Raw genomic sequence first — 57,671 nt, forward strand, 5'->3', positions numbered from 1 at the left:
CTTATTTCGTGTCTGACTCTACTGTGGTAGAAACTTTTCGCTCGGAACTGGAAAAAGCAGGCATTCCATTTAAACTGATTTTCAGCGGCGGCCGGGATGTAGACATCCTTCCGCCCGAAAGCGGCAAAGGGCAAACTCTTCAGTATATACTCGATAAATACAAGCTATCAGAAGCAAATTTGCTGGTGGCCGGTGACTCTGGAAATGACGTGGAAATGCTGACGATGGGCTTTCCTTCTGTCATTGTTGGAAATGCGCAGCCGGAACTACTTGAACAACCGGAGCATCCATCCATCTATCGAGCCAAGCAAAAATTTGCAGGTGGCATCCATGAAGCCTGGGGCCATTTTTATACAGAATGACTTCCACACTCCTTTGAGCATACTAAACTTGTTCAGAGGGGTATTTCTTCTTTATAAGGACCTGTTTTGGGGTAATCGTTTGTTTTTTTGCCTATTTGGTTTATATTTAGTAGGAAGCCATTTTTCAACTAAAAGACTTTTCGTACATAAATTTAGTTAAGTCAATCCACACAGGAGGAAATTGAGATGAGCAAAGTTTCGAATCTACAAAAAGAGTCCTTGGTTATGCTAAAAGAAACAAGCCGGACCTTTTTCATCCCAATCAGCTTTTTGGAACCTACTTTGAAGAAAACCGTCGGCTCTGCTTACCTTTGCATGCGGGCGATTGACGAAATTGAAGACCACCCAGAGCTGGAAGACCAAACAAAAATCAAATTGCTGAGCAGCATTCAACAAATGCTGGCGGCAGATTTTGATGAGACTCAATACCTGGAACTTGTCACTCCTTATGAACAGTTTCTGCCACCTGTCACTATGCGCTTAGCTGACTGGATCAGTGTATGCCCTGAAGAAATAAAGGGAAAGGTAATGGAGTCCACTGCCATCATGGCTGGCGGCATGTCCAAATGGGTGGAAAAGGATTGGGTGATCAAGACAAAAGAAGACCTTGATGAATATACGTATTACGTTGCCGGCCTTGTAGGAACTATGCTTTCGGACATCTGGCACTGGTATGATGGAACGGAAACAGATCCCGATCATGCAATCGCCTTTGGCCGTGGATTACAGGCGGTCAATATGCTGCGGAATTACGATGAGGATTTCGAGCGGGGTGTGACATTCGTGCCAGAAGGATGGACACGCGAAGACATGTTCAATTACGCCAAAGATAATCTGGCAAAAGCGGATCTCTACGTCAAACCGATTAAAAACAAGCGGATTCTTATGTTCTGTAAAGTTCCTTTGGCTTTAGCCCACAGTACTTTAAAAGCGTTAAAATCCGGAAAAGAAAAAATGAGCCGTCAGGAAGTTGAAGGCATCGTTGAACAATTAAAGCAAGAAGAGCGTTTAAGTTAAAGTTTTCCGGCCTTAGTTTTATAATGAGGCCGGTTTTTTTGAATCAGAATACTTTATATGTATAAAATAAGAAAATTTTCTATTATATTAGTTTCTTTTTTGTTTAGCGTGGTAGTCTATACTTGAATTAGAAGATTTATAAGTTAGGAGAATTTCGATGACTGTTACTATTATCAGTATTTTGACTGCCGCCATTTTCATGTTCAATATTGTCCTTGCCGCCGCCTTAGTTTTTCTTGAAAGGCGCGATGCCTCTTCTACATGGGCTTGGCTACTGGTCTTGTTTTTTATCCCTATTCTAGGATTCTTCATTTACCTGCTTTTGGGCAGGCAGTTGCGAAAGAAAACCCTTTTTAAATGGGAAGGCAGCAGACGAATCGGGATTGAAAACCGGATCGCCCATCAAATGAATGAATTGCACGATGAAACCTTTGAATTCGAAGATCCCAATGCCAGAAATTATACAGATTTGGTTTATCTTCACCTCCGAAATAATGGTGCTTTGTTGACTCAGGATAACAACGTCCAGATATTTAATGATGGAAGAAAAAAATTCGACTCGCTTCTCCAGGATATCGAAAATGCCACACATCATATCCATATCCAATATTACATTTTCCGCTTGGATGAGCTGGGTACACGGATCGTGGATGCATTGACCATCAAAGCAAAAGAAGGTGTTAAGGTTCGCCTTCTTTATGATGATATGGGTTCCCGGAGCTTAAGCAAGCGACATTTTAAAAAACTCATAAACGCCGGAGGAGAAGTTGAAACCTTCTTTCCGTCGATTTTACCGATCATCAATCCACGACTGAATTACCGAAATCACCGTAAGATCGTGGTAATTGATGGACATGTTGGTTATATCGGCGGCTTTAACGTCGGAGATGAGTATATCGGCCTGAGCCGGAAATTCGGTTATTGGCGAGATACCCATCTCCGCATCGAAGGCAGTGCCTTATATCCATTACAAACTCGATTCATTCGAGATTGGAACCAAGCTTCCACCCGCCACGATATCGAATATGATGAATTATTCTTCCCTGTAAAGCAGAAAAAAGGAAACACATCTATGCAAATCGTTTCCAGCGGTCCGGATGAGGAATGGGAACAAATCAAAGATGGTTATTTGAAGTTGATCAACTTGGCAAGAGAGTATATTTACATACAAACCCCCTACTTTATACCAGACGCCAGTTTTTACGACGCTATACGCATCGCTGCTTTGTCGGGCATCGATGTGCGCATCATGATTCCCAATAAACCCGATCATCCCTTCGTCTATTGGGCAACCTATTCATATGCTGGCCAAATGTTGAGAGCCGGTGCTCGTGTCTTTATCTACGATAATGGCTTTCTCCACACAAAAATGATTGTCACAGACAACAAGGCGTCCACTGTAGGTACTGCCAATATCGACGTCAGAAGCTTTAAATTGAATTTTGAAGTGAATGCCTTTATTTATGATGAAAAAGTATCCACCGATCTTGCTGAACTTTTCCACCGGGATATAAAGCTTTCAACTGAATTGACTTATATGATGTACCTGGATCGTACACGCATGATTAAAACCAAAGAATCGATTGCGCGTCTGCTGGCACCTATTTTGTGAAAAATAGTTCTTCTCCAAAACCTGTAGAAATTTTTTAATTATTTCTATCCATAAAAAACGTCTCCGCTTTAACGGAGACGTTTTTTCTTTATTGAACTTCTAAATACTCTTCGAGCGTAATGCCTTTTTGATGAATTTCTGCAGCTGCATCTTTACCGACATATCGGAAATGCCAGGATTCATGCATATAGCCTGTGATTTCTTCGCTGCCTTCCGGATAGCGTAGAATAAAGCCATACTTGTGAGCATTGGCAGCCAGCCACTTGCCGCCTTCCGTGTCACCGAATGAGGCAGAAGCCCAATGCTGTTCTTTTCCAGCTTCGCCAATATCAAATGCAAGTCCTGTCTGATGCTCTGAATAACCAGGGCGTGCACTGTACCGATCCGCCGCTTCCTGACCATCTTTCGCCACGTACCCTTCATACAGTTGTTTTTGACGTGCAAAATCACGATAGGTACTGAAAGCGGCCAAGTCCAGACCAGAAGCCGCCGCTTCCGTTTTCATGGTTTCAAAAGCAGCCCGCGCTTCCGGTACTTCTCCCGGTGCGTAGGTCTCAGGCAAAGGATGCTGCTTGTTTGCCAGCAACACACCTTTGATTACAGTAGGTTCTGCAGGCAGTTTACTGTTTTCAGGATAAACAGTAGCATCTTGCGTTTCCTCTATTGCTGGACTTTCCGGTTCTTGTGCCTCTGGAGTCTTTGGCTCCTCTGTTGCAGGCTTTTCCGGCTCTTCCGAATCTTCTGTTGTCTGAGTTTCCGGTGCTTCAGGTTCAGCCGGCTCTGCAGTTTCATCTTTCGGCGTTTCTGTAGCAGGCTCTTCTATCGCTACTGCCTCCGCCAATGCTTTCATGCTTTGTTCAACATCCCAGTCGTGCATGTAAAACCACACTGCTGCTAAAGCGGCCATAATTGCTGACATACAAATCACCATCCATTTTATATAAAACTTATTATTTTTGTTTGTGAATCGATCCATAAACTTCATAATCGACCTTCCTTCTGTCAACTTCTTTATTATTCTACCATTCTTATTACTGAATATCTTCCTCAACAAGTAGGAGATTGCTTATACTTGTTCCACATTCTTTGAAAGATCCAACTCATTTCTTCACCATCCAATATACCAGTCTAACGTTTTTTATAAATCTATATTTATTGGGTTTATACACCCAAAAAAAATACGAACAATTTTAGTCATAAGACCCTCAAAAACTTTATGGTCTTTTCGAATAAATGAGTATAAACACATAAGGAGATGGAAACATTGAATCGAATTTCGGAACGTGATATCCAAGCCTTGATGAATCAATTGGATACGCTATTGGAAGAACGCATGAAAGAAAAATACGAATATACAAAAACAGCGCAATCTCAATAAATGAGATCGCGTTGTTTTTTTGTGCCTCTACAACAAAATAGTTCCCAGAATGACAAAGAACAAAATACCGAAAATAACGGACATGCCAAGCATCCATTTCGCTTCCCGGTGCATGCCTTGTGCTTTCATGTGGCGATAGCGGAAGCTATTTGTCAGAACGAACAGCAACGTCATGAATAATACGGCCATTTCCAAATGTCTGAATATCAGAAAAGTTAACGCTGTAATGCTCAAAAGTGCGATTGCTATGCCTTGCAGAAGTTTCATATTCATGTGAACATCTCCCCAAAAAAGAAAGCCGGCAATATTTGCCGGCTCTTTATCATTATTTTTTATCTTCTACTGCTTCGAGCGCTTTTTCCGGATGGTTCGAATAGAATTTACGGCCAATGAACGTCTGGATGATCAATAAAATACCCCCGACTGCCCAGTAAACCGGCAAAGCGGCCATTGATGTAAATGAAATGAACATGATCATGATCGGAGAAATGTAGATAAACAATTTCATCTGCTTTTGCTGCTGTTCAGGCATTGTCCATAAAGATACTTTTGCCTGGAAGAAGTAAACTGCTCCCGCAATCAAAGTCATAATTACATCGGGCGACCCAAGATTGAACCATAGGAATTCGTGAGAACGAACGTCTGGCGAGTAAAGAATAGCAAAATAAAGACCCATGATAATCGGCATTTGGATAACGACAGGCAAGCAACCCATATTCAGCGGATTGACTTCATGCTTTTTGTATAATCCCATCATTTCCTGCTGCAGCTTCATCTGCTCTTCTTTATCTTTCGTTTCTTTCAAGCGCTTTTGAATATCTTCCATTTCAGGACGCATGGCATCCATTTTCACTTTCATTCCTTGCTGGCGTTTATATGTGCGCAACATGAAAGGCATTAATACCAAACGGATAATGATCGTAATAACAACAATGGCCATACCGTAACTGCCACCGAACAAACCGCCTAAATAATCCAACGAGAAATCAAATGGTTTAACAAAGATGGAATAAAAGAATCCTTCCTTGTTTTCAACAGCCGAACAACCACTTAATAAAACAACGGCCATTGCCATCATCATTAATAATGTAATTTTCTTTTTCAAATTAGTCACCTTCACCTTTTTCAACTACTAAGAAGTATAACGATAAGCGCTAGAAAATTCAATCCATGGACGAAACACTGTTTGATTTTTTCATTTTTGTGACAGAATTACGGCATTCCAGCGGCTGTATTCAGATGAATAATAGACATGAAAAAAAGGAGAATTGCTTCTCCTTTCCTTACTTGGCGTGTGGCAATGTATAGCGGAAATACGGAATATGTTGGCTGTCACGGAATTGCTTTGGTGTGACGGCAGTATATTTTTTAAAGATCCGTGTAAAATAACTTTGGTTACAGAAGTGGAACTGCTTGGAAATATCTGAAATGCCTTTATCCGAGTGACGCAGGTAGTATTGAGATTCTTCAACACGGCGGACATTCAAATATTCAACAAGTGTTATGCCTGCATGCTCTCTGAAAATACGCGATAAATGGCTTGTCGAAATATTGAAATGCTTGGCAATCTCTTCAACTGACAAATCACGCTCTACTTCATCGTTGATGTAAATGACTACTTTATTGACTGTTTGGTGCCCAAAAGAAGGCTGTTTGCGCTCAGAAATAATCGACACGAAGAACTCGATCAACTCATCTGCTACAAACATGAATTCAGAATCATTCATGTGCTTGTCTACTAATTCCACGCAAGCTGAATTGAAGGCAAATGCTTTTTTAGGCGGTACACGCATTTCATAAAGTTTGCGCGCCATAACCGAAGACAGAATGATGTAGTAGTTGCGAATAGAGCGGATGATGTCTTTTTCAGAACGCAGTGAAAGCATATCGATCAATTCTCTTAACGTTTCTTTGGCCCGCTCTTTTTCAAGGTGATGAATTTCATACATCAACTGTGTTTCGATTTCAAAAAATTTATCCAAGCCTTCAATTTGGTTTAAATTTTCTGTTTCATTCATAAAGATTTTTGAAATAGTTTCTTGAATAGATGGTGCTGTGATAATGTTCATCGTTTCCCCGTCTTTCTTTGTACAAGTTTTTGCAGCATTCTCTCAACTATATACTGAAGTAACACAAAAGAATAGAGTTATACTGCTATTTTTGTAATTTTTTTATGTAATTTGCTCTAGTGCTTAAATACTTTTCTTGTGCCATCCGTAACATTTTAATACAAAATTTATACTATATATAACGTATTCACTCAAAAAAGGTTTCATTTTTACTTCGTAAAACTCAATTTTAACAGGAATTCAAAACAAACTTTAAAAATTAGAAAGTTTGCTTTAAATTCCCGGTAGGTAATGAATAGATTTAACATTTAACAGGTGGAAGCTCAAAATCCATTCCACAAAATAGTTGTTGCCTATTCTTCCTTGTCCGGCGGGATAAGCGCCCGGACATGACGAGGCAACACTTCAATTACAAAAGGAGTCGTACAGCCTTCATCTCCATCGATGTTGCAGGCTAAAGGTTCATTGGTTCTAATAGAAACTTTCGTGGTATGAACTGCTTCTACTGCAGGGTCTTCTTCCAACTTACCTCTCACTACCGAAGTCGCGATGCGGAGGAAAGCCGGCAAAGCTGCATTCTTTATGATATAAAGGTGCAGCAGGCCGTCATCTGTTAAAGCTTCCGGCGCCAACTTTTCAAAGCCGCCCACTGAATTCGTCAAAGCGACCAATACCAGTTTCGCATCTCCAGACCATATTCCATGATCATGCTCGATTTCAAAATAAGTTTCTGTATCAGCTGTAATCGCTTTTATGCCTTCAATAAAATAAGCCAAGGCCCCTAGTTTGGTTTTTTGCTCAGGATCGACGTCATAAGTGGACTCAGCAATATCGCCGATTGCCAATATGTTCATGAAGAAGTGTTGCCCGACTTTAGCGATATCGACACGCTTCTCATAACCGGTTTTCAACGCTTCGATGGCTTCAGGCGGATCCAGCGAAATGCCCAACGCCCGCGCAAAATCGTTTACAGTTCCCAGTGGAATCAATGAAAATAAGGGCTGATGCGGCTGTTCCGCTATTCCGGACACGGCTTCGTTAATCGTGCCATCTCCACCCATTGCTACAACGAAATCGTATTTCTTTTCACAGGCTTCTGCTGCAAAATGTGTGGCGTCTTTTGCTTTTTGCGTTTCTCTTGTGTCCACTTCATAGCCCATTGAAGCGAGTGTTTCTTCCACTTGTTCACGATATTCGGAAGCACGCTCTTTTCCTGCAGATGGATTTAATATAAACATTGCTTTTTTCATCATCAGACCTCCGATGGTATAATAAAACTATAGCTATCTTTACCCTTTCACAAGGGTGAACAAATCCAGATAATTGTTATTTGTTCAGGAAAGTAGGAACCGTCTTGCGCATTTTCGTTTATATAATCATCTTTTTTGCTTTCTTTGATCTGTTTGCTCAACTTCCTATCATAAGCACCTACGCCATGTCACTTGGTGCCAGTCCCTTTATTGCCGGATTGGCAGTCGGCATGTATTCACTATCCAATACGTTTGGAAACGTTATTTCCGGTATTTTTTCCGATCGAAAAGGACCGTTTGCCGTTTTAGTTGTCGGCTTGTTATCAACAAGCTTGACGTTATTTACATACTCTTCAATTGACGGCCCTTATAGTCTGCTGGTTGTTAGGTTCTTCCATGGATTAGCAGCTGGACTCACAGTTCCCGCTGCTTTCACGTATCTTGCCAATCGGACAGAATCAGCCAAACGCGGTAAAGGAGCTGCCTTATCCGGTGCTTTTGTCGGGCTGGCGGCAATTCTTGGGCCCGCTTATGGTGCCATCTATACGAGCCGCAACAGCGTTCCGGAAACCATGCTCCTTACCGGGATGCTGATTCTGCTAATCGGGGTTGTGGCTTTTTTCACTTTACGGCAGACTGTTGTAAAGAAAGAAGAGGTTATTAAATCTGTTGACTCCTACAAGGATGTGTTTAGAAACAGCGGCTTACTCCGATCTTTTTCTGGCGCATTTTTCCTGATGTTTTCGCAGGGTGTACTGGCTTATATGCTGCCGCTGAAAGTGGAAGGACTCGGGCTGGATTCCCAGCTCAGTGGTTTGTTATTGAGCGTCTTTGGAATTTCAGCCATTTTGGTGTTCCTGCTTCCCGTCAATCAAATTTTCGACTTTGCTAGACCCATCTACACTTTAATCGCCGGCTTCTCCATTATGGGTGCTTCTCTATTCTTCTTAAGTGCAGCATCAGTGGAACCGTTGCTGTATGCCAGCATGTGCGCCTATGGATTAGGATTCGCTTTGTTGTTCCCTTCGATCAATTCTTTATTGATCGATTCAACAACTTTGGCATCCCGCGGACGGGCTTATGGTTATTTTTATGCTTTCTTTTCCATCGGGGTTGTCGCAGGCTCCAGTACTACAGGAGCTTTTGCTTTGAGCCCTAATCAGGGATTCTTCGTTAGTGGATCTCTGCTACTGACTGTTGCTTTGCTCAATGCAGTAAGTTCCAAAAAATAATTGGCAGTAAAAAGGATGGTCCGGGACCATCCTTTTTCTTATAGATTATCTGTGCTTATTTTGTTCTCTGGAGCAGCTGAAGCTGTGTTTTCAGCTTTCTCTTTGCTAACATCATTTGACGACAGCTTCAAATCGTCCTTTTCGTTTTCTTTATCCTTTTGCTGCTGCTCATTATAGTATTGGACACTGGCTGAGGCGCCGCCTTCTGAAACCATTTTGTTTTCGCGTTTTTCAGTGTTGCTCAGCGTATCAGAAGTATTCGAAACCGGATTGCCGTTTTTGTCCAGGTTTTGTGATTCCATATAAGAATTCACCTTCACTTTCGTATCATTGAACGCTTTCGTTGCCTTTTCACGATTTTCAGGATTTTTGAAATATGCATATGCTCCAGCAGCTAATCCTGCTAATAAGAGACCTCTTCCTTTTGCCATTTACAGCACTCCTTCGTCAATTTGTCTATTAATAAATATTTACCCTTTTTTCATAAAGCTAATCCTTTATTGTGTGTCAAAAGTATTACATTTGATTACGAGTAAATTTCATGTCTACATGCGGAATTCCGTCTTCGTCGTAGCTATCCGATATGGTCTGGAATCCGAAAGATTCATAGAACCCTTGCAAATATACTTGTCCTTGCAATTGAATAGCTGGAGCCTGCCATTCTTCCAGAATGTATTCGATGCTCTGCTCCAATAACTTCTTTGCTAAGCCCCGTCCTCTGGCGCTTTCATGTACGATCACTCTGCCAATGGAAGGCAGATTGTATTTTATGCCTGCCGGAACAAGTCGTGCATAAGCCAACACTTCATCGTTTTCACTGCAAAGCAGATGAACGGATTGCTGATCTAAATTATCCAGTTCCGGATATGGACAATTTTGCTCCACTACAAATACATCCACCCGCAGCTTTAGTACCTCATATAGTTTTCTTGCTGTTAATTCTTCAAAATGATAGGTCTTCCAGTCCATATTTTACAGCCTCCTTTTGCTTCTATTATTCCACATTAGTGGCTATTGAGCTCTTTTTTTGATATGATTGCAGAAAGAATTTCAGAGGTGATTGCATGATTCGTACCGGTACATCCGCAGATATATCATCTGTTCAGGAAATTGCCAAAGTTAGCTGGAATGATACGTACGCTGGAATCATTCCCTCTAATGTCCAAGAAAGCTTTTTAGATAAATCCTATTCTACTCCCATGATGGAGATGCGCTTAAAAAGAACGATCATCTTGCTTGCAGAGCATGAAGGACAGCCCGTCGGCTTCGCTAATTTCACAAAAGTAGATGAAGACGGAGATGCTGAACTAATTGCTATCTATATGAAGCCAGAATTTCAACGTTCGGGTTACGGTAAACAGTTGCTGAACAGCGGCCTGAGCTACCTGCTTAACGGCAACCAATTATTTGTCTATGTGGAAAGTGAAAATACGAAAGGCCGCAATTTCTATGAAGCGAATGGCTTTGAGTTTATCGAGGAATTTGAAGAAATGTTTGAAGGCCACCCACTGCAAACCGCCAAATATGTCTATCATCTGAAATCAGCAGCTTTATAGGCGGCTAATTTTATTAGATCAATAAAAGAGACGTTCAGGTAAAATCTGAACGTCTCTTTTTATTTCGGTATTTTTGTTTGCTTTATAGTGGACGGTAAGGTGTATCATCGTTGCGGGTCGTTGTATCATCCCGGCGCACCCTATCATCTTCGCGGTGCACAGATTCTTCTTTACGACGAAGCTGATCTTCTTGATACTTAAAATCGTCATCGCGCAAATTCTGATCTTTTTGCACTGGCGGCTTGCGGACAAAGCACATAATCGCAGCAATGTAGAAAAGAATTGAAGTAAGGGATAATAATCCTGCAAACAAACCAGCAATGATGAAGAAGACACCGGCTGTGGATGCTTTACCTCTTTTCCGCAGGTTGACTAATGCGAGAATTGCCAAGATTGTACTTAAAACCAATAGTGCAATTAACACCCACCCAACTACATTTAAGCTTGAAGACATCGTATCCATGATCATTTGCACATCTTCCGGATTTGAGAATTCCGGATTTGACATGATTTCCTCTTCTAAAAACTGCTCGAATTCTGGTGTACCCTGGACATTCGCGTAACTTGCCATTGCAAAACCGATTAAGGCAATTGCTAAAATATTAAAGATGATGCCGATAATGCCGAGCACTTTCTCTCCTGCTCTACTTATTACTTCTTGATTCATTCTTTCCACCTCTTCCTTTAGTCTCTTATGAGTATACGTACAAATAAGGATTTGGTTACTTAATTACTCTGTTCCCCTAATCATATTAATAAAACCTGTTCGATCTATCTGTCCTTTATCTCATCTTATATATGGAAGATTTTCAACGTGCTGATGCTTTGGATGATCAATGAAGACAGAGATTTCTTTCAAAGAATGTTTTAACTGCGATAATTCGGGTATTTTATTAATAACAAAGATTTGAAAGGGGTTCTAGAAAATGGAAAAAAATCTAATTTTTAATCAAGCAGATTTCATGTATGGTGTTGGTGGAGCTTCAATTTTAACAGCTATTGTTTTCTTCATGACAAGCATCTAACCGGAGGTAACAAATGAAAAATTACATAGTCAGTAATTAGCAAAAGCAATCCACTCAATTGACAGAGGATTGCTTTTTGTGTGTTTTTTTATATTTTAACGTCGTCATATTCTTTGTAGCGGTCAAAAGCTACTGCCGCATAAGAGCAAACAGGTTCCATTTTGTAGCTGTGTTCGCGGGCATAGTCAGCTGCCTGATCTAAAAGCTTCTTGGCCAGCCCTTTATTGCGCATCGACTCATCAACAAAAGTGTGTTCGATGACCATGACATCTGCCAATTCAGTCCACGTAATTTCCGCTTTCATCATGCCATCTTCTTCAAGTCGGTATGCAAATTCGTCACTGCCTAACTCGATTAATTTAAAATCCATTTTCCCTTCTCCTCCTATTCACTGATTGATACTCAACGGGCGAAGAGATGCTTCAATCTGAGCACGTTTAGGTTCCAAAAATGGCGGCAATGCCAACTCTTGTCCCAAAGCATCCATCGGTTCATCCGTTGCAAAGCCCGGTTCATCTGTAGACAACTCAAATAGAATTCCATTAGGCTCGCGGAAATAAATCGCTTTAAAATAATAGCGGTCGACTTCACCCGACGTCATAAAACCATTCGAGCGCAAGTACTCATTCCATTTGCTGTAATCTTCGTACGTTTTTACGCGGAACGCAACATGATGGACACTTCCTCTTCCTGGTCGTTCCGGTGGAAGGTCTGAGCGTTCCTCTAAGTGTACTTCGCCAGCAGGACCACCTTTTCCTGTCGAAAAGACCAAAATATCTTTTTGCCCTTCTACTGTAGATGGATAAGCTCCTATCTGTTCGAATCCCATAATAGATGTCAGAACAGCTGCCGTTTTTTCACTTTTCCGTACAGTGAGACGCACATGCCCCAATCCGACAATTGCAAACTCCTCTGGAATCCCGGCTTTGGTCCAAGGTATTCCATAGTCGATTCCACTTCCATCATCGACGACGAGCATTAATCTAGAGCCTTCAAAATCCTGAAACGTTAAGCTGGCACGGTTGAATCGCTGTTCGATTTTTCCATGAGGAACCTTGAATTCATCAAAACGTTGAATCCAGTAATCTAAAGCACTTTCACTTTTCACACGGAATGCCGTATTGCTGATGCTTGAAACACCAGGATGTGTCCGCCCGGCCATGGGAATGTCAAAATAGGTCATGTCAGTGCCGGGAGTTCCGACAGCATCAGCATAAAACAAGTGATAAGAAGACGAATTGTCCTGATTGACACTTTTTTTCACTAGACGCATCCCAAGGATACGCGTAAAAAAGTCATGATTGGCATCGGCATTTGCTGTTAAAGCTGAAACGTGGTGAATTCCTTCTAATTTCATTATTTCTCCTCCTATTTATCTTGAATTCGAGATATTAATTTTATACTATCATTGTAAATTCGTTCATGCAAGCTATTATGCTTTATAAAAAAACAGGCAAGTCCCATCAAATAGGGACCTGCCTGTTTCAAATTAATTCACCCAGCCGCGTACTGTATCAGCCAAGTTTCTAAAGAAGGTTTTTACACTTTCCCAAAATCCTTCATCGTTGACGATTGTGCCGATTTTGTCTTCAATCGTCTTGCTCAAATCTTCCAGTTGCGTTGACCATTGCGAAAAATCGATGTCAAGCTTGCGGATGCGGTCCATCAGATCCACCAATAACTGGCGGTCTTCCGGGCTCAGTTCAATTTGAAGCTTGCTCAATTGATCTTCAACTATTTGTTCGACTTCTTCACGTGTAGCCGGATTTTGTTCAGCAATCTGTTTTTTGATTTCGGTTAATAATTCACTGACCTTTGCATCTTCGACTCCACCATCTGCAAGTTCAGTTGCAACGGTCAATTCGTCATTTGCGACGTCTGTCCGTTCGGGATCCAGTTCTTCGCCGTTCACTTCATAGGCTTTATAAATCCCAACAAGTGCCGAATGGCCGGTTACCGCTTTAGGCGACGCCACTTCTACCGTCGCGTTCTCGATTCCTGCAGTAAGCATAGCGTTGGCATACATTTCAGACGTTACCTGTGTAATGTTTTCAGGAGTCACGATTTCAATGACCAAGCCGGCGCCTTCATCTTTACGGGTGATTTTTGCGGATGAGTACATATTGGCACGGGAATCGCCATCTTTAATATAGTTGACCAAATCCTGGCCTGTTACTTCAATTTCTTCTACGTCCACTTCCCCAGCGACATCCAGGCTTTCAGCGACAGATGCTTTTTCATCAGCCGATAAATTACCTCCGTAAACCACAATTGGCAAACCAAACTTTTCATTGATGCCTACATTTGCCGAACTGTAAGACGGAACCAGTACAGAAAAAGTGAACAGTAATGCTATAACAGTGAGTAATTTTTTCATTAGTGTATTGCCCCTTTCTTCAAATTAATACGAAATTAATTTGAAAAGGTTCCTTTATTTTGTTGACTTGGTCCATCCTTCTTCTTGGACGATCTGGCGGTTTTTATATAATTTACCGAGTGCGCGCTTGAAAGCAGCTTTGCTCATGCCGAAAATCTCTTGAATTTCGTCCGGAGAAGATTTGTCAGTGAATGGCATCTTACCGCCCGATTCTTCGAGATAACGCATGATCTCATCCGCGTCATCCGCCAATCGTTCCTGCTTTCTTGGAAGCAGGGAGCCATTTAATGTACCATCGTCTTTTACGTCGATGATGCGAACCGTTTTTTCTTCCCCAAGGCGTGGTTCTTCATGGCGTTCTGTTTCGTGAATGAAGATCCTGTACATTTCAGGTACTGACAGCATAAAGGTACCGACCGGCAATAAGCGGTAAGCACGGGCCTGCAGGTTTTGGTTAAAGACGGTTTCCGGCGCGGGCTGCATCAATTCAAGAACCTTTTCTTCAGTTGCCAGACGCCCGTATAAATCGCCGTGGCGATCTGTACGAAGGGTCATAAAGATATGGTCGCCCTGTTTCGGCCATAATTCCATGATCTGCGGAAGGTCGGCTGGCAGCAGATAAACTTCCCGGGTCGTCCCGATGTCAACGACTGCACCTTCACGGGGTGAGACTTTTAATACTTTTGCCCAGCCGTATTCACTTGGCAAAATATGAGGAATCATCGGTGTTGCTGAAACGCCGCCTTGGCGATTGCGGTAAAGAAAAACTTCAATATCTTCTCCGATTTCTTGTCCTTCTTCTATTTCTGATGCGTTCATCATTACTTCATCGCCTGAACCATCCGATAAAATCCATTGCGAGGTCGAACGGTCTTTTACTTGTAATGTCGCTTTTAATCCTGGGTGTAAAGCCATAGTTAGCTCCTCCTATTTTCTTTAACTGTCTTTTCCTTGTTTCTTCATCTGTTCAAGCTTTTCCGTAAAATCCGGGCTTTCTTCCAGCAGTTGGACCAAATCAGCAATCCGATCGATTGAATTCCAGCTCAAATGATGCTCGATGCCTTCAACATCACCATAAATCCGTTCTTCGTCTACACCGATCACCCGAAGAAACTGCTCAAGCAGACCATGCCGCTGCAATAGTCGTTTCCCCAATTTCTGGCCTTTTGGCGTCAACACCAGACCTCTATAGCGTTCATATATTAAGTATCCGTCTTTATCCAGCTTCTGCACCATTTTGGTGACAGAAGAAGGCAGCACGGATAAGGCCTCCGCGATATCCGATACACGCGCATAGCCTTTTTGCTCAATTAATGAATAAATGATTTCAATATGGTCTTCCATACTTGGAGTAGGCAAAATTCTTTCCTCCCTCACGTAACTATGTTCATTTTACTATACCGCCATGGTTGAAACAACTGGACTTGGGCGTTCTGATAACAGTCCGTTTTTTCAGAAAGGTTTAAGCTGATAGCTGTCAGGGTAGATATTACTATAAGCAAAATAGTTATTATCAAAAGGGGCAGGTGAAAAACATGGGACGCATTCTTTGGATTATCTTAGCAGTTATTATCGTAGTATGGCTTATCGGATTCTTGATGGACGTAGCAGGCGGACTAATACACATTCTTTTAATCATTGCTGCAATCGTTTTAGTTATCAATTTGGTTACTGGACGTAAGGGCGTATAGCTGAAGTAAGTAATGAAAGAAGAACTATCGGGTTGTCTCGCAGTCATGTACTTGACTGCCGGGACGGCCCTTTCTTTTTGAGCAGCAGTTCACCAAATAAAAACAGGAAAGGGAAATCGATGATTTCCCTTTCCTGTTTTTTGTATTTATGCCCTCAACTCGTGTTATTCTCTGACTTTGGCGTAGACACAAGTATCCCGAAGCTTATTTCCTACCCGGGAAATCGTATCATTGCGCAAAATCCCTTCCAGTTCGAATTTCAGACGGTTGGCCACAGCACGGCTGCGGACATTGTCAGGATCGCAGCGAATTTCTACACGATTGGCATCCAGTTCCTCAAAAGCAAAGCGGGTAATGCGTTCTACTGCTTCCGTGACAAAACCTTTGCCTTCATAGCGGCTGTCTACCCAATAGCCAATCTCAAATTTACGCACTTCCCAGTCAATGCGGTGAAGTCCTGTAGAGCCGATAAATTGTCCTGTTTCTTTAAGGAAAAAGTGAAGACGCAAATCCTTGCGCAATTTGAAATTAGCCTCGGCTTCAATCAATGTCGCTTCGGTTTCTGCAAGATCCGGCTTTTGCTGCGCAAATGGCAGCCATGGCCGGAATGCCTCCAAAGAGTGCACCACAGCTTCGTAACTGGCTTGTGCATCCTCTCTTCTAGGTGCGCGTATTAGCAACCGCTCCGATTCAAATTCTTCCGGAAAGTCGAGTAATACCGGATTAAAAGGCAGCTCTTTCGATTCTACGACCGCATCATCCCATAGCACTGGTGTGGTAATGCCAGCCTGCCAATCCTCGCGCGTCATCCCATAAGTCACCGCATCATAATATCGATTTTCTCGTGGAGAAAACCATGCCTGCCGCAAATGCGCTTCTTTAACAAAACCGGTCCGCTCGAACGCTTTGCGCATTGCAAAATTATCATGGCGCGTATTGCCTTCCAGACGGATTTTTTTCTCAGGAAGCGAGAAAACAAAGTCCGCGACAAGCTTCAAAGCTTTCGGACCGTATCCTTTGCTGCGGTAAGGGTCGGCAATCCGCAAGTCGAAAAGCGGGATATCGTCCTGCAAATCAAATATTTTCACTAAGCCTACCTGTTGATTATCGTCATTTTCAATCCAAAAAGTTGTCACTTGATCAGATTTATAGCCGCCTTCTTCAATCGTTTTCTCAATCAAAGCCCGCACTGGATGCTCATGGCCATGAAACGGCCATGAGTTTGTTGTCATAAAATGAATCAGCTGTTCTTGTTCTTCCATTGTCCATTCTGTTAATTTCAATACAAAACCTCCAAACGTGCCTCACTTCTGAACTTTCACAAGACGCAATGCATTTAAAATTACCAATAGTGTGGCACCCATATCTGCAAAGATCGCAATCCATAAGGTCAACCAACCTGGAATAATTAAAAGCAACGCAATTATCTTCAGCCCTAATGCAAAGACGATATTTTCTTTTATTATACGCAATGTCTTTCGGCTGAGTCGAATTGTATAGGGAAGTTTCTCCAAATCATCGGCCATTAACGCAATATCTGCTGTTTCCAGCGCTGCGTCTGTTCCGGCTCCACCCATGGCAATCCCAATGCTGGAGGCCGCCAGAGCAGGTGCATCATTAATGCCGTCACCAACCATTGCCACTCTGCCATATTGTTTTTTCAATTCTTTAATTGCAGATAACTTGTCTTCCGGCATCAATCCTGCCCGAACATCTGTGACTCCGATTTCCTCTGCTATAGCTGCTGCTGTAGCTGGATGATCACCTGTCAGCATGATGGTCTCGCCAATGCCCATCGCTTTCAGTTTTTTGATGATTGAAGGGCTTTCTGTGCGGATGGCATCTGCTACTGCGATAACGCCAAGCAACTTCATTTGTGAAAATACAGCGGTGACAGACTTCCCACTCTCTTGCAGTTTACGCGCTTTTTCCGGAATGCGTAAGCCCTTTTCTTCGGCCCAATTCAAACTGCCGACGTAAATGGTTTCTTTCTTAATGTCTGCATACGCCCCTTTGCCGGTAACGGAATTGAAATTTTCAGAATCATAAACCTTTGCCGCTTCTTTTGTAATGGCTCTCGCCAGCGGATGCTGTGACATTACTTCAACAGAAGCCGCTAGTGTCAGCAATTCTTCTTTTGAAATAAAACCCTCTGCCAAAACATCTGTCACTTCAGGATAACCTTTCGTCAACGTACCCGTCTTGTCAAAAGCGACTGCATTAATTCGTCCGGTTTCCTCCAAATGGACACCGCCTTTGATGAGTACACCTTGGCGTGCAGCATTACCGATAGCTGTCACAATGGCAACTGGTGTCGAGACAACAAGCGCACACGGACACCCTACAACAAGCACTGCCAAACCTTGATAAACCCACAGTTCCCAGTTACCTGTTAGAAAGCCGGGCACCAATGCCACGAAAAAAGCGATAGCAATGATTGCCGGTGTGTAGTATTTGGCAAACTGATCGATAAATTTCTGAGTTGGCGCTTTTTCAGCTTGCGCTTCTTCTACCAGATGAATAATCTTTGCGATGGTGGTGTCTTCGACACGTTTCGTAACTGTGACTTCAAGCGCCCCTTCATCATTCAACGTACCTGCAAACACTTCATCTCCCGCAGTTTTAACTGCAGGAATCGACTCTCCTGTAATCGCTGCCTGGTTAACAGCAGAACGTCCCCGAAGGACCGTGCCATCCATAGCGATTTTCTGTCCCGGTTTGACGATCAGAACGTCTCCAATGCGAATATCTTCTGTATCCAACTCAACCAATTCCCCGCCGCGCTGAATCAGCGCCCGTGCTGGAGCCAAATCCATCAGACTTCGGATAGACTGGCGTGCTTTGTTCATGGAGAACGATTCCAGTGCTTCACTTACAGCAAAAAGGAACACCACAACCGCACCTTCCCGCCATTCGCCAATGATGACCGCACCGATAATTGCAATGGTCATCAAGGTTTTCATATCAAACTGAAGTGTACTGAGATTTTTCAGACCAGTCCAAAACATATGGTAACCGCCTATTGCCATGGAACTGCCAAATAAAGCGATTGACCAAGGATGGGTTTCACCAATTTGGAATGAAGCGATGATTCCCGCTATCAGCAACAGCAACGAAAGCGCAGTTTCTATCGTCTGGCGACGCTGATAAAACGGAACGAGCTTCACTCTTTCTTTTTCAGGATAAACACGGATATGATCGAAAGCTCCTGCTTTTTCGAGGGCTTCAATCGTCACCTCTCCATCAATAGTCAGTTTGGAAGCCCCAAAATTTAAATTGACGTTTTTCACATCCGGCAAACTCTGAATGTTTTTTTCGAACTTGGCAGCACAGCTCGTACACGATAAATTTTCGAGACGGTAAGTTTTAACCATTTTCCACACCCTCTTTCGTGTGCTCATGGGCGATTGTCACTAATTGGCGAACATGATCGTCAGATAAGGAATAATAGATCTGCTTGCCTTTGCGTTCGGACTTTGCCAATGCCCGCTCTCTTAGGTAACGCAAATGATGGGAGGCCGTCGCTGTAGATGATCCGATGACGGCAGCAATATCACAGACACACATTTCTTCTTCTATTGTTAACGCATATGCAATGTTCAATCTGGTTTCATCCGCCAGCGCTTTAAATAGGTTAGCCACCTCACCTAAATCGGTCATGTTCTTCTGCACACGATCGACCACCTCCGGATGGACTTTTGTAACTTCACACAATTCTTTCATGCTGGCACCTCTTTCATTCAAATAAAGATTTGATTGTTATCTTCAGTATATTCCTACTAGCGTTTACAGTCAAACGCATATTTGAATGAATCGTGTTTACAAGCTAAAAAAAAGGTGATACAGTTTTAAAGTTATTGTCCGAATAAGTTCATCGAAGAGATTTTTCATTAATCGGCAGCATGGAATGAAGCCGTAAAAGTTCGATTAAAAGATGCCGTTGCTTTATGAAATACCGACTTCAACTAGTCTGTTTAATTAATATAGAAGGAAGTGGAAATTTTTGAATACCTTATCTTATAAAGAGCAATGGTTCGGCAATATCCGCGGAGACATTTTGGCCGGAATTGTTGTGGCTCTTGCGCTTATCCCCGAAGCAATTGCCTTCTCCATCATCGCCGGAGTCGATCCGATGGTTGGCTTATACGCTTCGTTTTCCATCGCTGTCATCATTTCCTTTGTCGGCGGAAGACCCGCTATGATATCTGCTGCAACCGGCGCAATGGCGCTTGCCATGGTACTGCTGGTTCGTGACCATGGATTGGATTATTTACTAGCCGCCACTGTGTTGACCGGTGTACTCCAATTGATTTTCGGGGTTTTGAAAGTTGCCCGCTTTATGAAATTTATTCCACGTGCTGTCATGATCGGCTTTGTTAATTCACTGGCTATCCTGATTTTTATGGCACAAGTGCCGTTCATTTTCGGAATTAATGCCATCACTTACGTTTTTGTGGGAGTTACTTTAGCGATTGTCTACATTCTGCCACGATTTTTCACAGCTATTCCGGCGCCTTTGATTGCCATTCTGGTGTTAACGGGAGTTGTCATGTACGGCGGAATCGACATGCAGAATGTTGGCAGCCTCGGTACCATTTCTCAAACCTTGCCAAGCTTCTTCATCCCAAGCGTACCGTTCAATTTTGAAACTTTGCAGATCATTTTTCCGACGGCTTTGGCTTTATCGGTCATCGGCTTGTTGGAATCCTTATTGACTGCATCGATACTTGATGATGCAACAGAGACCGGGTCGGATAAAAACCAGGAAGCTCGCGGCCAAGGAATCGCTAACATCATTACTGGATTTTTCGGTGGGATGGCGGGCTGCGCCATGATTGGCCAATCCGGCATCAATGTTCGTTCTGGCGGCCGTGGCCGATTGTCCACTTTTACAGCCGGCGTATTCCTCATGTTCCTAATTATTGTCTTAGGCAATTGGGTTATCCAAATCCCGATGCCAGTATTAGCCGGCATCATGGTCATGGTCTGCATCGGTACTTTTGACTGGGGTTCATTCAAGTATTTAGCGACTGCCCCCAAATCAGATGCCATGGTCATGCTGCTAACCGTCATTGTTGTGGTTTATACACACGACTTGTCGAAAGGTGTATTCGCGGGCGTCATTTTGAGCGCAGTTCTGTTTGCAGCTAAGATTTCCAAAGTCGAAGTTCGCAAAGAAGGATTGGAATTCAATACGTCGAATAGATATACCATACACGGACAATTATTTTTCGCGTCTTCACAAGACTTCGTCACTGCGTTTGATAAAGTCGAAGCTTCTGAGGAAGTTGTATTGGACTTTTCAGACGCAACTGTTTGGGACGATTCAGGCGTCGGCGCGATTGACCGGGTCATGAATAAACTTCAGGCGCAAGGACAAACTGTTGAAATCACCGGTTTAAATGCTTCCAGCCAGAAACTCGTCGACAAATTGGCGACCTATGGCAATTCAGGCAAAAGTGCACATTAAGGGGGATGCTCCATGTATGAGAAAATTTTAGTGGCCGCCGATGGCTCCGCCCATTCAAAGAGAGCCGCTCATGAAGCGGTCAAAATGGCCAAAGCCAATCCACAAGCTTTCGTTACGTTATTGTACGTCATCGATTACGAAAAAGCGCGGACCGAAATTCTTCATGGCCAAAGCAGCGACGAAGTCCATCTGGAACGCCGTAAGCATTTAGCGCCGCTTGAAGAGATTTTCCAATCGGCTGGAGTCAGATTTGAAACTAAAACACTGCATGGTGTTCCTGGACCGACTATCGTTAAACACGCCAATGAAACCGGCTATGATGTAGTACTGATCGGGAGCCGAGGCTTGAATGCACTGCAGGAAATGGTTCTTGGCAGTGTCAGCCATAAAGTGGCGAAACGCGTTCAGGCGCCGGTCATCATCGTCAAATAAATACAGCCGCTTTTCGGAAGTCCGAAAAGCGGCTGTATTTTTGCTTATTGTAGATTTATGGGTGTTAAGCGAGATTGGTAGTCGTTCGCATAAAAATCGCCTGCACTGGCTGAAGGCGGATTAAAATTTATTGAATGAAGCTATAGCCAAGGCCAAATAGGCCGATGCCGCTGGCTAAAGTGGCGAAAATATAGAGGCCCCCCTGCAGCCATCTGCCATCTTCTATATCTTTTACAACATCCAAAGCCATGGTCGAAAATGTTGTGAAGGCTCCAAGAAAACCAGTGATCCAGAAAGCGGACAAGCTACCGCTGCCAATAAACAGGCCGAGCACCAATGAACCAATGCTGTTGACTAACCAAGTTGCCACTTTTGGCTTCCACATTCTGCTTTCGACCAGCACATAAAACAAATAGCGCGCGATGGCTCCTATAAACCCGCCAGCCGCAATGCCGATCATGATTTCACCCCTTTTCTGCCAAGCCACAAGCCAACTGCGGCCGAGGCAATACATACGGCTGTCATGCCGACAGCAAATGCCATCCCCCACCAAATGGATGAATCCAGATAATAGAACCAATCAGCAGAGAAAGCAGAAAATGTTGTAAACGAGCCTAATAAACCTGTCGATACCAATAACCGCAGCTCTGCCGATTGGCGACTCAGGCGGACCGCTGCAAGCCCGATAAAAAAACTGCCTGCTATGTTCACTAGCCAAAGTCCAACTCCTCCGGCAACCGCCAGGTATATCCCTGTCCGCAAGAGCGAGCCAACCATTCCGCCAATTCCTACTGCCAGTATCCGTTTCATTACATACGCCCCGCATCTTTTTTCTCCAGTATAACGTATTGAAAAGAAACATGTTATTTGTCACTTCTGGCTGTAAGACAAACTAAAAGGTGAACTTTCTCACTTCAGTTTTAAATTATTATCCGGTGATTTACTTATTCCAACAATTAAATTAAATATCGTAAAATTTCTTTTGCTCTAGTGAAGAAATAGGGTGATAATGGTATAAATGTATTTAAAATCATAAAATACAAAACTATTGAAAATGAAAGGAGAATTAAAGTGAAGAGTACAGGTATAGTTAGAAAAATCGATCCATTGGGACGTGTTGTCTTCCCAATGGAACTGCGAAGAATACTAAACTTAAAAGAGGGAGATCCGATGGAAATATTTATGGACGGGGACTTCATTCTTTTAAAAAAATTTAAAGCAGAAGGAGCCTGTGCAGTAACGGGCAAAGTATTAAGTGAAAATAAAGAATTTGCTCCAGGATTAATCCTCAGTCCAAAAGGCGCTCAAATTCTATTTGAAAAATTGCAAAACGAAAAAAGCTAATACTAGATGAATTTATAACCACGGTTTAGTGCAGCCGTGGTTATTTCTATGGAATTACTTTAAAACTCCTGTAGTCATATAATTATATGTGATTCTTGTAGACATTTATTCTTTTTGTGGTTTACGACAAGTAGAATGATGCCCAAGTTATGTTCAATGCTCACTTCCCTTTGATTCGATGGACTGCATTTAAGTTAAACTATATTCTTCATAGCTTAAGAACAACTGGATAAGACCTTCAAACAAATTACGCTGCTCCGGCTTCTGCCAATCCTCTTCCACATCCGCCATTAGCCACATGACTTCATCAAGGAAAACATGTTCAAATGCTTTCGGCCACATTGCTTTTTCTATATTCGATAAGGTCACGAATTCCCCATATCCTCCTAGAAATAAGTGCCATTGATTTTTTGTAAATGGCCGGTCGGGTGCCGAAGCAAGTTCATTATGAAACAACAACAGGACCAAGGCCAAATCAAAGATACGGGGAACCCACCCAGCATTATCCGGATCGATCAAATAAGGTTGAGGGGCATAAATCAGGTTGTTCGCTTTGAAATCATGTGGGGTTGCGACAAAAATCAAGCCGCCCTGCTCCAGCTCCTCCTGTTGCTGAACCGCCTGCAGAAGCCGGACTTCTAATTCCGGATTTATCGCAACATCATGTACAGCTGCATTCTGCATAATATTTTGGAAGCTTTCTTTAACTTCCTCATCATTGAAATCAAATACATCGTAAGAATCCAATTTAATGTCATTTTCTAAAGGAGACAGCGAGTGAATTCTTCCAAGCAACCTTCCTGCTTCTTTAATTTCATGATTCTTCCCTAAATAGGGTTCTCCTTCTATAAAAGGATAAACGACATAAGTTTCTTCATCGAAGGTCATCGGATTTTCTGCTGGAACCTTTGCTGGAGTAACCACATTAACGCCATCTCTCTTTAATCTTTTTGTGTAGTTTATAAGACGATTCGCTTTCTCAATCGGATGCTGCGTTTTTTTGACAATGAAATCCCCTTCTGGTCTTGCCATCCGGTAGACGGGTGAAAATGAATAGATACTGACCGGCTCGTTTTCTACTTCAAAACCAAAATGTTTCACGATTGTTTTAGCGTTCATCTAATACCACCTACTTTCTATTTAATCTTTTTCATATAAGTTATTTCTACCGTTTATTGCTACGAATATGCACATTATTATACTACCAATAATCAGAAAACTTAAAAATAGTATTTAAAAAAACGTTCGCAAAGGTAGCAAAAACCCTTTACGAACGCTTTCGGAGTTCAACTTATTCAGCGTTCAATATTAATGTCGACCCTTCCACGTCTTCAATAATCTTTGTTTCATGGAAATCACCCTTTGCCCAATCGTCCACTTGGTTATGGAAGTAATCCGATTTTATGTGCCCGCTTAAACCAGGACCAACGATATGGTAGGCACTTGATAAATCATCCAAATCCGCAACAAACCGCCAGGAAGCTCCGTGATTAACATTACCTTGAGGTGTCGAGGCAGCAGCCTGAACTGTGATATTGGATCCTCCGATAGGAACGGGGTCCGGGTTAAGAAATTCAGCGAAAATTGGGGAGGCCCCTGCAAGCGGATGCGGGAAGGTCAATTGATGATGTTCCCCCCAGCTCCAATCAGCCTGTTCATTTCCTTGCTCGTTTTCAATTTCAGTCATCACGCTTTCCAACGAATCTACCAGCCATTTTGCAGTGCCGCCATATTCTGTTACCCACACGCCTTCGTTTCCAGCAAAAGCAGCGCGCATCATTTCATCTGTAATATGATTTTTGCCTGCTAGCATCTCGAAAACATCCTTAGGGAATTCATCCGCCAATAAAGTCTCGGGCAATTGTTTCATCCATTTATGAAAGACCAAAGGTGCCGCCTGGTCTTCGCTGTCAAATTGATCCCACTCTTCCAGCATATCGAGCACTCCATTATATTTACCGGTTTCATCGCGCACTGTGGAAATCATTTGTTCCAAAAATTCAGCTGCGTACAGATTCTTCTGATCCATCTGCAGATCCATCATATCCTGTGCCGTCAAACCATCTGATGCCTCCAGCACCTCTGAAATCCGCTCGTAGCGATATGGCTGCGCCCAAAAATCTGTAATGTGGTAAGGATACGAAGCATCAATGACTTCATTGTTCGCTGTCGCAATAAATCCGCTTTCTGGATTGACTGAACGCGGTAATTCATCAAATGGCACATACCCTTCCCAGCCATATTCCACTGAATCGCCGGGAACCGGCAATTGACCATCCCCTGATTTCCGGATAGGAATGCGGCCATTCGCTTTATAGGCGATGGTTCCATCTGTAGAGGCAAAGACAAAGTTCTGGGCCGGGGCTTGGAAATCCTCCAGCGCCAGTTCAAACTCTTCCCAATTGGAAGCTTTATTGAAATTCAGAACTGCCTGTAATTCAAGCGTCGGCTCAAGTGCTGTCCATTGCATTGAAAAGACTGCTCCCGGTTCCTCTTCGTCATACAGCACGTTCGAAACGACAGGGCCATGCCTAGTTACCACCACTTCGAAATCTTCCGTTTCTCCGTCCTTCACTTTTATCGGTTCATTTCTTACTTCCGCCTGCTCCCATTCACCTTCATAACGGAATTGTGTTGGGTCTTCCGGATTCGGAGTTTCAATGTAGAGGTCTTGGACATCCGGGCCGACATTGGTTACGCCCCACGCAATTTCTTCATTATGTCCCAGAATGATTCCGGGAATACCTGCAAAAATAACTCCACTGACATTTTGATCAGGTGATTCCAGATGCATCTGGTACCAGATAGACGGTGTGCTGAGACCAAGATGCGGGTCGTCAGCCAGCAGCGGTTTTCCGCTCGCCGTCTTGTCTCCCGATACTACCCAGTTATTGCTGCCGTTGAATTCTGGCGGAATGACGGAAGCATTGAATTCCCCTGCCACTTTAACTGGCTGCTGTTTGTTTGCTGCCAAAATTGCCGGTGCATTATCCGGATATTTGATAAACAGCTCCCGTGCCTTTTCTTCTGGGAATTCGTTCAATGCCCAGTGGCGGACAGCAAGCGTATTCCAATGTCCGCCGAGGTCATAAGCCATGAATTTACCGATTGTAAGAGAATCAACAGGAGTCCATTCACTCGGTTCATAGCCGAGAAGAGCAAACTCAAAGCTTAAACTGCCGTTTTCTTTCGCTTTTTCTATATAAGCATTGACGCCTTCCGCATACCATTCAAGTACTTGCTTCGCTTCTGCGTCATAGCCAGCCCATGACTTTTCAGCAGCATCCCGCAAACTGAAAGTCCGGAAAAACTTATCGGTATCGACTGCATCTGCACCAATCACTTCCGACAAAGTTCCACTAGCTTGCCGGCGAGACAGATCCATTTGGAACATGCGGTCTTGCGCCTGCACATATCCTTGAGCCCGGTAAAGGTCAGCGTCTGTAGCCGCCTGGATGTGTGGAACGCCTATCTCGTCACGAATAACTGTAACGTCGCTTTCCAGTATTGCTACTGCCGCCTCTCCTTCAATAAGGGGCTTGGACTTCCCAATGTAAACGTTTACAAAAATAAGCGCTGCAATTGCTATAGCAATAAGAACACTTAAAAAACCCAGAAGCCATTTCAGCCATCTTCTGTTCTTTGTTTTCTTCTCCATTGTCTTTCCCCCTTTTCCTACGGTGTTTTATTCGACTGACGAAGGAAAAATCCCTTTTTGAAATAGCACATTAATTTACCAGCATGTCTTTTCTACACAACTTTACGTCATTGTTCATCAAAAAAAAGATGCCCCTGTTGAGGGACATCTCTTTTGATCAAATTTAGTCTTCTCCAACAATCTTCACTTCAAGCTCTAAATCAATACCGAACTTTTCCAAAACAGCCGCTTTCACCATCTCGATTGTCTGGATATAATCATTGGCAGAGGCATTGTTTTTATTAACAATAAATCCAGCATGCTTAGTGGAGACTTCCGCTCCGCCAAAGCCGCGCCCCTGAAGACCGCTGTCCTGGATCAACTTGCCTGCGAAATTACCTGGCGGCCGTTTGAAGACACTTCCGGCAGAAGGGAATTCCAAAGGCTGTTTTGTTTCTCGCTGGAATGTCAATTCACTCATTTTGGCATCAATAACGGTTTGCTTGCCGATTTCCAGTTCGAATTCGGCTGATAAAACGTAAAAGCCTTTTTTGGTAATAATGCTCTTCCGGTAGCCAAGATCCAAATCTTCTTTAGACAAAACCAGCTTTTCTCCTTCTTTTGAAAGGACAGTCGCCTGTTTGATGATGTCTTTGATTTCTCCACCGTATGCACCCGCATTCATCGCCATGGCGCCGCCAATGGAACCTGGAATACCACAAGCAAATTCAAATCCGGTTAATTGTTTAGCCGCAGCGGTTTTTGATACTTTCTTGATATTCGCTCCGCCCTGTGCATAAACTTTAGAACCTTCTATGCGAATTGCCTGCAAACTTTTTAAAGTCAAGACAATCCCACGATACCCTCCATCCCGTACGACCATGTTCGATCCATTTCCAAGAAGCAATAAAGGTATATTATTTTCATGTGCGTATTTTACTGTAAAAGCAGTTTCATCTTCAGTAGTAGGTGTCACAAAAATATCAGCAGGCCCACCCATTCTTGTTAAAGTATGAAGGTGTAGCGGCTCATCCATTTTGACGTGATCATCCGCTAAAAAACCGCGCAAGTCCGTCAGCCATTGTTCTTTCGTCATCTAAAGCAAATCCCTTCTAAACTTATAGCTTCTACTAGTATCCGATTTTCATCTTGATTTGACAAGCAATATAACAAGGTTCAGGTCAAAAGTCCAATAAAATATTATCTCGAATTCGAGAATACTTAATTAATAACTATTGACATTGAGATTTATTCCAGTTATATTAAGCACAGAACAATATTTCTAGGAGGAATTTAACATGAAAAAATGGATAGTAGACACAGCGCACTCAGAAGTTGGATTTTCTGTAAAACATATGATGATCTCTAAAGTAAAAGGTTCTTTTTCTTCTTACGAAGCAACTGTTGAAGCAAATGAAGAAGATTTACAAGGGGCATTGATCGACTTTAAAATCGATGTAGCAAGCATTAACACAAATAACACAGATCGCGACAACCACCTGCGTTCTGCAGATTTCTTTGATGCTGAACAATTCCCATACATTACATTCACAGCAAATGACATCGTCAAAAAAGGCGATGAATACGAATTGACTGGCGACCTTACAATGAAAGGTGTTACTCGTCCGGCAACTTTCGAAGTTGAATACGGCGGTAAAGGCACAAACCCGTGGGGTGTTGAAGTAGTTGCATTCAGCGTTGAAGGAAAAGTAAATCGCAAAGATTTCGGCCTTACATGGAACCAGGCACTTGAAACAGGCGGTGTAATGGTCGGCGAAGATATCAAAATCACTTTGGAATTAGAAGGCAACCCAGCTTAATAAAGAGAAATTCAAAAGCAGCGCGAGGAAAATTCCTCGCGCTGCTTTTTTACGAACGTTTTAATGTTTAGCTCCAGCTGCTAGATTCTAGAGTCATAATTCACTCCAAGTGCCTAGTTCTTTGGCATGTAAGCCGATCTGGCTGTGCGGCAAAAAGCGCCGCTTCGACTACCTGCCTTAAGCCCATCGATTCAGGACAGGCGCTCTTGCTTTTCAGTATTCCTGTTCAATTTTCTTCAATGGTTTAACAGCCGGTCCATTCAGCACATCTCCAGTGTAGGAGAAACGGGATCCGTGGCATGGACAATCCCAGGAGCGTTCCGCGTCGTTCCAATTGACTTCACATCCCATATGGGTGCAAGTCGTGTCAACGAGGTGGACTTGCCCATATTCATCGCGGTAGCCGCCTGCTTTTTTCTTCCCGACTTTGACTAAAGAACCTTCGTCTTTGCCCAGGTCCTCTACTGTCTTGGATGCTCTTTTCAGCTTTCCTTTGACCAGCTCTTTCGCAACCGATGCATTATCTTTCGCAAAGCTCGCAACATCCACTGCCTTCATTTTCGGACGAGTTGGGCTGAACACTGGCGCATAGCGATTTTCCTTGCCCAGCACCTGGTCTGTCAGCAGCATACCAGCCAACGCGCCGTTCGACATTCCCCATTTATGGAAACCGGTTGCCACCAGGATATTGTCATAGCCCGCTGTGATGGTTCCGATATAAGGAATTTTATCTAGCGTTGTCATATCCTGCGCTGACCAGCGATACGGAATCTCCTGGATATCGAAATGCTCATCACCGAACTTTTCTAGATTACGGTAATGCTCCATCGTTTCGCTCGAGCTTTTTCCTGTGGCGTGGCCATCGCCACCGATCAGCAGCAGCTTCTCTCCATTTTCACCCGGCGCATAGCGCAAGGAACGAGAAGGCATGTCTCCACTCACGTACATATCGTTCGGAACATTCCCATTCACTTTGGCTGCGATGATATACGAACGATTGATGGATAGACGCGAAAAATACATTCCGTCAAAATCGTTGAAAGGATAATGGGTCGCGACAATAACTTTATTGCACGATAAATGTGAAAGGTTTTCAGTTTGAATAACCGGGTCATTTTTACTCAGGATTTTCATGGCACGGGTTTGTTCATAGATTTTTCCGCCGAGGCGTTCAATTTCCTTCACCAGCCCAGCCAGGAATTTCACCGGATGAAATTGTGCTTGACCACGCATGACCACCGCTTCTTTCACTTGGAATGGCAATTCAACTTCATCTTTTGCCAATTCGCCGTCTATTCCCAGTTGGCGATAAGTTTCCGCCTCTTTTTCAACCAGCTTCGCTCCTATCGCTGTATTGGCGTAAACGAACGCATTGTGTTTGGAAAAATCGCAATCGATGCCAAGTTCTTCAGCAGTTTCTTCAATGAACTTCAATCCATCCATATTTGCCTGATAATAAAGCTTCGCTTGTTCTTCTCCTACCAGTTTGACTAATGGGTAATAAAAAAGGCCATGCTGAGCTGTTATTTTTGCAGTTGTATAACCTGTAACGCCATCAACCAACTTTCCAGCGTCGATCAATGTTACTTTTCTCCCGGCTTTCGCCAAAAGGTAAGCACTGATGATACCAACCATTCCTCCGCCAACAACAGCAATATCCGTAGACTCATTTTCCTGTAAAGCAGGATAGCTTGGGATATCCTTGTATTCTCTCCAGTACGACTTTTGCACTTCCGGAACCCGACTCACATTATCACTCTGCACCATGCCGTTCCTCCTTAAAAAGCTTTTAGTAAATGTCTACCCCTATTAAAAAATCTTAATCAGGTTCAAAGTTCAGCAATAGAAATTACCAGTTTTTTGTCCATACTGTCCAAAACAGATGAAATACTGTCCAACTTTCAAAAATACTGTCCGTTTTAGCTATTTTACTGTCCAATCTGCCAAATTTACTGTCCAAGAGATTAGGACAAAAAAAAAAGACCACCCTTTAAGGGCAGTCATTTTAAAAATTATGCGTTTATTTTCACTAATGAGTTTGCAGCTTGTTCTACGCGTTTCATACCTTCAGCAACAATTTCTTCAGCACGATCAGGGTACATGTTATGCCCTTCGATGATTACTTCTTCAATGTCAGTGATTCCGAAGAAGTCCATGATCAAACGGATATAGTTAACGCTCATTTCAGCAGGAGCCATTTCAGGTGTTGAATAAACTCCGCCGCGTGCGTTCAAGATGATTACTTTTTTCTCAGGTACAAGACCAACTGGGCCTTCAGCTGTGTACTTGAATGTAACGCCTGCACGGTAAACATAATCGATAAACGTTTGTAATGGTGCAGGAATTGTTTTATTCCATAATGGGAATGCGAATACAACCACATCAGCATCCATAAATGCGTCCATTGCTTTGTTCGCAGCAGTCAAAATGCGCTGCTCAAGTTCCGTCATTTCTTCAGCTTGGGCAGATTTTTGCATTGCATCGAAGAAATCCTGGCCGAAATATGGCATATCTTCTTTAAATACATCGAATGTATTTACGTTAAGTTCAGAACCAGGTCCAATAGAATCCATAAATACTTCGTACATTTTGCTTGAAACCCCTTCAGATGCGGGACGATTATTTGCTTTTACTACTAAAACGTTAGTCATTTTTTCAAAACTCCTTTTGTATTTATATTAAAATTATTTATCTCAAATTAAAAGCACTTTCTTATCATAAGAAATGGCAGAGTAAAAGTCAATTACTCTGCCTCATCCTTAATTTTCGCAGGAATCTCCTGTACAATAGCTGGTTTTACTCTTGCCCATCGGCTTCAGTTTTGGACGAATTCCTTCTTCTTCAGCGATTTGCTCCAGCGCTTCCACAAATGCTTCTAACGGCTGAGCGCCAGAAATTGCATATTTGCGGTTAACTACAAAGAAGGGTACGCCTTGTACACCAATTTGACCGGCTTCAGCTATATCTACCTGAACCTGTGCCATGAATTGATCAGATTCCAGTACTTGCTTCGCTTCCTCGCGGGACAAGCCGATCTCTTCCGCAATATTCAATAAAACCTCATGATTGCCGACATTTTTCGCTTCTACAAAGTACTGGTGCATAAGCTGTTCGGTCAGTTCTGCCTCTTTTTCTTGAGTTTCGGCCCATTTTACTAAACGATGAGCAGCCAATGTATTGGCTGCCACCATATTATCAAAATCATATTCCAACCCAACCGAGCGGGCATGCTGCGCCACTCCTTTAGTCATCTCTTTCGCCTGTTCCACAGTCTGCCCGAATTTTTTCGCTAAACTATCATATGTCGAGACAGCAGAATCAGTCGGCGTATTTGGATCCAATTGGTATGCCTTGAACGAAATCTCCGCCTGGCTTTCAAAACCCGATTGAACCAATGCCTTTTCCAACGTTCGCTTGCCTATATAACAGAATGGGCACACATAATCTGACCAAACTTCAATTTTCATATTATCCACCTCGCCATTAACTATAGCAACGAAAACAACAGCTCTCAATTTTTTTGCTTATGAAAAGAAAAGCGCAGGCGATCGAGCTGGACCTGACGGGCATAAGACGCGATGGCGAAGCGGCATCTTTTCAGCCGCACAGCCAGCGTGGCTTATGACCCCGAAGGTCTGATCGCCGGAGCTAGACAGTGAGAAAAGCGCAGGCGATCGTGCTGGACCTGACGGGCATAAGACGCGATGGCGAAGCGGCATCTTTTCAGCCGCACAGCCAGCGTGGCTTATGACCCCGAAGGTCTGATCGCCGGGGCTAGACAGTGAGAAAAGCGCAGGCGATCGAGCTGGACCTGACGGGCATAAGACGCGATGGCGAAGCCTCCAATACAATAAAAAAACTGACTCCCCTAAGGGAATCAGCTTAATGCTTCTGTAATTACAGGAACAATCTGTTTTTTGCGTGAGACAACGCCCGGCAGCAGGACACGGTTGTCCACTACACTTGATTTAAAGGCATCTTCAATAATTCCGGCTCTTTCGCCAAGAACGATGGCAACCGAATTATTGTTGAGAATATCCGTAACAGCAAACACAAAAAGGTCCAGACCTTTTGTTGAAATCGTATTTGTCATCAAGGTTTCAAGCTCTTTTTGGCGAACCATGACTTCTTCCACGTCAATTGCATTGACCTGGGCAACTTCAAATCGGTGATCACCCGCTTCGAATTCTTTGGAATCCAATGAGATCAAGTCTTCCAATGTTTTATTGCTCAAATCGGCTCCAGCTTTCAATAAGTCAAGACCGTAGTTTTGTGCATCGATATCAGCGATTTTCGCTAACTCAGAAGCAGCTTCCACATCTTGAGCTGTGCAAGTCGGTGATTTGAAAAGAAGTGAATCTGAAATAATAGCAGACAACATTAAACCAGCAATATTAGGCGGGACTTCTACCCCATTTTCTTTAAATAACTTCAATATTATAGTTGTCGTACAGCCCACTGGCTCGGCACGAAAATAAAGAGGATCTGTCGTTTCAAAATTAGCGATGCGGTGATGATCTACTACTTCAATCACTTGAACCTCGTTGATGTCTTCAGCACTTTGCTGGCGTTCGTTGTGATCCACTAAAATTACCTGTTTAGCTTCTTTCGCGACTTGTGTCACCAGTCTTGGCTGGTCGAACTTAAAAGTCTCTAAAGCAAATAAGGTTTCGTTATTCACTTCACCTAAGCGAATAGGTTCAGCAACCATGCCCAATTCATTCTTTAAATAAGCGTATGAAATGGCCGAACAAATTGAATCGGTGTCCGGATTTTTATGACCCAATACTAAAACATTTGACATGAATGATAGCCTCCTGAAAAACTTAGTTTCTGTGTTTATTCTATCACAATAACAGCAATTGAAAAAATTGAACTCGCCAGATAAAAAAATAAAACTAAAAGAGTATAAAGTTTATAGAATTATCTGTATTTTATAAATTCATTGTGTACTTTAGCACATGCGAATGGTATAATATGACTAACTAATTCAAAGTTAGGTGGAAGGAAGAGATGTCTGTGACTATTTTACTGGAAAAGAAATACATTCCTCTGGCCGATTATTTCTCCGGAGCGACGAATTCCTCAATAAAACTAACGTTTTCTGAAATCGAACAAATTATGGGGCAGAATTTGCCCAATGCCGCCTACTTGAATAAAAGCTGGTGGAAAAAGACGAAAGCACCAGCAAAACATTTTCACGCTTGGGTAGATGCGGGTTATTTTGTCAGCGATGTCGAACCAGATCGCTTTGTCGTCTTTGAAAGAGCTGATCTTTCGAATGGAAAAGGTTCAAATAATGATGATGAAGATCAAGATATCCTGTTGATCCGAACAGCAGAACATGGGGATGCACGTTCTCTTGCCGCTTTACAGAAAACCGTAGAATCTGAATCTGAGTTTATGCTGTATGCCAAAGATGAACGGACGCAATCCACCCAAAAAGTTCGCAAGCAAATTATCGAATGGAAACAAAGCGGCCATTCAACCATCATCATTGCCATCCTGAACGGCCAGCATGTCGGTTACTTGATGATTATGGGCAATGATGCAAAACGCGCTGCTCACCGGGCTTCAATTGATCTCGGCCTTCAAAAAGATGCACAAGGCAAAGGGATTGCACGATCTCTACTTGAAAAAGCCGAAGAATGGTCTAAAGAAAAAGGCATTACCCGCCTTGAAGTGACCGTCGTTGAAGAAAACGAACCCGCTCTCAAACTATATGAAAAAGCTGGTTTTGAATCTGAAGGGATCCGAAAAAAATCCATGATGATAAACGATAAACCCCATAACGAAATTTATTTAGCAAAGTTTTTGGATTAGAAAAAAGGAGCATGCCATTGGCATACTCCTTTTTTGTTGATTTAATTTAAGATCGTCAACCAAAAGTACAGTCCAGTCAAGGTAATGAACAAGGTCGGCACGGTCAAGATGATCCCGATTTTGAAATAATAACCCCACGTGATTTCCACACCTTTTGTTTTCAGTACATGGAGCCACAGTAAAGTCGCCAGTGATCCAATAGGTGTGATTTTCGGTCCTAGATCTGAACCAATGACGTTGGCATAGATCAAAGCCTCCCTCACTACACCTGTCGTATCGGTTTCTGCTATAGCCAATGCATCAATCATGACCGTCGGCATATTGTTCATGACTGACGATAGAATAGCTGCGATAAAGCCCATCCCAATAGTTGCAGCATACAAGCCATGACTCGCTGTCCATTCGATGGCCGTTGCCAGCACTGATGTCAGCCCTACGTTTCTCAAACCATATACGACCACATACATGCCAATGGAGAAAAAGACAATTGCCCAAGGCGCCCCTTTTAAAACAGTCATCGTTTCAACCGATTTGCTTCTTCTTGCAATGGCAAGGAAGATAATAGCAACTGTTCCAGCAATCAGAGAGACTGGAATATTTAAAGCTTCACTGCTGAAATAACCGATCAGCAAAATTACCAGCACTGCCCATGACAAGCGAAAAATCTGAATGTCTTTTATTGCGGAAGCCGGCGTCTTCAGTACACTGTCATCAAAATGTTTCGGAATATCTTTTCGGAAATACAAATATAGCACTAGCATACTCGCCGCAATACTGAATAAATTGGGCACCGCCATGCGAATTGCATATTCGGTAAACCCGATGCCAAAGAAATCTGCAGAAACGATATTGACCAAATTACTTACGACAAAAGGCAAAGATGCAGTATCGGCGATAAATCCACAAGCCATAATAAACGGCAAAATCATCGCATCTTTGAACTTCAATGCCCGAACCATTGCCAGTACAATCGGTGTTAAAATCAACGCTGCTCCATCATTCGCAAACAAAGCAGCCACAATTGCCCCAAGGATGATAACCAGGAAAAACATACGCAAGCCGCTGCCTTTGGCAAAACGCGCCATATGTAAAGCTGCCCATTCGAAAAATCCGATTTCATCAAGAATCAGGGAAATAATGATCAAAGCGACAAACGTCAATGTCGCATTCCAGACAATTCCGGTTACATCCCATACATCACCAAAATCAACTACGCCAAACAACAGGGCTACAATCGCCCCAGCAATCGCAGACCAGCCGATCGACAAGCCTCTTGGCTGCCAAATAACAAAAATCAAGGTGACGATAAAAATAATACTCGCTAACCAAACGTCCACTTTCTTCCAACTCCCTATTCACAATTCATTTTTCCTTTCGCAACCAGTTCCGGTTGCTTCATAACCAAAAACCCATCCAATTAAAGAATGCGCCAAGCATTTGTTGCCAAGTATTTTAATATCAACATTCGTTTCCAAATGCCTTTAAGAAATCGTTGCGTACCCATATTCCTGATCTCCACTTGCTTTTACATCACCCACTTATTATATAAGTAAACACTTATGTATACAAGAGAGAAATAAAAAAACCTCATACGAGGCATATTGCCAACTTATATTCCCTATTTCCCAGCAAAAAACCCAGATCAGCAATGCTGATCCGGGTTTTCCGTATTTATTAAGCCAACTGCTCCAGCACACGCAATGATTCGCGGTTGAAGGCCGGAAGATCGTCCGGCTGGCGGCTCGTTACCAATTGATCTTGGCATACGGCTACTTCTTCATCGACCACTGTTGCGCCTGCATATTCCATATCGACTTGAATCGACTTAAAGCCTGTCGCTTTACGGCCTTCCAACGCTTTCGCCGTAATCAATAATTGAGGCCCGTGACAGATTGCAAAGACGGGCTTCTTTGCATCCATAAACGCTTTTGTGAATTCCACAAAACGGTCATCGGCACGCAATTGATCGGGAGAAAATCCGCCAGGCAGGAACAGAGCATCGTAATCTTCCGGGCTGACATCATCGATTCCTTTATCGATGGTGACAACAGCTTCTCCCTGTTTGCCTGTAACTTCTTTGCCTGCCTCTTTTTCAATGGTGAAAACTTCGTGACCTGCATCATTAAACGCTTTCGATGGGTCTGTATATTCTACATCTTCGAACATATCTGTAATTAAAGTCGCGATTTTTGCCACTATCTTCCACTCCTTCTGTTTAATCATTCTCTTTCAGTATTCCACGAAAGCACAAAATTAAACACGGAATTAGCGGAATTTCGAGACAAACGGATTTTCCGATTCCCAAAACCGGTACGGGTAGTGAACCGCTTCAAGTGAATTGCCAATTCCAACACGCGGTCCTACTGAGACTGAATGGACTGAATCTCCCTGAGCGATATAAAGCGGCTTCTCGGAAAAATGATGTCCGTAATGAGCCATCGTGATGCCCATTGCCTTGGTCAGTTTTCCCGGTCCGCTGGTCCACTGCTTGATTGGCATATGTTTGCCGCGCAATTCTGCCATCAGGTCTATACCTTCCACTGGTTCGACTGCACGAATCAAAATCGCCCGCGGGGTTTCTTCCGGTCCGCTGACGACATTGATCAAAGTATGGGTATGCATTTGATACGTGTAAACAAGTCCAGGTTTTCCGAACATAATTTCTGTCCGTTTGGTGCGGCGGTTCCCAAAGCTGTGAGCTGCACGATCTTCCGCGCCCATATAGGCTTCGGTCTCCACGATGCGCCCAGCAACGATTCCTTCCGGCAATTCATGGACCAGAATCTGGCCAAGTAAATTGCGGGACAACTCCAAAGTCGGTGCATTGAAAAAATCAGCAGTGACTGGTGTAAACATAAAATCTCCTCCTATCGGCATTATACCGAATGGGCATTAGTCACTGCATGAATAAGCGGTTCAATTTCCTGAATTTTATCTGCATTGAACGCTTCGACAATCGCACTTCCTACAATGAAACCATCCACGTCATCACGCAGCATATCTACATGGCTGCTCTTTGAAATACCAAAGCCTGCATAGACCGGCACCGGACTTTTTCCTCGTACTTTGCGCATGAAAGCTTTAACGTCTTCCGACATTTCGTCACGCGATCCGGTAATGCCTTTAACCGTTACAGCATAGACAAACCCTTCCGCTTCACGAAGAATATCTTCCAATCGTGTATCGGTTGTCGTTAAAGTCACCAATTGAATCAGTTTGATATTTTCCTTATCGACGTAAGGCTGCACGAGCTGTTTATGCTCGTGAGGAAGATCTGGAATAATGACACCCGAAACTCCCGCCTTGCCACACTCAGCCGCAAACCGCTCCACTCCGAATTTCAGGACCGGATTCAAATAAGTCATGACCAGCAACGGAATTTCAACCTGGAATGTCCAACTTTTCATTTCTTCGAGTACCTTCTGAAGCGTAACCCCTTGTTTTAGGGCGCGGTTGCCCGCCGCTTCGATCGTTGGGCCGTCTGCTACAGGGTCCGAAAAGGGAATACCAATTTCAATAGCTGTCACGCCTGCTTTTTGCAGATACTGCACTTGCTCCTTCAAGCGGTCAAGACCGCCGTCTCCCGCCATAATATAAGCGACAAACGCTTTTTTCCCTGAACTTTTCAGCTGCTCGAGTCGATTCATGACAGTCCCTCCAATTTCTCTGCATACGTCGCCATATCTTTATCGCCGCGTCCTGATACACAAATGACCAGAATCTGATCGGCAGTCATCATCTTGGCTTGCTTTTCAGCTTCCGCAATGGCATGTGCCGATTCGAGAGCAGGAATGATCCCTTCTAGACGGGACATGCTAATGACCGCTGCCAATGCTTCTTTATCTGTGATGGAACGGTATTCAACACGGCCAATGTCTGCTAAATGAGCGTGTTCAGGACCAATTCCCGGATAATCAAGTCCAGCGGAAATCGAATGAGCTTCCTGTACCTGTCCCGAATCGTCCTGCAATAATTTCATTAGCGCTCCGTGGAGAACACCTTCCGTACCTTTAGTTAAAGTTGCAGCATGCTTATCGGTATCAACACCTTCACCAGCAGCTTCAACGCCAATCAACTGAACTTCTTTATCCTGAATGAACGGGTAGAACATGCCGATAGCATTGCTGCCACCTCCGACACATGCCAGAATAGCATCCGGAAGGCGCCCTTCTTTATCGAGAATCTGGCGCTTGGTCTCTTGGCCGATGACACTTTGGAAATCGCGGACCATCGTCGGAAAAGGATGTGGCCCGAGAGCCGAGCCAATCAGGTAATGTGTATCTTCTACATTGGCAACCCAATAGCGCAGGGCTTCATTAACGGCATCTTTCAAAGTAGCGCTGCCTTTTGTGACACTCTCAACACGTGCGCCCAAAAGCTTCATACGGAAAACATTCAATTGCTGACGTTTAATGTCTTCTTCTCCCATGAAAATGACACAGTCTAAGTCAAAAAGCGCACAAATCGTCGCTGTCGCCACACCATGCTGGCCCGCTCCCGTTTCCGCTACAATTTTTCTTTTGCCCATGCGCATGGCAAGCAGAGCTTGGCCGATTGCATTGTTCACTTTATGGGCACCGGTATGGTTCAAGTCTTCCCGTTTCAAATAGATTTTTGGTCCGCCAAGTGCCTCTGTCATCCGTTGCGCAAATGTCAGCGGCTGCTCACGCCCAACATATTCAGATAAATAATGATGATACTCTCTTTGGAATTCAGGATCTTCTTTTACCTCCTCGTAGGCATCTTCCAGCTCCTTAACTGCTTTCATCAAGGTTTCCGGTACGAATTGTCCGCCATATTTGCCAAAAAATCCTGTTTTTTCTATCGTCTGTTCCATCGAATCATCCTTTACCTGTTTAATGAATTCCTGTATCTTCGCTGAATCTTTGCGGCCATCTGTCTCGACTCCGCTTGAAACATCTACCATATAAGGGGTTGTTTGTCCGATTGCTGCATGGACATTTCCGGGATTCAAACCACCAGCTACAATCAGTCGCGATAAATCAATATCAGCGCCATGCAATAGCGACCAATCGAACACATTGCCGCTGCCTCCCCGGTAGTCGGTGCCTGGAGCGTCCACTAGTACATAATCAGCTTTGGAGTTCTTCAATTTTTCAACATCTTCTTTTGTACGGATTGAAAAAGCCTGGATTACCGGTACACGGATCGCTTGAATCAGGTCATCGGGTTCATCCCCGTGAAGCTGCACCATCGTTAATGGAACGCCTGCAACCGTGTCTTCAATTTCTTGTAGAGAAGCATTGACGAAAACCCCAATTTTATCTGTGTCTACCGGTATGTGCTTGGCCAATTCAGCTGCTTGCGCGATTGTCACTTGACGTTTGCTCGGAGCAAACACAAAGCCAATGGCATCCGCCCGCTTTGCTGCTTTGACGTGCTGCTCTTCCTTCAATCCACAGATTTTCACTTTGGTCATTTTATCGCCTCCTCACTGGTCGCCTCGCGAATCCAGCTGCCCGGATCTTCAGACCGCATCAGTGCTTCGCCCACTAAAATTCCAGATGCTCCACTCGCGTAAGCGAATTTTGCATCTTCTTTTGTATGCATCCCACTTTCGCTGATGAGTACACGTTCACCGTCGAACGGAAATTTTTCAGCCAATTGTGCAGTCTTTTCAATCGATACCTCAAAGGTCTTCAAATTGCGGTTGTTGACGCCGATTAATTTGGCATCCAGCTCCAACGCTTCCCGCAATTCCTCTTCATCATGAACTTCCACCAAAACTTCAAGCCCTTTAGAAATCGCATATTGATAAAGGCTGTGCAGCTGCTGCTTTTCCAACGCTGCGACAATCAGCAGGATAATCGTTCCTCCTGCATGTTGAGCACGGTCAATTTGAATTTCGCTGATCATGAAATCTTTGCACAGAACCGGAATTGAAACAGCTTGCGCCACTTCTCTCAAGTCATCGATGGACCCTTTAAAATAAGTCTCGTCAGTCAGTACTGAAATTGCGGCCGCTCCCGCCTCTTCGTATTTTTTAGCTTGCGCCACAATATCTACTTCTATCTGAATATCGCCTTTTGACGGCGAAGCACGTTTGATTTCTGATATGACGCCATTTTTTTCCTGAAGGCGCTGCAGCAGTTTTGATTTCTCCGGAAAACTGCTGTTTTCTGGTTCAATCTTTGAATACGTTTTTATTTCCTGGTGCTTCGTCGCGATAATTTCATCCAATATCGTCATACCAATACCTCCGTTGCCAACCGGTGCAAGTCGAATACACGCGCGGTTTCGCCTGATTTGATTGATGCTTTTGCCTGCTGCACACCTTCTGCCACCGTTTTAGCCTTCCCGCTGACATACAATACAGTTCCCGCGTTTAAAGCTACTGTATCCAAATAAGGGCTATCGGTCCCTGACAATACATCCATGAAGATTTCTGCATTGCGTTCAGGTTCACCTCCACGAATCGCTTCTATCGGCGCCACTTCCAAACCGACCTCATTCGGATGGATAGTCATTTCCCGCTTGCCTTGTTCATCAAAAACAATCAATTCGTTTGTACCAGCAAGCGATAATTCATCCAACCCGCCTGCTCCGTGAACCAATGCGCCCTTTTTTCGGCCCAACCGGATCAAGGCATCGGCCATCGGCTCCAACATATCGCGGCGGTAAACACCCGTCATTTGAATAGTGATTGGCAAGGGGTTTGCTAAAGGCCCCACCAAGTTGAAGATCGTCGGTGTGCCGATATCTTTACGAATTTGACGCATACGCCCAAGTGCAGGATGGATCGCTGGTGCAAATAAAAGCGCAATTCCCGTTTGCTCGAGAATAGCCGGTATTGACGCAACATCCGTTTCTGTTGAAATACCGAGCGCTTCCAATACATCCGAACTGCCAGTTTTGCTGGATACACTGCGGTTGCCATGTTTAGCAACGGTTAATCCACACCCTGCAAGTACAAAGGCCGTCAAGGTACTTATATTGAAGCTGTAAGAACGATCGCCGCCGGTTCCACAAACATCAATCAGTTCGCCTTCTACTGTCGGCAACTCCACCGCTTTTTCACGCATTGCTTTAACCAATCCCACTAATTCATCTGCAGTTTCGCCTTTTTTATGCAATCCGGATAAAAAGTTCTTCACTTGTTGATCATCTATTGTGCCGTTCAACATTTCCAATGATTTTTCATACATCTCTTGTTCGCTCATATTCTCTGCTCTGCTCATTCTAATCTCTCCTCAACTCGTTTTTAGATGCAAAAATCCCCGCAACCAGATAGCTATCTGATTGCGGGGACGGGTTAAAACCGCGGTACCACCACGCATTAATGCATTAAATTTCTGCACTCACTTAAACAGGCTCTTCGCCTTTCCCTTTAACGCAGGGCTTACGTCTCCCTTACTCGCTTCCGCTTTCAGGTCAGCTCTCCTAAGTCCATTCGCGCAGATCACCCAATCAGCTTTCACCAGCCGCTGACTCTCTAAATGGATTTCCCTGCCTACTCGTCTCAATCCTCGATTTATACACTCTTCTATTCTAGTCTTCTCTAAGCTCTTCTCTCAAAAGGACTTGCTTCTCGTACAACAAGTTGTCCCTTATGTTAAAAGGTTTTGTTTATTCTGTCAAGTAAAAGAAAAGCGGAAGCGGCCATGTAGGTCCGACGGGCATAAGACGCACTGGCGAAGCGGCATGTTTTCAGCCGCACAGCCAGGGTGACTTATGACCCTAGGGCCTGGCCGCTGGAGTCTAGACAACAAGAAAAGCGGAAGCGGCCGTGTAGCTCTGCCGGGCATAAGCCAAACCGGCGAAGTGGCGCTTTTTGCCACACAGCTGGGTTGGCTTATGACCCTGGGACGAAAGAAGACAACAATGGCGAATCCATCATGTCACACCAGGCTCCTTTTTGCTCTGATTTTTTCAACAAAAAATGGGTGCTCATGGCGTTCGTGTGCCTTTAATACAGGAGCTAAACAAGCATCTACCTGCAGCGATATCCGGTACCACTCCCGCCAATTCTTTGATTTGAAAAATTCAGCTACTTTTTGGTGTTCATGACTTCCTAAAGGCCGTTCGCCCCATTCCAGCCATTCCGGCCGTTGGGCAAAATCACAGAAAGCACGCCAAAATTTGTCTTCTAGAGCACCCAAGGTCATATAACGCCCATCTTTTGTTTCATAAATGGAATAACTGACCCGAGTTCCGCCAATTTCAGGAATCCCATTATCCGAGATTCCTTCTTCATGATAAACATCATGATTGCCAAGAAATTCTGCCATGACTTCAACCAACGCAATATCCAGGTACTGGCCTTGCCCCGTCCGAAACTTTTTTAACAAAGCTGCCAATAGTTGCTCAGACGCCAGTAATCCGCCAGTAAAATCAGCCAATGTATTGGTTGGATGTATCGGCTTGCCAGAAGCGTCCTTCAATTGATCCAAGGCACCTGACAAAGCCATATAATTCAAGTCGTGGCTGCCTAAGCCTGCCATTTCTCCCGTTTGCCCATAACCTGATAGTGAACAGTAAACCAAGTCCGCCTTTACAAGCTTCAGGCTGTCATAATCTAATCCCAGCTTTTTCATGACTCCGGGTCGGAACGTTTCAATAAGTGCATCGGCATTTTTAACCAAATTCAGCATTTCGAGACGCCCCTCAGCTGATTTTAAATCAATGTGAACGATGGTCTTCCCGCGATTATTGGCCCGGTGGACATGTCCGCCACTCATATAGCGAGCCGGGTCGCCTGTAGGAGGTTCGACTTTGATGACTTCTGCGCCCAATTCAGCAAGCCGCATGCTGGCATACGGTCCTGGAACATAATACGTAACATCCAGTATACATACACCTTTTAACGCCTCTTTCATTTATAGGCCCATCCGTTTGGCGATGATGGTCTTCATAATTTCATTGGAACCGGCGTAAATGGCTGCTACTGGAATATCCCGGTACCGGCGCGCGATTTTATATTCCTCCATATAGCCATATCCGCCATGCAGTTGCATGCATTCTCCCGAAATTCTTTTAGCCGTGTCGGTCAGCCAATATTTCGCCATCGACACTTTGGAAACAATATCTTTTCCAGCCATATGGTCTTCAATCAGAGATTCTAAAAAAGAATGACCGAGCTCGATTTCAGTGGCCATTTCCACCAATTTGAATTGGGAGTTCTGAAACGATCCGATCGGCTTGCCAAAAGCTTTTCTTGATTTTACGTATTCCAATGTCATTTCCAGCATATCCTCGGAAGCGACTTGCGCTGCCATAGCGACCACCAGACGTTCCTGCTGCAATTTTTCCATCAAGTAAGTAAAGCCTTTGTTTTCTTCTCCGATCAAGTTGGCTGCGGGAACTATGCAGTCCTCAAAATACAGTTCGGACGTATCTTGTGCATGAAGGCCGACTTTATCCAGTTTGCGTCCTTTTTCGAAGCCTGGCGTCCCTTCCTCTACCATTAACAAAGAAATCCCGCGGTGCTTCGGTTCTGCTTTCGGATCGGTTTTCACCACGACCAGCACCAAAGTCGAATTGATGCCGTTAGTAATAAACGTCTTCTGGCCATTGACGATATAATTGTCACCATCGCGCACAGCCGTGGTCGATATATTCGCTAAGTCAGAACCAGCACCGGGTTCGGTCATGGCAATCGCTGTAATATGGTCGCCTGTAACACAGCCCGGCAGCCATCTTTGCTTTTGTTCATCGTTTCCGTATGCCTCGATATAAGGCACCGTAATGTCATTATGCAGACCCACACCTGTTAAACTGGCACCCACGCGTTCCATCTCTTCCCCGATGACAACCGCATAACGGAAATCAAGTCCAAGCCCACCATATTGTTCGTCTACCTGCGGACTCAAAAAACCCATATCCCCAAGCTTTTTCCAGAATGACTTCGGAATGAGCCGGTCTTTTTCCCACTGGTCGTAATTCGGAATCGCTTCCTTTTCCAAAAATTTACGCAAAGACTTGCGAAACATTACATGCTCTTCTTCCTCAAAACGATATTTCGCCATTCTGTTCATCCCCCTTATTTCGGCTGCATTCGGATTGCTCCATCTAGTCGGATCGTTTCCCCATTCAGCATCGGATTTGTTGTAATACTTTCTACTAAGTGGGCGTATTCAGCAGGTTTTCCGAGTCTAGCGGGAAATGGAACAGCTGCAGATAACGACGCTATTGCCGCATCCGGCAACCCCTCTACCATGGGCGTTTCCATTAATCCCGGCGCTATCGCCATGACACGGATTCCATCTCTTGCCAATTCTCGGGCAATCGGCAAAGTCATCGATACTACCCCGCCCTTAGAAGCACTATATGCCGCTTGGCCAATCTGACCTTCAAATGCCGCAACGGACGCTGTCGAAACAATGATTCCGCGTTCTCCACCTTCGTTTGGTTCATTTTTTTGCATGGCTGCTGCCGCGATGCGAATCACATTAAAAGTGCCGATTAAATTCACCTTGATAACTTTTTCAAATTGTTCAAGTCCAATTGGCGTGCCTTTAGACAACACTTTACCGGGAGTGCCGATTCCAGCACAATTGACCACCAAATTGATGCCCCCGAATTGTTCAAGCGTTTCACTGATATTCTGTTCAACTTGTCCTGCATCGGTGACATCGGTTTCTTTGTAGATGACCGATTCCTCCCCCAACTCTTCAATCAGTTTTGTCGCAAGTTCCGTGTTTAAATCAAAAATAGCTGCTTTTCCCCCACTTTTTGCAATGCGGCGCACCGTCGCTTCCCCAAGCCCGGATGCTCCACCTGTAACTACTGCCTTTACTGTTGAAAAATCCATCCTCATCCCCCTAAGTCTTCAATATGACCTATAACTTTTCAATGATAGTGGCATTCGCCATTCCCATTCCTTCACAAATCGCCAGCAAACCATAACGGCCACCTGAACGTTCCAGTTCATGGAGCAACGATACCAGCAATTTGGTTCCTGTCGCGCCAAGCGGATGACCAAGTGCAATCGCTCCGCCATTGACATTCAATTTCTCCGGATCTCCGCCGATATCTTTCAACCACGCCAGCGGTACTGGTGCAAATGCTTCATTGACTTCGTAGCGATCCATGTCGCCGATTTCAAGTCCTGCTTTCTTCAGGACTTTTTTCGTCGCCGCTATCGGACCTGTGAGCATCAAGGTCGGATCGGAACCGACCACTACACGCGCTAAAATACGGGCTTTCGGCTTTAAGCCAAGTTCCTGCGCTTTCTCACTGGACATCAACAAGACAGCTGAAGCGCCATCACTCATTTGACTGGCATTGCCAGCAGTAATCACACCACTTTCATCGAAAGCTGTTTTCAAACCCGCCAGCACTTCCTGTGTCGTTCCAGGGCGTGGACCTTCATCTACGGCAATGACTTCTTTCTCACCATCAGTTTCATGCATTTCAATTGGGACAATTTCGCGTTCATAATGTCCAGTATGAATAGCATTTTGTGCACGTTCATGGCTTTGTACCGCATAATCGTCGAGTTGCTGTCGCGTGAATCCCCATTTTTCTGCGATGCGTTCTGCTGATAGCCCTTGATTGATGATCTCGTATTGATCAGTCAATTTCCGGCTTGGCTTTGCACCTTGCATATTGGAAAACATCGGTACACGCGTCATACTTTCTACGCCGCCCGCAATGACGATATCCATATCTCCCGCCAAAATTGCCTGTGCACCAAAATGTACTGCCTGTTGACTCGAACCACATTGACGATCAATTGTGACGCCAGGGACATGATCCGGAAAACCTGCAATCAGCGCTGCGGTGCGGGCGACATTGCCGCCTTGCTCTCCTGACTGCGAAACACACCCCAAAATGACATCTTCCACCTTGCTTTTATCCACACCCGCACGTGTCACTAACGCTTCTAATACAAAAGCAGCCAACTCGTCAGGACGCATGTCAGCAAACTGCCCTTTTCTTCTTCCTACAGGTGAACGCACCCCTTCTACAATGACAACTTCTCTCAAATCCCTCACCTCATTATCCATTATTGAAATCGCTTTCATTTAACCGAATTGAATGACTATTCACTCATTTATTCTATTGTACAAGAACCTTTTCTTAAATACTACAAGAAAAGTACAAGGAAATCGTCCGAACTCTCTCCATTTCCGAAGAGCTAAAGACTCTGCTTGTTTGTTCGCAAAGTTCGCAGCTCCCACAGCAAATATCTTTTGAAAAGAAAAAACGACTGTCTTCAGAAGCCATGCTACATGACTTTCTGAACAGCCGTTTTTGCTTTATTCTTCAATTAATCCTTTTTCAATGAGGAACTCACGAGCAACGTCGCTGGCTGCTTCCTGGTCTACATCAATTCGTGAATTCATGGCCAACATCTCTTCTTCGCTGATTTGACCAGCAAGCCCACTTAACACTTCCTCAAGCTCTGGATACTCTTCAAGTGTTTCCATTCGTACAACAGGTACTGCATCGTATTTAGGGAAAAATGATTGATCATCTTCCGTTGTTTCTAAATCGAATAATCCAATGCGGCTATCTGTTGTAAAAGCCGGAATGACATCCACCTCTCCACTATTGACCGCTTCGTACATAATGGCCGGATCAAAGCTTTCCGTTGCCGAAAATTCGAATGGATAAGTAGCGACCAAATCATCAAATCCATCTCCCTGGCGCTCATAGAAAGGGTGCGGCGCTCCGAAGCGCATATTCTCCGACTTTGAAATTTCTGCTAGCTCTGAATAGGTTTCAGCGTCATAGCCGCTATCTTTTGAATACGCTAATGTATAGCCATTTTCGAATCCGAGCGGCTCAAGCCAGGTTGCATTCAATTGCTCTTCATAGCCTTCTCTGACAATTTCTAAAACTTCTTCTGAAGATTGGCCAGGTACCGACTCTTCCTTTAATACATCTTTCAACCCTGTGCCCGTATATTCCACGTACATGTCAATGTCGCCTTTTTCTAAAGCAGGTGTCAAAATTGATACTTCACCAAGACCGTCTTCGTACTCCACTGTGTATTCTGAGTTTGCTTCAATATATTGTCCAAGAATATGAGGAAGAATGTATTGCTCCGTCCACGGCTTGCCACCGATTACAAGTGGTTCTGATGCATCTCCACCCGATCCACATCCTGCAATGATTGTTGTGCCAGCCAATAAAATACCAAATGCTGTCTTTTTCATTCTCATTTCCTCCTATGTTTTTAAGCCTTTTGGCGTCGCTCTCTTTTCAATCCATTTCAAGATCTGATCAAATCCAATGGCCAGCAAAGCAACTGGAAGCGCACCTGCCAGAACCAACGAATTATTATACGATTGCAACCCTCGGTAAATGATATCTCCTAGACCGCCTGCCCCCACAAAAGTTGCAAGTGTAGCAATTCCCACAGTCAATACCGTTGCAGTCCGAATTCCGGCCATGATAAATGGCAATGCGAGCGGCAATTCGATTTGACGCAGGATCTGCGTCCGCGTCATGCCCATTCCACGTCCCGCTTCAATCGTCGAGCCATCGACACCGACGATTCCCGCATAGGTGTTTCGCAGAATCGGCAGCAAAGCATAAATGATGAGTGCAATTAATGCAGTCGGTGAGCCAATTCCTAAAATCGGCACCAAAAAGCCAAATAAAGCGAGACTCGGTATTGTTTGAAAAATAGCCGTCACGCCAATAATCGGCTCAGCGTAGCGCCGGTAACGAGTAATGACAATTCCCAATGGCAATGCAATGGCAATACCGATAGCTACCGCTACAAAAGACAAATACATATGCTCTAAAAGCGCACTGATGATCATGTCCTGCCGATTTACGAGAGTATCCAGGAAATTCCTCATGCCAGTACCCCCGTTTCCTTGACAAGCGCCGCTTTCAATAGATCACGGGCATTGGCATAAGCCACAACTTGTCCGCCTTTACTGATAGCCAAGTAGTTTTGATCGCTGTTGTCCAGCTGTAGAAAAGCATTTTCGATCGTAGCGTCAGCGGAAATCTTTTCAGCATCCCCTGCCCAATCGGTAACAAACAAGTCCAGAAACTCGATTAACCTCTTTTCTCCGAATGTACGCTTTTGATTGATGCGTTCTACTCCGATGAAATTTCGAACAAATTCATTCGCGGGTTCATCAATTAATTGCTGCGGCGTCCCTACTTGTTCTACTTGTCCGTCACGCATTACGATGATAGAATCTGCGATTTTCAGAGCCTCATCCATATCGTGCGTGACAAAAACAATGGTTTTATTTATCGTTTGCTGCAGATTTCGAAGCTCGTCCTGCAATTGTTCCCGGCTGATGGGATCAAGTGCCGAAAACGGCTCGTCCATTAAAACAATATTGGGGTCTCCAGCCAGCGCACGAACCACTCCTACACGCTGCTGTTGTCCCCCGCTCAATTCAAGTGGATAGCGATCCATATAAATTTCCGGATCCAAACCGACCAGCTCGAGCAATTCGCGTACCCGCTCTTCTTTTTTAGATTTTGGCCATTCCAATAATTTCGGGACCAGTGCTACATTGTCAGAAATGGTCATATGAGGGAATAAGCCGATGCGCTGAATGACATAGCCGATCGAACGACGCAGTTGGACTTCATCCATGCCATTTATAGGGTTGTCGTCAATATAGATGCTTCCAGCAGTCGGTTTCTCTAACTTATTGATCATTTTCATTAAAGTGGTTTTACCGCATCCGCTGGGGCCGATGATAGCAGTCAATTCATGAGTGGGAAGAACGAGTGAAATGTCCTTTAATGCTTCCGTTCCATCCGGAAAGCGCTTTGTGACATTTTCAAATCGAATCATAGCCTCCGCTCCCTTCTGATTCTTTCAGCCTAGCTTTTTTATACCCTATGCAAGCTCACATTACTCCTCAAAACTTTAACAGAAAACTTATTGCTCTTCAAAAACAAGGTGTACGGGATTGGCAATCTGCTCATACCCAATCTCCCTGTAGATTTTATTGGCTGTCGCATTATCGAGATCCGTGTAGAGCGTAACGAAATCAAATTCCATCAGCAATTCATCCGTCACTTCTGCTACCAATGTACGGGCGTACCCCTTGCCGCGCTTGCTCTTCGGTGTAAATACAAAAGAAACGGTTATGCCGTTTTTTGAAGGACGTGATTTCTTCATGCAGGAAACGACCCTTCCATCGACTTCCCATACATATACTTCCTTCCTTTCCAAAAAGGCAGCAATCCGATGGGCGGCTTCCGTCTTCGTAGACTGGTTAATTCCCGTTTCCTCTTCAAAAAGCCTATACCATTCTTCAAGAATTTCTGCATCTTTTTTACTAGCAATCCGCCAAGAGCCTTCACTCTTCCGCAAGCCTTTATTGACCGCGTCGATTCGATATAAGCCTTGATTCATCAATACTTTCACTTGCTCTCCTGTTTCATGGGTCCATGCTTCTGCAAAAAGATGGCATGTCTCCTGCTCTCCCACAATTCCACTGACTTCGATTCCCAGATTTTGCAGATGCCCGGCAATCTCTTTCTCGATGTTAGGGAAGTGCTGTAGAATCACCAATTGCAAAGCATGCGGCGGCGTCATGAGGCAAACCGCCACTATTTCGCCTTCTTCTTCTGCAATAGCCAAAAAGTAATCCTCGTACTGATTAGCCTGAATTTGCCCAAGAATACCTAAGAACAAGCTATAGATGTCTTCATTCCGATACAAGATCGGCGATACTCTTTCTGAAAAAACTGCCGAATCCGAGTAAATAAGCAATTCCATTTTCCCACGCCCATTCCTGTCATAATTCTTCATCCTAATGTATTAGCTATATTATGGAAAATCTCCTTCTTATCCATGTTGTTTCTTCAATAAAAAACAACGTCTTCCGAAGCGGTATCGGAACCGTTGTTTTTTAAGTTATTCTATTCCAACTCCATTTGTTTTGTTTCAGTCCCCAGAAATGCGACAGCCAGAGCACCAATAAGAATAGAGGCACAGAAAATCCCAAAGATTATATTGATTCCAATACCAGCAGTCAACATCGAACCAACGAGAAGGGGTCCGAGAACTCCTCCAATGCGGCCGAATGACGCAGCCATTCCTGTACCGGTTCCACGAATGACTGTCGGATATTGCTCTGGAGAATATGCATATAGCGCTCCCCATGCACCCAAATTGAAGAAGGAAAGAAAAGCTCCGGCAACAATCAATAAAGTGATGGTATCGGCATTACCGAAAGCCAAAGCACTGGCAGCTGTCCCGATCAGATAAGTAACCAATACAAATTTTCGCCCAATCCGCTCGATAAGCCAAGCGGCTGAAAAATACCCAGGCAATTGGGCAAGCGTCATAATCAATACATACTGAAAACTTTGGATCAACGTGAATCCTTTAAGCACCATTACACTCGGCAGCCACAGGAACATTCCGTAATATGAAAAGACGACTGTAAACCAAACGATCCATAGCATCAAAGTAGGGCGTCTGTATTTTTTTGACCAAACCTCTTTGATATTGGTTGAAACCGATCGCAACACATTCTTTTTTGCAGAAAACTGCGGTGAATCCGGCAAATTGATGCGCAGATATAATGCATAAAATGCTGGAAGAGCTGTCAGCAGAAGCGCTACCCGCCAGCCGAAAGACGGAATGATGAAATACGAAATAACCGCAGCGACAAGCCATCCAGCTGCCCAAAAACTTTCCAACAGGACGACGACGCGTCCACGCTCTTTGGCTGGGACACTTTCAGATACCAAAGTAGAAGCAACAGGCAGTTCGCCCCCCAATCCCATTCCGACAAAAAAACGAAGAAGCATAAATGCTGCAAGAGTTGTAGTAAAGGCGGAAATTCCACTCGCGATTGAGAACAGCAACAGCGTTATGATGAATATCTTTTTTCTGCCCACACGATCTGCATAAATACCGAAGACAAACGCACCAACCGCCATTCCGATTGAGTTGACGCTGCCGATCCACCCCATTTGGCTGGAAGTTAACCCCCAGTCTTCGTGCAATGCGGCAATAACGAAAGCTAAAATTCCGACATCCATTGCATCAAAGAGCCACCCTAATCCGGCGACCCATAATAATTTATTTCTTGAAATAGAACTTGAACTTTTCTCAGCTACAGTCGACATTGTCATTCTCCTTGTCTTTACACATGTATAGTTCTGTCTTTACACAACTATACGCTGATGGCGGATTAGTGACAAGCCCCGATGAAAAAGTCAGTTTTTTCTAACAAATGAAGTTTTATATTTAAGAAATTTCCTGTCTTCGTGATTTTTTATCTGTAGTATAGCTAATGATTTATAGAAGCAACATCGATTTGATTAACCCGAAGAATTGTTTGTCGACGAAATAATTGCAGTATTAATACTGACCATCATCGCTGCCTGCTGGGCTTGCATCAAGGTTTCCAGCGAGGCAGAAAATGTCATGGCAGAGATATCTTGAGCCTCCAAATTATCAGCCATCACTTGCTGAACAGCAGTCGAAAAAGCCATATCCTTGTACCAACGGAAGATTTTATTTTTTTCTAATTCACGTGTGTTTCGCACAATTTCCTGGAGGGCTTTGCCATCCACTTGCGTAACTGCCAAGAATCCAAGAATAGGGTACTGCGCTAAGCGGATCTTGAGATTTTCTTCTTTAAAGAATTGATGGATGGCTAAAACCCTGCCCACCATTCCCGGATCATAGAAAGGCGAATCGAAGGTTATAACTTGAGATAGCCATTGAAGATCATTGCCCATAGTGAAGCCTTGTTCACGAAGATCGCGATAGTACATATTCATTGTAGCTGCGCGCTCCTCGATTGACCCCTCTCTATTTCCCAGTAAAGCTGCATATGGGATATCTTCATTTGATGTCAAAAACTTGTGGTGTTTTTTCATCTCTTCGTATAAAGCCTTTGCCCGCACCGCTTCTTCTGGATTTTTCATCAATAGAGCTGCTAGATACGTGTAGGAAGTTTTCCAAAAACCGGCATTATTCAACTCTTTTTGATTTTGATTGATCAATTTCAGTGAGCTTTCCACATCTTCTTCTTTCACTACCATTAAAGCTGCTGCTACATGAAGCAGATGCGAACGCAAAGGCGAGGTCCAGCCCTCGTTCTTCTTAATGATTTCAACCGCTCCTTCATGTACATTCGCATCGAAAGCCTGATTTCTCGACAAGTATATGTTCGTCACCGCCAACGCAATCCGCTTATCTACCGCCCACCCTGCTGTCTTTGATACTTCCGAAAAAGTCTGTTCGATGTGTTTAATGTCCACGTAAAAACCCCCTTTTCTCATTATTACGAGAAAAGAGGGTTAAAAGTTTCAATATTAAACGATCAATACTAAGCTGACTGCCATTACCGCCATGCCTGCCACCAGTCCGTAAATGGACAGATGCGCTTCGTCGTAGCGTTTTGCAGCAGGCAATAACTCGTCCAGTGAGATGAAGACCATTAGACCCGCTACACCAGCGAATATAATGCCAAACAAGGTGTCGCTAAGGAATGGCATCAGGAAAAGCCAGGCTGCAATTGCTCCCACCGGTTCGGAAATACCTGAAAGAAAACTGTACTGGAAAGCTTTTTTCCGGCTACCAGTTGCATAATAAATCGGCACTGATACAGCAATTCCTTCGGGAATATTGTGAATAGCAATCGCAATTGCAATTGCTACACCAAGAGCAGGATCTTGTATGGCTGACATGAACGTAGCAATTCCTTCAGGGAAGTTATGGATCCCAATTGCCAGTGCCGTGAAGATACCCATCTTTCGAAGTCTGGCATATTCATCATTGGTCGGTCCTTCATCCATATCCTCGACTGTTTTTACTTCATGCGGATTTCCCAGTTGAGGCAAAATTCGGTCTAAAACCGCCATGAATACCATTCCGCCAAAAAAACCAGCTAGCGTCAGCCAATATCCCATAGATTCACCATGAGCGTTCGTCAATGAATCTTTTGCTTTAAAAAAGATTTCAATCATCGAAACATAAATCATAACTCCAGCCGAAAAGCCTAAGGATACCGACAGAAATTTCGTATTGGTACGGGATGCAAAAAATGCAAGTAAACTGCCAATCCCTGTGGCCAGTCCAGCTAAAAGTGTCAATCCAAGCGCAAATAAGACTGTACTATCCATAGACATGCCTTCCTTCCAATTCTAGTGAATATGGTTATTGTACGACTAAAGTTTCCTTTGTGCAACTTTTTTTAACAAAGAAAGATTTTGAACTATTCGTTCATTTCACTTCTCTAATTAATTCCTTCAATTTCAGCCAATCGGCATCTTTTAATGCGCGGACAGGAGGATTGTAAAAAACGCTTGCAGGATGAAAAGTAGGAAAGATATGATAAATTTCATCAGTTTTTTTGAATTCACTTCCTTCATCATCCCAGTATAAAATTGGTGTTTCCATTAGGACACCGTGAAGTTCCGTGACTTTTGCCTTTGGACCGATTAATCGCTGCAAACCGACATTTCCTAATGTCACAATTAATGGAGGGTGAACATCTCGGATCTCCTTATCCAAAATAGGAGCATGCGCAATAATTTCTTTTTTAGTCGGTGCCCGATTATATTTCCTTTCGATAATTTCTCCATTGCGCTGTTTTTTAATCCCCCATTTATAAGGCCTGCTTCGGACTGCACTTGTAATATAGACATCTTCTCTCTCCAACCCCACACTTCGCAAAGAGGTCATCAATTCTTTTCCCGCTCGCCCCGTAAAGGGGATGCCTGTTTCCACTTCATTTTCTCCTGGCGCTTCCCCTACCAGCATAATTGCCGGATTTTCTGGTCCACTTCCCCATACAAACCCCTCTACCGGATAACCTTCAATTCTTCGTTTCCCCAATTCAGCTAATTCAGTTGGAATTCTATACATTACATTTCACTCCCAATAATTTTTAGTATATACAGCGAACCTTAAAACCGTACTTTTAACCAGCGCCCGGCTTTTTCCGCAGCGAACGATTTATAAAGACATGAACTGCCCAACTTTTCTTCATTATTTCAATAAAAGAGCAGAAAAGAAATAGCTTAATCGATCTCAGAAATAGAAACTTCTACAGTTTTATTTTCAATAATGTAAGGAAACCTAACATATAAACAAAAAAACCCTTGCATTATCAGAAAATATAAATTAATATGTTAACAAACCTAACATTGAGGAGGAGAAGATATGAAAAAGATTGAAACAATCATCCGACCATCCGTTTTTGCAGACGTTCGCCAAGCTTTGGCACTTGAAGGAATAGACGGTTTGAGTGTAACGGAAATTGCTGGAATCGGAAAGCAGGAAGGCAGAGTCGGGCTTTTCCGAGGGAATGCCTATACCATGGAATTTTCTCCAAAACTAAAATTAGAGATGGTAGTGAGTGACGACAAAGTCGAAGATATCATTCAAGCTTTACTCGAATACGCTTCAACCGGCCAGGTTGGAGACGGTAAAATTTTCATTTTCCCTGTCGAAGAAGCTATAAGAATCAGAACAAAAGAACGCGGCGCAGTCGCGATTGGATAAGGAGGAGATTTGATGGAAGCAGTTCAAAGTTCAGTAGATATGTTATGGGTGATGCTCGGAGCTATGTTGGTATTTTTTATGCACGCAGGATTTGCTATGGTGGAATCAGGATTTACGCGTTCTAAAAACACCTTGAACATTTTAATGAAAAACATGATCACCGTTTCGCTTGGGTCGATTCTTTATTTTATTGTCGGATACGCTCTTATGTTTGGCCCTTCATCTTTTGGATTGATTGGTACAGAAGGATTTGCCTTATCAGGTGTTGAAGACATTGGATTCTTCGTCTTCCAGGCCGTTTTCGCCGCCACTTGCGCAACAATCATTTCGGGAGCTGTAGCCGAACGGATGCATTTATCTGCTTATATTTTATTGACAATCGCTATGACCGCAGTTATTTATCCGATTGTCGGACATTGGGTATGGGGTGGCGGCTGGCTGTCGCAGATCGGATTTATTGATTTCGCCGGCTCAACTGTCGTGCATTTAACTGGTGCAGTCGCCGCATTTGTCGCTGCTTGGAAAATCGGTCCCCGCATTGGCAAGTACAGCGGAAAAACCGTGAATACGATTCCTGGCCATAGTTTACCGCTAGGTGCATTGGGTGTTTTCATACTCTGGCTTGGATGGTTCGGCTTTAACGGAGGCAGTACCTTGGCGGCCGATCCGGCCCTCGTGCCTCCCGTAATCGCCAATACACTATTGGCAGCTTCTGCCGGCGTTATTGCCACCGCTGGCTATACACATTTGCGCTATGGTCGTATTGACGCTTCCTTGACAATGAACGGTGCACTTGCAGGCCTTGTCGGTATAACAGCCGGGGCAGCGAACGTTTCACTCGTCGGCGCCATCGCCATCGGTTTAATAGCCGGGGTTATCATGACTGAAGCTATTCGCTTGCTTGATTCTAAAATTCGGGTCGATGATCCGGTCGGAGCTATTTCCGTTCACGGTATTGCAGGTATCTGGGGGACGCTTGCAATCGGCTTATTTGATACTACTGGTGGATTGCTTTACGGAGGCGGAGCGGAAATACTCGGCATCCAGGCAGTCGGTGTTTTTGCAGTAATTGCCTGGGCTTCAATTTCAACCGGACTGGTATTGTTGGCTATTGGCAGCATTGTTCCACTCAGAGTCACTGCTGAAGAAGAAGAAGCAGGTTTGGACTTTTCAGAACACGGTTCACAAGCTTACTCAATGCAGGATGTTTTGCATGGTTCACCGACAGGCAGCAACGATTCTTTTGCGCATCGGTTGAACCAGCTGGGAGAAGCACCTACTCCGCAAAAACCAACTTCTTAATACACCAAAAGAAGAGGAATTTCTGGCTACTCCAGAGATTCCTCTTCTTTTTGATTTTCCAATTTTTTGCGAAACAGACGTTCACGTATTTCGTACCAAACGGCAATTGCTACGAACCAGGCATAACCGGCGAAAAGTCCCGCTGTTATGTCAGAGAAATAATGTTCTCCTCCTGCTACTCTCGATAATGCGACAATGACTGCCAACGCAGCAGCCACTAGCCAAACTGCCGATTTCTTCGCTCGGGAATCACTGCTTTCTGTGACGAAATAAGCAAGTGTAAAAAGATACAATAAGCCAACCATAGCATGGTTTGAAGGAAAACTGAAAGAGTCCAGGCCGTGCGGCAATTCTGGGCGTGGACGTTCGAACCATATTTTCATGGATTGGTTCAAGACATTCCCGACACCTACGGCGAGAAATACGAACAGCATTCCCCGATAATTTTTTCGTATCAGCCAGAGATAGATAAGCAAGATAAGACTGACAGTAACTATCATCCACGGATCACCTATAAACGACATACCGGCGAGCAGCTTCTGACCAGCAAGCAGTGCTGCTGCTGATTGATCGATTTCGATAATTTCGTCACTGGAGTAGTTGACAAGTATAGCAAAGAAGCCGAGTAAAGTCGCTACTGCCAGCGGATAAAAAATACGCTTCATGGCAACATCCACCCTCTCTTATCGTTACTTACAGTTTATCATAAGCAAAATGAAAAGCCCGCTCAGCCTATCAGCAAACCGGACTGAATGGACCAACAACTGATGAGCCTACACCAGTAAAAAATCAAAAAAATCAGCAAGGATAGAAGATCCCTGCTGATTGAAGTTATTTTTTATTCAAACGCCGATTGTACATCTGTTACCATTTGAGCGACAGATTGCAATCCGCCACCTGACAAGTACCAAAAATCTGGATCCAAGTAGATGATTTTATCATTCTGAGCAGCACTTGTTTTTTCAACTAATTCATTTTCAAGAGAATCTGCTGCACTTGCACCATTTCCAACAACCGCGTTACGATCCACTACGAACATCATGTCGGGATTTGTTTCCAAAATGTATTCGTAAGAAATGCTTTGTCCGTGGGTGGAAGCTTCAATGCCTTCGTCAGCTTGTTTTACGCCGAATACATCATGGATGATGCCGAAGCGCGAAGCTGCTCCATAAGCACTTACTTTGCCTTCGTTTGCGAGAACAATCAATGCTTTTTCATCAGAATCGCTTACTGTCGCTTTTACTTCTTCAATTTGCGTATCAATTGCCGCTAATTCTTCAGCCATTTGATCTTCTTTACCAAAGATTTCACCAAGCGTATTCATGTTTGATTCGAATGATGCCATATAATCCGTAGTATCTACAGCCATATGGATCGTTGGGGCAATATCGGAAAACTCTTGGTACATATCAGCTTGACGTCCAGAAATAATGATCAAGTCCGGCTCCATTGCATTGATCGCTTCGAAATCCGCTTCTTTCAATGTACCAACATTTTCATACTTTTCAGCATCTGCATATTTTTCAAGATAAGTTGGTAATGATTCCTGTGGAACTCCCGCCACAGCTTCAACGCCTAATTTATCCATTGAATCAAGGACACCATAATCAAATACGACTACTTTTTCAGGATTTTTGTTGAAAGTCGTTTCACCAAGCTCATGAGTAACTGTCATTTCTTCCGTCTCTTCCGCCTCAGCATTCGCTGTATCGGATTCTGTTGTTTCTTCAGTTGATCCACAAGCTGCCAGGAATGCGACCATCATTAAAGTAAATGCGACCAATAACCATTTTTTCATTTCGTTTCAAGCTCCTCTTTTTTTAAGAATTGAAATACACGCAAATTCGGC

60 protein-coding genes and 1 other annotated feature (1 of these 61 only partly in view) are annotated in these 57,671 nt (G+C 43.8%); of the genes, 13 read left to right on the top strand and 47 right to left on the bottom strand.

The annotated features are described in order from the left end of the window. From FQV26_RS14490 to cls, 3 genes are all read left to right on the top strand, one after another. Nucleotides 1-362 (top strand): HAD-IIB family hydrolase (locus tag FQV26_RS14490; protein ID WP_146558846.1); only part of this gene is annotated, 362 nt, incomplete at its 5' end. Between the two features lie 186 nt (nt 363-548). Further along, entirely contained in the window at nt 549-1,379 is an 831-nt protein-coding gene (locus FQV26_RS14495) for a squalene/phytoene synthase family protein (RefSeq protein ID WP_146558255.1), read from the top strand. 157 nt (nt 1,380-1,536) lie between these two features. After that, the gene (gene cls, locus FQV26_RS14500) at nt 1,537-2,991 is read left to right on the top strand and encodes a cardiolipin synthase (RefSeq protein ID WP_146558256.1); all 1,455 of its coding nucleotides are present in this window, start codon (nt 1,537-1,539) and stop codon (nt 2,989-2,991) included. Nucleotides 2,992-3,079: 88 nt separating this feature from the next. On the opposite strand, the gene FQV26_RS14505 is transcribed toward cls, so the two are convergent. From FQV26_RS14505 to FQV26_RS14525, 5 genes are all read right to left on the bottom strand, one after another. Continuing rightward, entirely contained in the window at nt 3,080-3,910 is an 831-nt protein-coding gene (locus FQV26_RS14505) for a M15 family metallopeptidase (protein ID WP_261384355.1), read from the bottom strand. Nucleotides 3,911-4,396: 486 nt separating this feature from the next. After that, a complete protein-coding gene (locus FQV26_RS14510; RefSeq protein WP_146558257.1) occupies nt 4,397-4,642 on the bottom strand; it encodes a hypothetical protein in 246 nt (81 codons plus the stop codon). A 52-nt stretch (nt 4,643-4,694) separates the two neighbouring features. Then, nucleotides 4,695-5,474: a membrane protein insertase YidC gene (gene yidC, locus FQV26_RS14515; protein ID WP_146558258.1), complete on the bottom strand. Its 780-nt coding sequence runs from the start codon at nt 5,472-5,474 to the stop codon at nt 4,695-4,697. Nucleotides 5,475-5,652: 178 nt separating this feature from the next. Beyond that, nucleotides 5,653-6,438, bottom strand: a complete 786-nt coding sequence (locus FQV26_RS14520) for a helix-turn-helix domain-containing protein (RefSeq protein ID WP_146558259.1) — start codon at nt 6,436-6,438, stop codon at nt 5,653-5,655. 353 nt (nt 6,439-6,791) lie between these two features. Next, entirely contained in the window at nt 6,792-7,688 is an 897-nt protein-coding gene (locus tag FQV26_RS14525; protein ID WP_146558260.1) for a diacylglycerol/lipid kinase family protein, read from the bottom strand. A gap of 104 nt (nt 7,689-7,792) precedes the next feature. On the opposite strand from FQV26_RS14525, the gene FQV26_RS14530 reads away from it, so the two are divergent. Continuing rightward, the gene (locus FQV26_RS14530; protein ID WP_146558261.1) at nt 7,793-8,920 is read left to right on the top strand and encodes an MFS transporter; all 1,128 of its coding nucleotides are present in this window, start codon (nt 7,793-7,795) and stop codon (nt 8,918-8,920) included. Nucleotides 8,921-8,958: 38 nt separating this feature from the next. Here FQV26_RS14530 and FQV26_RS14535 read toward each other — a convergent pair whose 3' ends face one another. After that, nucleotides 8,959-9,351, bottom strand: coding sequence for a hypothetical protein (locus tag FQV26_RS14535; protein ID WP_146558262.1), 393 nt, complete (start codon nt 9,349-9,351; stop codon nt 8,959-8,961). 85 nt (nt 9,352-9,436) lie between these two features. Next, complete coding sequence (locus FQV26_RS14540) at nt 9,437-9,889, bottom strand: GNAT family N-acetyltransferase (protein ID WP_146558263.1); 453 nt, start codon at nt 9,887-9,889, stop codon at nt 9,437-9,439. Between the two features lie 95 nt (nt 9,890-9,984). On the opposite strand from FQV26_RS14540, the gene FQV26_RS14545 reads away from it, so the two are divergent. Beyond that, the gene (locus FQV26_RS14545; RefSeq protein ID WP_146558264.1) at nt 9,985-10,476 is read left to right on the top strand and encodes a GNAT family N-acetyltransferase; all 492 of its coding nucleotides are present in this window, start codon (nt 9,985-9,987) and stop codon (nt 10,474-10,476) included. A gap of 82 nt (nt 10,477-10,558) precedes the next feature. Here the strand turns inward: FQV26_RS14545 and FQV26_RS14550 are convergent, their stop codons facing one another. The 6 genes from FQV26_RS14550 to mntR all read right to left on the bottom strand — a co-directional run bounded on the left by FQV26_RS14550 (nt 10,559) and on the right by mntR (nt 15,237). Next, complete coding sequence (locus tag FQV26_RS14550; RefSeq protein ID WP_146558265.1) at nt 10,559-11,143, bottom strand: DUF4064 domain-containing protein; 585 nt, start codon at nt 11,141-11,143, stop codon at nt 10,559-10,561. A 446-nt stretch (nt 11,144-11,589) separates the two neighbouring features. Beyond that, complete coding sequence (locus FQV26_RS14555; protein ID WP_146558266.1) at nt 11,590-11,871, bottom strand: GNAT family N-acetyltransferase; 282 nt, start codon at nt 11,869-11,871, stop codon at nt 11,590-11,592. Nucleotides 11,872-11,889: 18 nt separating this feature from the next. Further along, a complete protein-coding gene (locus tag FQV26_RS14560) occupies nt 11,890-12,858 on the bottom strand; it encodes a ring-cleaving dioxygenase (RefSeq protein WP_146558267.1) in 969 nt (322 codons plus the stop codon). A gap of 132 nt (nt 12,859-12,990) precedes the next feature. Then, nucleotides 12,991-13,878 (bottom strand): DUF1002 domain-containing protein, encoded by an 888-nt coding sequence (locus FQV26_RS14565; RefSeq protein WP_146558268.1) that lies wholly within the window; start codon nt 13,876-13,878, stop codon nt 12,991-12,993. 54 nt (nt 13,879-13,932) lie between these two features. Beyond that, nucleotides 13,933-14,793 carry a CvfB family protein gene (locus tag FQV26_RS14570; RefSeq protein WP_146558269.1) on the bottom strand — a complete coding sequence of 287 codons (861 nt, stop codon included), beginning with the start codon at nt 14,791-14,793 and terminating at the stop codon, nt 13,933-13,935. A 21-nt stretch (nt 14,794-14,814) separates the two neighbouring features. Further along, nucleotides 14,815-15,237 (bottom strand): transcriptional regulator MntR, encoded by a 423-nt coding sequence (mntR, locus tag FQV26_RS14575; RefSeq protein ID WP_146558270.1) that lies wholly within the window; start codon nt 15,235-15,237, stop codon nt 14,815-14,817. A 176-nt stretch (nt 15,238-15,413) separates the two neighbouring features. Here mntR and FQV26_RS14580 point away from each other — a divergent pair, with 176 nt between their 5' ends. Then, nucleotides 15,414-15,569 (top strand): lmo0937 family membrane protein, encoded by a 156-nt coding sequence (locus FQV26_RS14580; RefSeq protein WP_146558271.1) that lies wholly within the window; start codon nt 15,414-15,416, stop codon nt 15,567-15,569. 164 nt (nt 15,570-15,733) lie between these two features. On the opposite strand, the gene FQV26_RS14585 is transcribed toward FQV26_RS14580, so the two are convergent. From FQV26_RS14585 to FQV26_RS14595, 3 genes are read right to left on the bottom strand one after another with little or no spacing between them, the layout of a single operon-like run. After that, complete coding sequence (locus FQV26_RS14585) at nt 15,734-16,852, bottom strand: GNAT family N-acetyltransferase (RefSeq protein WP_146558272.1); 1,119 nt, start codon at nt 16,850-16,852, stop codon at nt 15,734-15,736. A gap of 21 nt (nt 16,853-16,873) precedes the next feature. Beyond that, entirely contained in the window at nt 16,874-18,943 is a 2,070-nt protein-coding gene (locus FQV26_RS14590; protein WP_315898446.1) for a heavy metal translocating P-type ATPase, read from the bottom strand. Next, a complete protein-coding gene (locus FQV26_RS14595; RefSeq protein WP_146558274.1) occupies nt 18,936-19,292 on the bottom strand; it encodes an ArsR/SmtB family transcription factor in 357 nt (118 codons plus the stop codon). The genes FQV26_RS14590 and FQV26_RS14595 overlap by 8 nt, the downstream gene beginning before the upstream one ends. Nucleotides 19,293-19,572: 280 nt before the next feature. On the opposite strand from FQV26_RS14595, the gene FQV26_RS14600 reads away from it, so the two are divergent. Both FQV26_RS14600 and FQV26_RS14605 read left to right on the top strand, forming a co-directional pair. Then, nucleotides 19,573-21,039: a SulP family inorganic anion transporter gene (locus tag FQV26_RS14600; RefSeq protein WP_146558275.1), complete on the top strand. Its 1,467-nt coding sequence runs from the start codon at nt 19,573-19,575 to the stop codon at nt 21,037-21,039. A 12-nt stretch (nt 21,040-21,051) separates the two neighbouring features. Beyond that, nucleotides 21,052-21,471 (top strand): universal stress protein, encoded by a 420-nt coding sequence (locus FQV26_RS14605; protein ID WP_146558276.1) that lies wholly within the window; start codon nt 21,052-21,054, stop codon nt 21,469-21,471. A 127-nt stretch (nt 21,472-21,598) separates the two neighbouring features. Here FQV26_RS14605 and FQV26_RS14610 read toward each other — a convergent pair whose 3' ends face one another. Both FQV26_RS14610 and FQV26_RS14615 read right to left on the bottom strand, forming a co-directional pair. Continuing rightward, nucleotides 21,599-21,931, bottom strand: coding sequence for a fluoride efflux transporter FluC (locus tag FQV26_RS14610; protein WP_146558277.1), 333 nt, complete (start codon nt 21,929-21,931; stop codon nt 21,599-21,601). Continuing rightward, nucleotides 21,928-22,281 (bottom strand): fluoride efflux transporter FluC, encoded by a 354-nt coding sequence (locus FQV26_RS14615; protein ID WP_146558278.1) that lies wholly within the window; start codon nt 22,279-22,281, stop codon nt 21,928-21,930. Before FQV26_RS14615 ends, FQV26_RS14610 begins: the two co-directional genes overlap by 4 nt. Nucleotides 22,282-22,542: 261 nt before the next feature. Between FQV26_RS14615 and FQV26_RS14620 the strand changes: the two genes are divergently transcribed. Next, nucleotides 22,543-22,815, top strand: a complete 273-nt coding sequence (locus tag FQV26_RS14620) for an AbrB/MazE/SpoVT family DNA-binding domain-containing protein (protein ID WP_146558279.1) — start codon at nt 22,543-22,545, stop codon at nt 22,813-22,815. Between the two features lie 189 nt (nt 22,816-23,004). Here the strand turns inward: FQV26_RS14620 and FQV26_RS14625 are convergent, their stop codons facing one another. From FQV26_RS14625 to murB, 3 genes are all read right to left on the bottom strand, one after another. Then, complete coding sequence (locus tag FQV26_RS14625; protein ID WP_146558280.1) at nt 23,005-23,934, bottom strand: phosphotransferase enzyme family protein; 930 nt, start codon at nt 23,932-23,934, stop codon at nt 23,005-23,007. A 172-nt stretch (nt 23,935-24,106) separates the two neighbouring features. After that, nucleotides 24,107-26,473 carry a penicillin acylase family protein gene (locus FQV26_RS14630; protein ID WP_146558281.1) on the bottom strand — a complete coding sequence of 789 codons (2,367 nt, stop codon included), beginning with the start codon at nt 26,471-26,473 and terminating at the stop codon, nt 24,107-24,109. Between the two features lie 163 nt (nt 26,474-26,636). Further along, the gene (gene murB, locus FQV26_RS14635) at nt 26,637-27,548 is read right to left on the bottom strand and encodes a UDP-N-acetylmuramate dehydrogenase (RefSeq protein WP_146558282.1); all 912 of its coding nucleotides are present in this window, start codon (nt 27,546-27,548) and stop codon (nt 26,637-26,639) included. Nucleotides 27,549-27,750: 202 nt separating this feature from the next. Here murB and FQV26_RS14640 point away from each other — a divergent pair, with 202 nt between their 5' ends. Then, on the top strand, nt 27,751-28,272 hold the full coding sequence (locus FQV26_RS14640; RefSeq protein ID WP_146558283.1) for a YceI family protein: 522 nt from the start codon (nt 27,751-27,753) through the stop codon (nt 28,270-28,272). Between the two features lie 213 nt (nt 28,273-28,485). Here the strand turns inward: FQV26_RS14640 and FQV26_RS14645 are convergent, their stop codons facing one another. From FQV26_RS14645 to FQV26_RS14660, 4 genes are all read right to left on the bottom strand, one after another. Next, nucleotides 28,486-30,039: an FAD-dependent oxidoreductase gene (locus FQV26_RS14645; RefSeq protein ID WP_315898447.1), complete on the bottom strand. Its 1,554-nt coding sequence runs from the start codon at nt 30,037-30,039 to the stop codon at nt 28,486-28,488. Between the two features lie 245 nt (nt 30,040-30,284). Further along, nucleotides 30,285-30,923 carry an FMN-dependent NADH-azoreductase gene (locus FQV26_RS14650; RefSeq protein ID WP_146558284.1) on the bottom strand — a complete coding sequence of 213 codons (639 nt, stop codon included), beginning with the start codon at nt 30,921-30,923 and terminating at the stop codon, nt 30,285-30,287. A 108-nt stretch (nt 30,924-31,031) separates the two neighbouring features. Continuing rightward, on the bottom strand, nt 31,032-31,739 hold the full coding sequence (locus FQV26_RS14655) for a DsbA family oxidoreductase (RefSeq protein ID WP_146558285.1): 708 nt from the start codon (nt 31,737-31,739) through the stop codon (nt 31,032-31,034). Nucleotides 31,740-32,149: 410 nt separating this feature from the next. After that, on the bottom strand, nt 32,150-33,076 hold the full coding sequence (locus tag FQV26_RS14660; RefSeq protein WP_146558286.1) for a manganese-dependent inorganic pyrophosphatase: 927 nt from the start codon (nt 33,074-33,076) through the stop codon (nt 32,150-32,152). A 209-nt stretch (nt 33,077-33,285) separates the two neighbouring features. On the opposite strand from FQV26_RS14660, the gene FQV26_RS14665 reads away from it, so the two are divergent. After that, nucleotides 33,286-34,095: a GNAT family N-acetyltransferase gene (locus FQV26_RS14665; RefSeq protein WP_261384356.1), complete on the top strand. Its 810-nt coding sequence runs from the start codon at nt 33,286-33,288 to the stop codon at nt 34,093-34,095. A gap of 41 nt (nt 34,096-34,136) precedes the next feature. Here the strand turns inward: FQV26_RS14665 and FQV26_RS14670 are convergent, their stop codons facing one another. The 19 genes from FQV26_RS14670 to FQV26_RS14755 all read right to left on the bottom strand — a co-directional run bounded on the left by FQV26_RS14670 (nt 34,137) and on the right by FQV26_RS14755 (nt 53,881). Continuing rightward, nucleotides 34,137-35,432 carry an arsenic transporter gene (locus FQV26_RS14670; RefSeq protein ID WP_146558287.1) on the bottom strand — a complete coding sequence of 432 codons (1,296 nt, stop codon included), beginning with the start codon at nt 35,430-35,432 and terminating at the stop codon, nt 34,137-34,139. A 337-nt stretch (nt 35,433-35,769) separates the two neighbouring features. Next, on the bottom strand, nt 35,770-36,291 hold the full coding sequence (locus tag FQV26_RS14675; RefSeq protein WP_146558288.1) for a type 1 glutamine amidotransferase domain-containing protein: 522 nt from the start codon (nt 36,289-36,291) through the stop codon (nt 35,770-35,772). 69 nt (nt 36,292-36,360) lie between these two features. Continuing rightward, nucleotides 36,361-36,951 (bottom strand): DNA-3-methyladenine glycosylase, encoded by a 591-nt coding sequence (locus FQV26_RS14680; RefSeq protein WP_146558289.1) that lies wholly within the window; start codon nt 36,949-36,951, stop codon nt 36,361-36,363. A 20-nt stretch (nt 36,952-36,971) separates the two neighbouring features. After that, nucleotides 36,972-37,742: a tryptophan synthase subunit alpha gene (gene trpA, locus FQV26_RS14685; RefSeq protein WP_146558290.1), complete on the bottom strand. Its 771-nt coding sequence runs from the start codon at nt 37,740-37,742 to the stop codon at nt 36,972-36,974. Beyond that, nucleotides 37,739-39,535: a tryptophan synthase subunit beta gene (gene trpB / locus FQV26_RS14690; RefSeq protein ID WP_146558291.1), complete on the bottom strand. Its 1,797-nt coding sequence runs from the start codon at nt 39,533-39,535 to the stop codon at nt 37,739-37,741. The genes trpA and trpB overlap by 4 nt, the downstream gene beginning before the upstream one ends. Then, nucleotides 39,532-40,305, bottom strand: coding sequence for an indole-3-glycerol phosphate synthase TrpC (gene trpC, locus FQV26_RS14695; RefSeq protein WP_146558292.1), 774 nt, complete (start codon nt 40,303-40,305; stop codon nt 39,532-39,534). Before trpC ends, trpB begins: the two co-directional genes overlap by 4 nt. Beyond that, nucleotides 40,302-41,294: an anthranilate phosphoribosyltransferase gene (gene trpD / locus FQV26_RS14700; protein ID WP_146558293.1), complete on the bottom strand. Its 993-nt coding sequence runs from the start codon at nt 41,292-41,294 to the stop codon at nt 40,302-40,304. The genes trpC and trpD overlap by 4 nt, the downstream gene beginning before the upstream one ends. A 62-nt stretch (nt 41,295-41,356) precedes the next feature. Beyond that, nucleotides 41,357-41,592: a binding site (T-box leader), on the bottom strand. Between the two features lie 362 nt (nt 41,593-41,954). Then, nucleotides 41,955-42,932, bottom strand: a complete 978-nt coding sequence (locus FQV26_RS14705) for a CaiB/BaiF CoA transferase family protein (RefSeq protein WP_146558294.1) — start codon at nt 42,930-42,932, stop codon at nt 41,955-41,957. Then, nucleotides 42,933-44,081, bottom strand: a complete 1,149-nt coding sequence (locus FQV26_RS14710; RefSeq protein WP_146558295.1) for an acyl-CoA dehydrogenase family protein — start codon at nt 44,079-44,081, stop codon at nt 42,933-42,935. Nucleotides 44,082-44,095: 14 nt separating this feature from the next. Further along, nucleotides 44,096-44,866, bottom strand: a complete 771-nt coding sequence (locus FQV26_RS14715; protein WP_146558296.1) for a 3-hydroxyacyl-CoA dehydrogenase — start codon at nt 44,864-44,866, stop codon at nt 44,096-44,098. A gap of 28 nt (nt 44,867-44,894) precedes the next feature. Next, nucleotides 44,895-46,043 (bottom strand): thiolase family protein, encoded by a 1,149-nt coding sequence (locus tag FQV26_RS14720; protein ID WP_146558297.1) that lies wholly within the window; start codon nt 46,041-46,043, stop codon nt 44,895-44,897. 273 nt (nt 46,044-46,316) lie between these two features. Beyond that, nucleotides 46,317-47,219 (bottom strand): glycine betaine ABC transporter substrate-binding protein, encoded by a 903-nt coding sequence (locus FQV26_RS18840; protein WP_186759984.1) that lies wholly within the window; start codon nt 47,217-47,219, stop codon nt 46,317-46,319. 12 nt (nt 47,220-47,231) lie between these two features. Continuing rightward, the gene (locus FQV26_RS18845; RefSeq protein WP_186759986.1) at nt 47,232-47,870 is read right to left on the bottom strand and encodes an ABC transporter permease; all 639 of its coding nucleotides are present in this window, start codon (nt 47,868-47,870) and stop codon (nt 47,232-47,234) included. Further along, nucleotides 47,867-48,835, bottom strand: coding sequence for an ABC transporter ATP-binding protein (locus FQV26_RS14730; RefSeq protein ID WP_146558298.1), 969 nt, complete (start codon nt 48,833-48,835; stop codon nt 47,867-47,869). The genes FQV26_RS18845 and FQV26_RS14730 overlap by 4 nt, the downstream gene beginning before the upstream one ends. Before the next feature lie 87 nt (nt 48,836-48,922). Further along, nucleotides 48,923-49,768: a GNAT family N-acetyltransferase gene (locus tag FQV26_RS14735; protein WP_146558299.1), complete on the bottom strand. Its 846-nt coding sequence runs from the start codon at nt 49,766-49,768 to the stop codon at nt 48,923-48,925. Between the two features lie 143 nt (nt 49,769-49,911). Continuing rightward, a complete protein-coding gene (locus FQV26_RS14740; protein WP_146558300.1) occupies nt 49,912-51,129 on the bottom strand; it encodes an MFS transporter in 1,218 nt (405 codons plus the stop codon). Nucleotides 51,130-51,324: 195 nt separating this feature from the next. After that, nucleotides 51,325-52,272, bottom strand: coding sequence for a DUF4003 family protein (locus tag FQV26_RS14745; RefSeq protein ID WP_146558301.1), 948 nt, complete (start codon nt 52,270-52,272; stop codon nt 51,325-51,327). A gap of 54 nt (nt 52,273-52,326) precedes the next feature. Then, on the bottom strand, nt 52,327-53,136 hold the full coding sequence (gene zupT / locus FQV26_RS14750; RefSeq protein WP_146558302.1) for a zinc transporter ZupT: 810 nt from the start codon (nt 53,134-53,136) through the stop codon (nt 52,327-52,329). A gap of 100 nt (nt 53,137-53,236) precedes the next feature. Then, on the bottom strand, nt 53,237-53,881 hold the full coding sequence (locus FQV26_RS14755) for a uracil-DNA glycosylase (RefSeq protein ID WP_146558303.1): 645 nt from the start codon (nt 53,879-53,881) through the stop codon (nt 53,237-53,239). A 297-nt stretch (nt 53,882-54,178) separates the two neighbouring features. On the opposite strand from FQV26_RS14755, the gene FQV26_RS14760 reads away from it, so the two are divergent. Then, nucleotides 54,179-54,520, top strand: a complete 342-nt coding sequence (locus tag FQV26_RS14760) for a P-II family nitrogen regulator (protein WP_146558304.1) — start codon at nt 54,179-54,181, stop codon at nt 54,518-54,520. Nucleotides 54,521-54,532: 12 nt separating this feature from the next. Next, a complete protein-coding gene (locus tag FQV26_RS14765; RefSeq protein ID WP_146558305.1) occupies nt 54,533-55,822 on the top strand; it encodes an ammonium transporter in 1,290 nt (429 codons plus the stop codon). A 26-nt stretch (nt 55,823-55,848) separates the two neighbouring features. Here the strand turns inward: FQV26_RS14765 and FQV26_RS14770 are convergent, their stop codons facing one another. The 3 genes from FQV26_RS14770 to FQV26_RS14780 form a co-directional block, all read right to left on the bottom strand. Continuing rightward, on the bottom strand, nt 55,849-56,487 hold the full coding sequence (locus tag FQV26_RS14770) for a phosphatase PAP2 family protein (protein ID WP_146558306.1): 639 nt from the start codon (nt 56,485-56,487) through the stop codon (nt 55,849-55,851). 173 nt (nt 56,488-56,660) lie between these two features. Continuing rightward, nucleotides 56,661-57,620 carry a siderophore ABC transporter substrate-binding protein gene (locus FQV26_RS14775; protein WP_146558307.1) on the bottom strand — a complete coding sequence of 320 codons (960 nt, stop codon included), beginning with the start codon at nt 57,618-57,620 and terminating at the stop codon, nt 56,661-56,663. 22 nt (nt 57,621-57,642) lie between these two features. Next, nucleotides 57,643-57,671, bottom strand: partial view of an iron ABC transporter ATP-binding protein gene (locus FQV26_RS14780; RefSeq protein ID WP_146558308.1) — the 3' portion only. The gene runs 733 nt beyond the window's last position; only the last 29 of its 762 coding nucleotides appear in the window; its start codon lies beyond the right edge, outside the window — the gene reads right to left on this strand; the stop codon is at nt 57,643-57,645.

The organism is Planococcus sp. CPCC 101016 (assembly GCF_007859295.1).
In the GTDB taxonomy this organism is placed as follows: Bacteria; Bacillota; Bacilli; order Bacillales_A; family Planococcaceae; genus Planococcus.

Bases quoted from the DNA above. Each gene is read 5' to 3' on its own strand.
- FQV26_RS14550 (WP_146558265.1), bottom strand. From the start codon at position 11,143: ATGAATCAAGAAGTAATAAGTAGAGCAGGAGAGAAAGTGCTCGGCATT.
- FQV26_RS14615 (WP_146558278.1), bottom strand. From the start codon at position 22,281: ATGAAACGGATACTGGCAGTAGGAATTGGCGGAATGGTTGGCTCGCTC.
- trpC (WP_146558292.1), bottom strand. From the start codon at position 40,305: ATGACGATATTGGATGAAATTATCGCGACGAAGCACCAGGAAATAAAA.
- FQV26_RS14715 (WP_146558296.1), bottom strand. From the start codon at position 44,866: ATGGATTTTTCAACAGTAAAGGCAGTAGTTACAGGTGGAGCATCCGGG.
- FQV26_RS14770 (WP_146558306.1), bottom strand. From the start codon at position 56,487: ATGAAGCGTATTTTTTATCCGCTGGCAGTAGCGACTTTACTCGGCTTC.
- FQV26_RS14520 (WP_146558259.1), bottom strand. From the start codon at position 6,438: ATGAACATTATCACAGCACCATCTATTCAAGAAACTATTTCAAAAATC.
- trpA (WP_146558290.1), bottom strand. From the start codon at position 37,742: ATGAATCGACTCGAGCAGCTGAAAAGTTCAGGGAAAAAAGCGTTTGTC.
- FQV26_RS14625 (WP_146558280.1), bottom strand. From the start codon at position 23,934: ATGAACGCTAAAACAATCGTGAAACATTTTGGTTTTGAAGTAGAAAAC.
- FQV26_RS14565 (WP_146558268.1), bottom strand. From the start codon at position 13,878: ATGAAAAAATTACTCACTGTTATAGCATTACTGTTCACTTTTTCTGTA.
- FQV26_RS14645 (WP_315898447.1), bottom strand. From the start codon at position 30,039: ATGGTGCAGAGTGATAATGTGAGTCGGGTTCCGGAAGTGCAAAAGTCG.
- FQV26_RS14555 (WP_146558266.1), bottom strand. From the start codon at position 11,871: ATGGATTTTAAATTAATCGAGTTAGGCAGTGACGAATTTGCATACCGA.
- FQV26_RS14610 (WP_146558277.1), bottom strand. From the start codon at position 21,931: ATGATCGGCATTGCGGCTGGCGGGTTTATAGGAGCCATCGCGCGCTAT.
- FQV26_RS14525 (WP_146558260.1), bottom strand. From the start codon at position 7,688: ATGAAAAAAGCAATGTTTATATTAAATCCATCTGCAGGAAAAGAGCGT.
- FQV26_RS14535 (WP_146558262.1), bottom strand. From the start codon at position 9,351: ATGGCAAAAGGAAGAGGTCTCTTATTAGCAGGATTAGCTGCTGGAGCA.
- zupT (WP_146558302.1), bottom strand. From the start codon at position 53,136: ATGGATAGTACAGTCTTATTTGCGCTTGGATTGACACTTTTAGCTGGA.
- FQV26_RS14560 (WP_146558267.1), bottom strand. From the start codon at position 12,858: ATGAAATTAGAAGGAATTCACCACGTTTCAGCTTTAACAGCAAATGCC.
- FQV26_RS14540 (WP_146558263.1), bottom strand. From the start codon at position 9,889: ATGGACTGGAAGACCTATCATTTTGAAGAATTAACAGCAAGAAAACTA.
- FQV26_RS14655 (WP_146558285.1), bottom strand. From the start codon at position 31,739: ATGAAAATTGAAGTTTGGTCAGATTATGTGTGCCCATTCTGTTATATA.
- FQV26_RS14640 (WP_146558283.1), top strand. From the start codon at position 27,751: ATGAAAAAATGGATAGTAGACACAGCGCACTCAGAAGTTGGATTTTCT.
- FQV26_RS18840 (WP_186759984.1), bottom strand. From the start codon at position 47,219: ATGAAAAAGACAGCATTTGGTATTTTATTGGCTGGCACAACAATCATT.
- FQV26_RS14710 (WP_146558295.1), bottom strand. From the start codon at position 44,081: ATGGCGAAATATCGTTTTGAGGAAGAAGAGCATGTAATGTTTCGCAAG.
- cls (WP_146558256.1), top strand. From the start codon at position 1,537: ATGACTGTTACTATTATCAGTATTTTGACTGCCGCCATTTTCATGTTC.
- FQV26_RS14650 (WP_146558284.1), bottom strand. From the start codon at position 30,923: ATGACTAACGTTTTAGTAGTAAAAGCAAATAATCGTCCCGCATCTGAA.
- FQV26_RS14680 (WP_146558289.1), bottom strand. From the start codon at position 36,951: ATGTTTACACCAGTCACTGCTGATTTTTTCAATGCACCGACTTTGGAG.
- FQV26_RS14775 (WP_146558307.1), bottom strand. From the start codon at position 57,620: ATGAAAAAATGGTTATTGGTCGCATTTACTTTAATGATGGTCGCATTC.
- FQV26_RS14730 (WP_146558298.1), bottom strand. From the start codon at position 48,835: ATGATTCGATTTGAAAATGTCACAAAGCGCTTTCCGGATGGAACGGAA.
- FQV26_RS14495 (WP_146558255.1), top strand. From the start codon at position 549: ATGAGCAAAGTTTCGAATCTACAAAAAGAGTCCTTGGTTATGCTAAAA.
- FQV26_RS14545 (WP_146558264.1), top strand. From the start codon at position 9,985: ATGATTCGTACCGGTACATCCGCAGATATATCATCTGTTCAGGAAATT.
- FQV26_RS14505 (WP_261384355.1), bottom strand. From the start codon at position 3,910: ATGTCAGCAATTATGGCCGCTTTAGCAGCAGTGTGGTTTTACATGCAC.
- FQV26_RS14760 (WP_146558304.1), top strand. From the start codon at position 54,179: ATGAAAAAGATTGAAACAATCATCCGACCATCCGTTTTTGCAGACGTT.
- FQV26_RS14665 (WP_261384356.1), top strand. From the start codon at position 33,286: ATGTCTGTGACTATTTTACTGGAAAAGAAATACATTCCTCTGGCCGAT.
- FQV26_RS14510 (WP_146558257.1), bottom strand. From the start codon at position 4,642: ATGAATATGAAACTTCTGCAAGGCATAGCAATCGCACTTTTGAGCATT.
- FQV26_RS14755 (WP_146558303.1), bottom strand. From the start codon at position 53,881: ATGTATAGAATTCCAACTGAATTAGCTGAATTGGGGAAACGAAGAATT.
- trpB (WP_146558291.1), bottom strand. From the start codon at position 39,535: ATGACCAAAGTGAAAATCTGTGGATTGAAGGAAGAGCAGCACGTCAAA.
- FQV26_RS14740 (WP_146558300.1), bottom strand. From the start codon at position 51,129: ATGTCGACTGTAGCTGAGAAAAGTTCAAGTTCTATTTCAAGAAATAAA.
- FQV26_RS14570 (WP_146558269.1), bottom strand. From the start codon at position 14,793: ATGGCTTTACACCCAGGATTAAAAGCGACATTACAAGTAAAAGACCGT.
- FQV26_RS14580 (WP_146558271.1), top strand. From the start codon at position 15,414: ATGGGACGCATTCTTTGGATTATCTTAGCAGTTATTATCGTAGTATGG.
- trpD (WP_146558293.1), bottom strand. From the start codon at position 41,294: ATGAGCAGAGCAGAGAATATGAGCGAACAAGAGATGTATGAAAAATCA.
- FQV26_RS14660 (WP_146558286.1), bottom strand. From the start codon at position 33,076: ATGTCAAATGTTTTAGTATTGGGTCATAAAAATCCGGACACCGATTCA.
- murB (WP_146558282.1), bottom strand. From the start codon at position 27,548: ATGACGAAAGAACAATGGCTGACGGACTTGCGCGGTTTTTTAGCGGAT.
- FQV26_RS14765 (WP_146558305.1), top strand. From the start codon at position 54,533: ATGGAAGCAGTTCAAAGTTCAGTAGATATGTTATGGGTGATGCTCGGA.
- FQV26_RS14605 (WP_146558276.1), top strand. From the start codon at position 21,052: ATGTATGAGAAAATTTTAGTGGCCGCCGATGGCTCCGCCCATTCAAAG.
- FQV26_RS18845 (WP_186759986.1), bottom strand. From the start codon at position 47,870: ATGAGGAATTTCCTGGATACTCTCGTAAATCGGCAGGACATGATCATC.
- FQV26_RS14735 (WP_146558299.1), bottom strand. From the start codon at position 49,768: ATGGAATTGCTTATTTACTCGGATTCGGCAGTTTTTTCAGAAAGAGTA.
- FQV26_RS14595 (WP_146558274.1), bottom strand. From the start codon at position 19,292: ATGAAAGAATTGTGTGAAGTTACAAAAGTCCATCCGGAGGTGGTCGAT.
- FQV26_RS14705 (WP_146558294.1), bottom strand. From the start codon at position 42,932: ATGAAAGAGGCGTTAAAAGGTGTATGTATACTGGATGTTACGTATTAT.
- FQV26_RS14590 (WP_315898446.1), bottom strand. From the start codon at position 18,943: ATGGTTAAAACTTACCGTCTCGAAAATTTATCGTGTACGAGCTGTGCT.
- FQV26_RS14630 (WP_146558281.1), bottom strand. From the start codon at position 26,473: ATGGAGAAGAAAACAAAGAACAGAAGATGGCTGAAATGGCTTCTGGGT.